This is a genomic window from Gluconacetobacter entanii (assembly GCF_013155425.1).
Lineage (GTDB): Bacteria > Pseudomonadota > Alphaproteobacteria > Acetobacterales > Acetobacteraceae > Novacetimonas > Novacetimonas entanii.
Genome location: NZ_JABJWD010000039.1, coordinates 1 through 50,303 on the forward strand (window position 1 = coordinate 1; position 50,303 = coordinate 50,303).

General features: G+C 66.6%; 46 protein-coding genes. 22 read left to right on the forward strand and 24 right to left on the reverse strand.

From position 1 onward, the window contains the following. Window positions 1-151: 151 nt before the first annotated feature. The 4 genes from HNH97_RS07030 to gpmI form a co-directional block, all read right to left on the reverse strand. Complete coding sequence (locus tag HNH97_RS07030; protein ID WP_171790426.1) at window positions 152-664, reverse strand: RNA pyrophosphohydrolase; 513 nt, start codon at window positions 662-664, stop codon at window positions 152-154. Further along, window positions 661-2,259: a S41 family peptidase gene (locus HNH97_RS07035; protein ID WP_171790427.1), complete on the reverse strand. Its 1,599-nt coding sequence runs from the start codon at window positions 2,257-2,259 to the stop codon at window positions 661-663. Before HNH97_RS07035 ends, HNH97_RS07030 begins: the two co-directional genes overlap by 4 nt. Before the next feature lie 148 nt (window positions 2,260-2,407). Further along, window positions 2,408-3,721 (reverse strand): murein hydrolase activator EnvC family protein, encoded by a 1,314-nt coding sequence (locus HNH97_RS07040; RefSeq protein WP_320442947.1) that lies wholly within the window; start codon window positions 3,719-3,721, stop codon window positions 2,408-2,410. 41 nt (window positions 3,722-3,762) lie between these two features. Next, entirely contained in the window at window positions 3,763-5,316 is a 1,554-nt protein-coding gene (gpmI, locus tag HNH97_RS07045; protein WP_171790428.1) for a 2,3-bisphosphoglycerate-independent phosphoglycerate mutase, read from the reverse strand. An 87-nt stretch (window positions 5,317-5,403) separates the two neighbouring features. Here gpmI and msrB point away from each other — a divergent pair, with 87 nt between their 5' ends. Further along, entirely contained in the window at window positions 5,404-5,814 is a 411-nt protein-coding gene (msrB, locus tag HNH97_RS07050) for a peptide-methionine (R)-S-oxide reductase MsrB (protein WP_171790429.1), read from the forward strand. Then, window positions 5,811-6,458 (forward strand): uracil phosphoribosyltransferase, encoded by a 648-nt coding sequence (gene upp, locus HNH97_RS07055; RefSeq protein WP_110912148.1) that lies wholly within the window; start codon window positions 5,811-5,813, stop codon window positions 6,456-6,458. The genes msrB and upp overlap by 4 nt, the downstream gene beginning before the upstream one ends. A 183-nt stretch (window positions 6,459-6,641) precedes the next feature. Here upp and HNH97_RS07060 read toward each other — a convergent pair whose 3' ends face one another. The 4 genes from HNH97_RS07060 to carA all read right to left on the reverse strand — a co-directional run bounded on the left by HNH97_RS07060 (window position 6,642) and on the right by carA (window position 13,129). After that, window positions 6,642-7,838: a threonine ammonia-lyase gene (locus tag HNH97_RS07060; RefSeq protein ID WP_110912149.1), complete on the reverse strand. Its 1,197-nt coding sequence runs from the start codon at window positions 7,836-7,838 to the stop codon at window positions 6,642-6,644. Between the two features lie 10 nt (window positions 7,839-7,848). Next, on the reverse strand, window positions 7,849-8,322 hold the full coding sequence (gene greA, locus HNH97_RS07065) for a transcription elongation factor GreA (protein ID WP_110096030.1): 474 nt from the start codon (window positions 8,320-8,322) through the stop codon (window positions 7,849-7,851). 135 nt (window positions 8,323-8,457) lie between these two features. Further along, window positions 8,458-11,715, reverse strand: coding sequence for a carbamoyl-phosphate synthase large subunit (carB, locus tag HNH97_RS07070; RefSeq protein WP_171790430.1), 3,258 nt, complete (start codon window positions 11,713-11,715; stop codon window positions 8,458-8,460). Window positions 11,716-11,728: 13 nt separating this feature from the next. Beyond that, the gene (carA, locus tag HNH97_RS07075; RefSeq protein WP_171790431.1) at window positions 11,729-13,129 is read right to left on the reverse strand and encodes a glutamine-hydrolyzing carbamoyl-phosphate synthase small subunit; all 1,401 of its coding nucleotides are present in this window, start codon (window positions 13,127-13,129) and stop codon (window positions 11,729-11,731) included. Between the two features lie 153 nt (window positions 13,130-13,282). Between carA and HNH97_RS07080 the strand changes: the two genes are divergently transcribed. The 5 genes from HNH97_RS07080 to HNH97_RS07100 all read left to right on the forward strand — a co-directional run bounded on the left by HNH97_RS07080 (window position 13,283) and on the right by HNH97_RS07100 (window position 19,090). After that, on the forward strand, window positions 13,283-13,744 hold the full coding sequence (locus HNH97_RS07080; RefSeq protein ID WP_171790432.1) for a GatB/YqeY domain-containing protein: 462 nt from the start codon (window positions 13,283-13,285) through the stop codon (window positions 13,742-13,744). Window positions 13,745-13,758: 14 nt separating this feature from the next. After that, window positions 13,759-15,630, forward strand: a complete 1,872-nt coding sequence (dnaG, locus tag HNH97_RS07085; RefSeq protein ID WP_171790433.1) for a DNA primase — start codon at window positions 13,759-13,761, stop codon at window positions 15,628-15,630. A gap of 232 nt (window positions 15,631-15,862) precedes the next feature. Next, complete coding sequence (gene rpoD / locus HNH97_RS07090) at window positions 15,863-17,842, forward strand: RNA polymerase sigma factor RpoD (RefSeq protein WP_171790434.1); 1,980 nt, start codon at window positions 15,863-15,865, stop codon at window positions 17,840-17,842. A gap of 67 nt (window positions 17,843-17,909) precedes the next feature. Next, window positions 17,910-18,416 carry a GNAT family N-acetyltransferase gene (locus HNH97_RS07095; RefSeq protein ID WP_110912225.1) on the forward strand — a complete coding sequence of 169 codons (507 nt, stop codon included), beginning with the start codon at window positions 17,910-17,912 and terminating at the stop codon, window positions 18,414-18,416. Between the two features lie 122 nt (window positions 18,417-18,538). Further along, a complete protein-coding gene (locus tag HNH97_RS07100) occupies window positions 18,539-19,090 on the forward strand; it encodes a hypothetical protein (RefSeq protein ID WP_171790435.1) in 552 nt (183 codons plus the stop codon). 22 nt (window positions 19,091-19,112) lie between these two features. Here the strand turns inward: HNH97_RS07100 and HNH97_RS07105 are convergent, their stop codons facing one another. Beyond that, window positions 19,113-20,108, reverse strand: coding sequence for a glycosyltransferase family 4 protein (locus tag HNH97_RS07105; protein ID WP_171790436.1), 996 nt, complete (start codon window positions 20,106-20,108; stop codon window positions 19,113-19,115). Window positions 20,109-20,450: 342 nt separating this feature from the next. Here HNH97_RS07105 and rpsF point away from each other — a divergent pair, with 342 nt between their 5' ends. From rpsF to rplI, 3 genes are read left to right on the forward strand one after another with little or no spacing between them, the layout of a single operon-like run. Then, window positions 20,451-20,954 carry a 30S ribosomal protein S6 gene (gene rpsF, locus HNH97_RS07110; protein ID WP_171790437.1) on the forward strand — a complete coding sequence of 168 codons (504 nt, stop codon included), beginning with the start codon at window positions 20,451-20,453 and terminating at the stop codon, window positions 20,952-20,954. 6 nt (window positions 20,955-20,960) lie between these two features. Next, entirely contained in the window at window positions 20,961-21,236 is a 276-nt protein-coding gene (rpsR, locus tag HNH97_RS07115; RefSeq protein WP_110096040.1) for a 30S ribosomal protein S18, read from the forward strand. Window positions 21,237-21,249: 13 nt separating this feature from the next. Beyond that, the gene (gene rplI, locus HNH97_RS07120) at window positions 21,250-21,849 is read left to right on the forward strand and encodes a 50S ribosomal protein L9 (protein ID WP_171790438.1); all 600 of its coding nucleotides are present in this window, start codon (window positions 21,250-21,252) and stop codon (window positions 21,847-21,849) included. 250 nt (window positions 21,850-22,099) lie between these two features. On the opposite strand, the gene rsmA is transcribed toward rplI, so the two are convergent. The 9 genes from rsmA to cysQ all read right to left on the reverse strand — a co-directional run bounded on the left by rsmA (window position 22,100) and on the right by cysQ (window position 33,129). Further along, window positions 22,100-22,948, reverse strand: a complete 849-nt coding sequence (gene rsmA / locus HNH97_RS07125; protein WP_171790439.1) for a 16S rRNA (adenine(1518)-N(6)/adenine(1519)-N(6))-dimethyltransferase RsmA — start codon at window positions 22,946-22,948, stop codon at window positions 22,100-22,102. Between the two features lie 11 nt (window positions 22,949-22,959). Continuing rightward, a complete protein-coding gene (locus tag HNH97_RS07130) occupies window positions 22,960-24,357 on the reverse strand; it encodes a peptidylprolyl isomerase (protein ID WP_171790440.1) in 1,398 nt (465 codons plus the stop codon). Between the two features lie 23 nt (window positions 24,358-24,380). Further along, window positions 24,381-26,828 carry an LPS-assembly protein LptD gene (locus HNH97_RS07135; RefSeq protein ID WP_171790462.1) on the reverse strand — a complete coding sequence of 816 codons (2,448 nt, stop codon included), beginning with the start codon at window positions 26,826-26,828 and terminating at the stop codon, window positions 24,381-24,383. A gap of 47 nt (window positions 26,829-26,875) precedes the next feature. Next, window positions 26,876-27,991 carry an LPS export ABC transporter permease LptG gene (gene lptG, locus HNH97_RS07140; protein ID WP_110912162.1) on the reverse strand — a complete coding sequence of 372 codons (1,116 nt, stop codon included), beginning with the start codon at window positions 27,989-27,991 and terminating at the stop codon, window positions 26,876-26,878. Continuing rightward, entirely contained in the window at window positions 27,988-29,148 is a 1,161-nt protein-coding gene (gene lptF, locus HNH97_RS07145) for an LPS export ABC transporter permease LptF (protein ID WP_110912163.1), read from the reverse strand. Before lptF ends, lptG begins: the two co-directional genes overlap by 4 nt. Window positions 29,149-29,240: 92 nt before the next feature. Continuing rightward, entirely contained in the window at window positions 29,241-30,692 is a 1,452-nt protein-coding gene (locus tag HNH97_RS07150; RefSeq protein WP_171790441.1) for an FAD-binding oxidoreductase, read from the reverse strand. Continuing rightward, window positions 30,689-31,339 (reverse strand): hypothetical protein, encoded by a 651-nt coding sequence (locus HNH97_RS07155; RefSeq protein WP_227744330.1) that lies wholly within the window; start codon window positions 31,337-31,339, stop codon window positions 30,689-30,691. The genes HNH97_RS07150 and HNH97_RS07155 overlap by 4 nt, the downstream gene beginning before the upstream one ends. Window positions 31,340-31,378: 39 nt before the next feature. Next, the gene (locus HNH97_RS07160) at window positions 31,379-32,347 is read right to left on the reverse strand and encodes an L-threonylcarbamoyladenylate synthase (protein ID WP_171790442.1); all 969 of its coding nucleotides are present in this window, start codon (window positions 32,345-32,347) and stop codon (window positions 31,379-31,381) included. Then, the gene (cysQ, locus tag HNH97_RS07165; RefSeq protein ID WP_171790443.1) at window positions 32,344-33,129 is read right to left on the reverse strand and encodes a 3'(2'),5'-bisphosphate nucleotidase CysQ; all 786 of its coding nucleotides are present in this window, start codon (window positions 33,127-33,129) and stop codon (window positions 32,344-32,346) included. The genes HNH97_RS07160 and cysQ overlap by 4 nt, the downstream gene beginning before the upstream one ends. Before the next feature lie 209 nt (window positions 33,130-33,338). Here cysQ and HNH97_RS07170 point away from each other — a divergent pair, with 209 nt between their 5' ends. The 9 genes from HNH97_RS07170 (at window position 33,339) to HNH97_RS07210 (ending at window position 43,033) form a co-directional block, all read left to right on the forward strand. Further along, window positions 33,339-34,808 carry a leucyl aminopeptidase gene (locus HNH97_RS07170; protein ID WP_171790444.1) on the forward strand — a complete coding sequence of 490 codons (1,470 nt, stop codon included), beginning with the start codon at window positions 33,339-33,341 and terminating at the stop codon, window positions 34,806-34,808. 57 nt (window positions 34,809-34,865) lie between these two features. Beyond that, window positions 34,866-35,309, forward strand: coding sequence for a DNA polymerase III subunit chi (locus HNH97_RS07175; RefSeq protein ID WP_171790445.1), 444 nt, complete (start codon window positions 34,866-34,868; stop codon window positions 35,307-35,309). An 87-nt stretch (window positions 35,310-35,396) separates the two neighbouring features. Continuing rightward, a complete protein-coding gene (locus HNH97_RS07180; RefSeq protein ID WP_171790446.1) occupies window positions 35,397-36,248 on the forward strand; it encodes an aldo/keto reductase in 852 nt (283 codons plus the stop codon). 110 nt (window positions 36,249-36,358) lie between these two features. After that, on the forward strand, window positions 36,359-38,161 hold the full coding sequence (locus HNH97_RS18150) for a proton-conducting transporter transmembrane domain-containing protein (protein ID WP_171790447.1): 1,803 nt from the start codon (window positions 36,359-36,361) through the stop codon (window positions 38,159-38,161). Window positions 38,162-38,176: 15 nt separating this feature from the next. Continuing rightward, a complete protein-coding gene (locus HNH97_RS07190; RefSeq protein WP_171790448.1) occupies window positions 38,177-39,139 on the forward strand; it encodes a hypothetical protein in 963 nt (320 codons plus the stop codon). Beyond that, entirely contained in the window at window positions 39,136-39,699 is a 564-nt protein-coding gene (locus tag HNH97_RS07195; RefSeq protein ID WP_171790449.1) for a hypothetical protein, read from the forward strand. The genes HNH97_RS07190 and HNH97_RS07195 overlap by 4 nt, the downstream gene beginning before the upstream one ends. Before the next feature lie 26 nt (window positions 39,700-39,725). Next, window positions 39,726-40,919, forward strand: a complete 1,194-nt coding sequence (locus tag HNH97_RS07200; RefSeq protein ID WP_171790450.1) for a hypothetical protein — start codon at window positions 39,726-39,728, stop codon at window positions 40,917-40,919. Between the two features lie 2 nt (window positions 40,920-40,921). Next, window positions 40,922-42,460: an NADH-quinone oxidoreductase subunit D-related protein gene (locus HNH97_RS07205; protein WP_171790451.1), complete on the forward strand. Its 1,539-nt coding sequence runs from the start codon at window positions 40,922-40,924 to the stop codon at window positions 42,458-42,460. 129 nt (window positions 42,461-42,589) lie between these two features. After that, window positions 42,590-43,033, forward strand: coding sequence for an NADH-quinone oxidoreductase subunit B family protein (locus HNH97_RS07210; RefSeq protein WP_171790452.1), 444 nt, complete (start codon window positions 42,590-42,592; stop codon window positions 43,031-43,033). Here the strand turns inward: HNH97_RS07210 and HNH97_RS07215 are convergent. The 3 genes from HNH97_RS07215 to HNH97_RS07225 are packed head-to-tail and all read right to left on the reverse strand — an operon-like array spanning window position 43,013 to window position 45,386. Further along, entirely contained in the window at window positions 43,013-43,876 is an 864-nt protein-coding gene (locus HNH97_RS07215) for a CDP-alcohol phosphatidyltransferase family protein (protein ID WP_167400259.1), read from the reverse strand. The two genes, HNH97_RS07210 and HNH97_RS07215, sit on opposite strands and share 21 nt — an antisense overlap. Window positions 43,877-43,882: 6 nt before the next feature. Beyond that, window positions 43,883-44,560 carry a phosphatidylserine decarboxylase gene (locus HNH97_RS07220; RefSeq protein ID WP_171790453.1) on the reverse strand — a complete coding sequence of 226 codons (678 nt, stop codon included), beginning with the start codon at window positions 44,558-44,560 and terminating at the stop codon, window positions 43,883-43,885. A 34-nt stretch (window positions 44,561-44,594) separates the two neighbouring features. Then, window positions 44,595-45,386, reverse strand: coding sequence for a methyltransferase domain-containing protein (locus tag HNH97_RS07225; RefSeq protein ID WP_171790454.1), 792 nt, complete (start codon window positions 45,384-45,386; stop codon window positions 44,595-44,597). A gap of 117 nt (window positions 45,387-45,503) precedes the next feature. Between HNH97_RS07225 and gloB the strand changes: the two genes are divergently transcribed. Genes gloB through phaR form a run of 3 tightly spaced genes read left to right on the forward strand, consistent with a single transcriptional unit; the run spans window position 45,504 to window position 47,457 of the window. Next, complete coding sequence (gene gloB / locus HNH97_RS07230; protein ID WP_171790455.1) at window positions 45,504-46,232, forward strand: hydroxyacylglutathione hydrolase; 729 nt, start codon at window positions 45,504-45,506, stop codon at window positions 46,230-46,232. Beyond that, complete coding sequence (locus HNH97_RS07235; protein WP_171790456.1) at window positions 46,229-46,876, forward strand: glutathione S-transferase; 648 nt, start codon at window positions 46,229-46,231, stop codon at window positions 46,874-46,876. The genes gloB and HNH97_RS07235 overlap by 4 nt, the downstream gene beginning before the upstream one ends. 47 nt (window positions 46,877-46,923) lie before the next feature. Continuing rightward, complete coding sequence (gene phaR / locus HNH97_RS07240) at window positions 46,924-47,457, forward strand: polyhydroxyalkanoate synthesis repressor PhaR (RefSeq protein ID WP_171790457.1); 534 nt, start codon at window positions 46,924-46,926, stop codon at window positions 47,455-47,457. 282 nt (window positions 47,458-47,739) lie between these two features. Here the strand turns inward: phaR and HNH97_RS07245 are convergent, their stop codons facing one another. From HNH97_RS07245 to HNH97_RS07255, 3 genes are all read right to left on the reverse strand, one after another. Beyond that, complete coding sequence (locus HNH97_RS07245; protein WP_171790458.1) at window positions 47,740-48,507, reverse strand: lysophospholipid acyltransferase family protein; 768 nt, start codon at window positions 48,505-48,507, stop codon at window positions 47,740-47,742. A gap of 286 nt (window positions 48,508-48,793) precedes the next feature. Next, window positions 48,794-49,465: a YdcF family protein gene (locus HNH97_RS07250; protein WP_171790459.1), complete on the reverse strand. Its 672-nt coding sequence runs from the start codon at window positions 49,463-49,465 to the stop codon at window positions 48,794-48,796. Then, window positions 49,444-50,303 (reverse strand): cell division protein FtsX (locus tag HNH97_RS07255; RefSeq protein ID WP_171790460.1); only part of this gene is annotated, 860 nt, incomplete at its 5' end. The genes HNH97_RS07250 and HNH97_RS07255, both read right to left, overlap by 22 nt.

Below are 50,303 nucleotides of genomic sequence, written 5' to 3' on the forward strand. Positions count from 1 at the left end.
GTCTGTCAGTACGAAGCGATCCATACAGGCTTTGAATCATATGCAGATGCTTGAAAAAAGCATAATTCCCAACAGGCCCCAAAAAGCTTCGAAAGACGTCGCCTTTTTCGATCAAAAGGCGGCACCCAAAAACTTTTGTTATTTAAGGAATTTATGCATCAGCCGGTCGCGCAAACCGGCTGAATTCCTGTATCACCTGATCATAGATCGGACGCTTGAACCCGACATTGAGTCGCGAGATGTCCGCCGCGGGCACCCACTGCCACATGTCGAATTCGGCGGGCAGGTGCGTGTCGAGCCGGATATCGCTGTCGCGCCCCGTAAAGCGCAGGGCAAACCATTTCTGTGTCTGTCCCCGGTACTGGCCGCCCAGTGCCCTGCCGATCAGGTGGTCGGGCAGGTCATAGCTGATCCATTGCGGATATTCGCCAAGGATGACGGCATGGTCGGTGCCGATCTCCTCCATCAGTTCGCGCATCACCGCCTGCCGGGGATTTTCCCCTTCGTCGATGCCGCCCTGCGGGCACTGCCACACGCCGTCGCTGGCGGGGCCGCCCGCGCCGGGCATGTCGGTGCGGCGCGCCATCAGCACCTCGCCCCGCATATTGAACAGCATCGCCCCAACATTGGGGCGATAGGGCAGGGTGGCCTTGTCGATGCTCATGGATGGGCGGGGGTGGAAGGTGTCGCGGGTTTGGCCGGCGTGGCCGGTGCGGCGGGCGGCGTTGTCGTCGCTGGTGCCGCAGGCGCAGGTGTGGCCGGCACGGGGGTGGCTGGCGCCTGCTGTTCGGCGGGGGTGTCCTTCGTCGCGGGCTTGGCCTGCGTCGTGGGGGTATTGACCTTGGTGGGGGCCGCTGCGTTCGCCTTGGTGGTGTCGGGCGTGACCGGCAGGCCCGCCATCGCATGGACGACCTTCAGGCCCTCCTGCAACTGGAAATCGGTGGTGGGCTTGGTCGGGTCGTAATCCGGCCACCCGGCGGGCGGTTCATGCGGCAGGGTCTTGGCGATGGCAGGCAGGTCGGTGCGGGTCGGGGCCTGCGCCGTGTTGCCGCCGCTGTTCTTGATGATGTGCGCCAGGTCCGCCTCGCGGATGCTGTAGCTGTCATCATCGCGGCTTTCCTTGACCATGATGTCGGGCATGATGCCCAGACCCTGGATGGAACGGCCCGATGGCGTGTAGTACCGCGCCGTGGTCAGGCGGATCGCCCCTTCGCCCGGGATCGGCAGGATGGTCTGCACCGATCCCTTGCCGAACGTCTTTTCCCCCACCAGCACGGCGCGATGGTGGTCCTGCAGCGCACCGGCCACGATTTCACTGGCGGAGGCGGAACCACCGTTGATCAGCACCACGATCGGCAGGCCGTTGGTGATGTCCACGTTATGCGCGTCCCAGCGCTGGCTGTCCTGCGCATGGCGCGCGCGGGTGGAGACGATCTCGCCATTCTTGATGAAGTCGCCGCCGACGTCGATCGCCTGCGTCAGCAGGCCGCCCGGGTCGGAACGCAGGTCGATGACCAGGCCGTTGAGCTTGCCATGCGTCTGGGCCTGCAGCTTCTTGTAGGCGTCAACCAGACCGCGCTGCGTTTCCTCGTTGAACTGGGCGATGCGGATATAGCCGGTGGAGTCATACAGCGCCGACTTGATGACCTGCAGCGGGATGATCGCGCGCGTCAGGGTCACGATGATGGGCTTGGGCGTCTTCTCACGGATCAGGGTCAGGGTGATGCGCGTGTCGGGCTTGCCGCGCATGCGGGTCACGACCTGGTCGAGCGGCTGCCCGTCGATGTTCTTGCCGTCGATGGCGACGATGAAGTCACCCGGCTTGATCCCCGCGCGCGCGGCGGGCGTGTTGTCCACGGGGGAGACGACGCGCACATGCCCGTCCTCGCCCTGCACCTCCAGCCCGAGGCCGCCGAACGTGCCCTTCGTCTGGACCTGCAGGTCGGAAAACTGCTTTTCCGTCATGTAGGAACTGTGCGGGTCAAGCCCCGTCAGCATGCCGTTGAGCGCGTTGGTGATGAGGTCGCGCGTGGAGACGGGTTCGACGTAATTGGCCTTCACCTTTTCCAGCACGTAGCCGAACAGGAACATGAGCTGTTCGATCTCATGCGGGGAATTGTCCTTGGGTGACGGGCTGTCCGCATGGGCGATGGATGTCAGGTCAAGCCAGCGTCCCCCCGAATGGAAGGCGAGCTGGGGACCTGCCGCGATGCCAGCAAGAAAGGCGCAACCAAGCAGCAGGCCATTACGGAACTTCATGCGTCGTCGTCTCCTGAATGGCCATCCACGCAATCGGCGTCTGACCTGCATATGGTGACCAGCCCCATATGGGAGGGGGGTCATAGTCCGTCATCGGTCGCACACCTTATACCGAACTTGATGCACACGGAAACCGTGTAAACCAATTCTACAGGTATGGCGCGGGGTTAACGGCGGTGCCCCCGCGCCGCAACTGCACGAACAGGGTGGGCCGTGCCTGCGCGCCCGACCAGGCCGGCATCTGGCCCACCGGCGCGCCCTTGACGATCTGCTGTCCCGGGGCGACGGCCATGTCCCCGATTCCGGCCAGGACAAAGCGGTAATGCTGCCCGCAATTGAGGATCATCATCTGCCCGTAGGAGCGGAACGGTCCCGCGAAATCGACTCGCCCGCTGCAGGGCGCGCGCACGGTCGCGCGTGACGGTGGGGCGTAGGTCACGCCGCTGGCCGGGCCGCTTTCGGTGGACTGGCCCCATCCTGTGACGATGCTGCCGGGCACGGGGGCGCCCGCGCTGCCGGGACGTGTCGCGTTGACGCCCGGACCCGGCCCCGCGGCAAGGGCGCGGGCACGGGCGCGCGTGGCCTCGGCCTCCTGCGTGCGGTGGGCGCGCTCGGCCTCCTGTGCCGCGCGTTCAAGGTTGGCCTGTGCGGTGCGTTCGACCTCCTCGATCCGGCCGATCGCGTCCTGCAGGCTCGACGCCTTGCGGGCCGCGTCCTCCACCTGCTGGGTGGCGCTGCGTACGGCGGCGTTGGACTGCCTCTGCGCCTCCAGCGCGGCATGGGCGGAACGGTTGACGCTGTCGCGCTGGCTTTCCTGCTGCGCCAGCAGTTGCGTCATGCGCCCCTTCTGCTGCGCCAGTTCGGCGTCAAGCTGCGCCAGGCGGGCGCGACGGTCATGGATCTGGCGCGCCTGCTGGGCAATGCGCGTGGTCAGGCCGCGCATGACCAGCAGGCCCGTCACCGCGCGATCGGCGGGCAGCGGCACCGCAAGCAGCGTGTCGGCGGGATAGAGGGAGAGGCGTTCGACCACCGGCAGCAGCGGCGTCAGCGCCGCGACATCCTGCGTCAGCGCCCTGTGCAGGGTGTCCTGTTCGGTGTGCAGGGCGGCAATCCTGCTGTCGAGGTCGGCGGTGTCCTGTTCCGTGCGTTGCAGGCGCGCGGTTGCGTCCACCGTCGCCGCCGACAGTTCGGTGGCGCGGGCGGCATCACGCTGGGCCTGTGCCTCGGCCTCGTGCTGGGCCTTGATGCGGGCCTGCATTTCCGCGCCCTGCTGTTTCTCACGCGCCAGCAGGGCCTCGCGCGCGGTGCGGGCGTTCTCGATCTGGCGGCGGATGCTCTGGGTCTCGTGCCCCTCCGGCGTCGCGACCGCCGGGCCGTGCACGTGATGGAGCGTGTGTGAGGCCGATGGCGTCGCGGCAGGGCAGAAAGGGGCGGCCAGCACAATGGCGAGGCACACCCCCACGAAAAGACCGCGACGCAGGGTAATGGCGGATGGGGCGGCCGTCAGGATGGCGTCGGTCCATCCAGCAGGGAGCGTCCCGTCATGGCGGCAGGCTGCGCCAGACCCATCAGCGCCAGCAGCGTGGGTGCAAGGTCCGCCAGTCGCCCGTCATGCACATGCGCGCCCGCCACCCCATGCAGCACGACCGGCACGACATTGAGGGTATGGGCGGTGTGCGGTCCCTGTGTTTCGGGATCGAACATGGTTTCGGCATTGCCATGGTCCGCCGTGACCAGCAGCGCGCCGCCCGCGCGGTCGATGGCGTCCACGATACGGCCAAGGCCGGTATCCACCGCTTCGACCGCCTTGATCGCCGCTGCCAGCACGCCGGTATGGCCCACCATGTCGGGATTGGCGAAGTTCAGGACGATCAGGTCGTATTTGCCGCTGTCGATCGCCTCCACCGCGCGCTGCGTCAGTTCGGGGGCCGACATTTCGGGCTGCAGGTCATAGGTCGCGACCTTGGGGGAGGGGACCATGATCCGGTCCTCGTCGGGCAGTTGCTCCTCCCGCCCGCCATTGAGGAAGTAGGTGACGTGGGGATATTTCTCTGTCTCCGCCATGCGAAGCTGCTTCCGCCCGGCGGCGGAGACCACATCGCCCAGCAGGTCGCGCAGTTCCTGTGGCGGGAACAGGACGGAAATCAGTTCCGCCAGCCTGTCGGAATAGCGCGTCATGCCAAGGACGGCGGCGAAATGGATGATACGTTCGCGGTGGAACCCCTCGAACTTTGGCTCCAGCAGCGCGTCGAGCAACTGGCGGATGCGATCGGCGCGGAAGTTGAACGACACGATGCCGTCGCCATCCTTCATGCCCTGGTAATCGCCGATGGCGGTGGGGTCGATGAACTCGTCCGTGGTGCCCCTGGCATAGGACGCTTCCAGCACGGCATCGGCGCTGTCGGCATGCGGGCCGTGGCCGGCGGTGATGACGTCATAGACCTTCTGCACGCGCTCCCACCGGCGATCGCGGTCCATGGCGTAATACCGGCCTGAAATGCTGGCGATGCGGGCCTGCGGCGGCAGGTCGCGCAGCAGGCGCGCCACGTAATCGCGCCCCGAATGGGGGGGCGTGTCGCGGCCGTCGCTGAAGATGTGCACCGCGACGGGAATCCCCTGCGCGCAGATGATCTTCGCCAGTGCGACGGCATGGTCCTGGTGCGCATGCACGCCCCCGGTGGAGACGAGGCCCATCAGGTGGCACGTGCCGCCGCTTTTCTTCAGCGCGGCAAGGAAATCGCGCATGACCGGGGCTTCGGCCGCGCTGCCATCGCGCAGGGCGGTGGTGATGCGCGGCAGTTCCTGCATGACGACGCGGCCCGCGCCGATATTGAGGTGCCCGACCTCCGAATTGCCCATCTGCCCTTCCGGCAGGCCGACATCCTCCCCACATGTGCGCAGGAACGCATGCGGGTCATGGCCCCACAGCCTGTCGAAGGTCGGGGTATGGGCGGCGGCGACGGCATTGTCGGCCGTATCCTCGCGCCAGCCAAATCCGTCGAGGATCGCCAGCATGACGGGACGGCGGGCCTGAAGGTCGGGTGCATGGGTGGGCATGGGTTGTTCCTCTCCCTTATTTTGTCGCCCATAATGCCCTAAATGACATCCCTGCGGAATGCCTGCCGAGGGCATTATGAAAGGAAAATGACGATGGACCAGACGGAAAGCGGACCGGGCGGGTGTGGCTGCCTGACGCCGGAACAGGTGCGTGTCCTGCGTGAACATGGAACCGAACGTCCCGGTTCCAGCCCCCTGAATGACGAAAAACGCCCCGGCGAATATCGTTGCGCCGGATGTGGCGCCGCGCTGTTTTCCTCCACCGCCAAGTATGACAGCGGAAGTGGCTGGCCGTCCTTTACGCAGGCGCTGCCCGGCGCGGTCGCCACCACCACGGACACCAGTCACGGCATGACCCGGACGGAGGTCCACTGCGCACACTGCCACGGCCATCTGGGCCATGTCTTCCCCGACGGGCCGCCGCCCACGGGGCAGCGCTACTGCATGAACGGCATCGTGCTGACATTCGTCCCGCGCGATGGCGGGGTGGGGGCATGACGGACTTTTCCCATGACCCCGGCGTCGTGGTCGTCACGCATCCGCTGGCGCAGCACAAGCTGACGCTGATGCGTGACGCGCGGACCTCGACAGGGGAGTTCCGCACGCTGGCGCGCGAACTCAGCGTGCTGCTGGGCTACGAGGCGATGCGTGATCTGCCGCTGGAGAATGTGGAGATCGAAACCCCGCTGGAGCGCATGGACGCGCCCCGCCTTGCGGGCAAGAAGCTCTGCCTTGTCTCCATCCTGCGGGCGGGGAACGGGATCCTTGACGGGATGCTCGACCTCGTGCCGTCGGCGCGGGTGGGACATATCGGCCTGTTCCGTGATCCCGAAACGCTGGAGCCTGTGGAATATTACCTCAAGCTGCCTGACGATATCGGGCGGCGCATCTGCATCGTGGTGGACCCGATGCTGGCGACGGGCCACAGTGCCGCGGCGGCAATCGCGCGCCTGAAACAGGCGGGGGCGGAAAATATCGTCTTCGTCTGCCTGCTGGCCGCACCGCAGGGCGTCGCCTGCCTGCGTGCGGAACATCCCGATGTGCGGATCGTCACCTGTGCGATTGACCGCGAACTTGACGGCCATGGCTATATCCGGCCCGGCCTCGGGGATGCGGGGGACCGCCTGTTCGGCACGAAGTAGGGAAGGAAGCCCCGGGCTCTGCCCGGACCCGGCAGGGAGCGCGCTCCCTGCACCCTGATTCATTGTCCGCAGAATTGTCCGGGAAGTTCTGGAAAATCAGGGAAAGTCATAAAAGTTTTTGGTGAAGCTTTTGAACGAAAAAGCTTCGAAAGACGCTGCCCTTTTAAAAAAGGCAGCACCCCCTCACGCCCGCCGCACGATATAGGTCTTCGACAGTTCCGCCTCCAGCGCGCGGGCATGTTCGGGGTCGCGTGCCTCGATCATGACCTCGAGTTCGGCGGCCTGCACGCTTGGCGTGGTGAACAGGCGCTGGTGCGAGACCTCGATGATGTTGCCGCCCGCCTCGCCGATCTTGCGCGAGATGTCGGCCAGCACGCCGGGACGGTCGGGAATTTCCATCTTCAGGCACAAAAGCCGCCCGTCGCGCAGGAGCGAGCGCAGCAGCGTGTTGGCAAGGATGCGGCTGTCGATGTTGCCACCCGTGATCGGCAGCGCGACCCGCTTGCCCCGGAACAGTTCGGGATAGGTCAGCACGGCGGCCAGTGCGGTCGCACCCGCGCCCTCGCTCACCTGCTTGGCCCCTTCGGCCAGCATGGTGATCGCGGTCTCGATCGCGCTTTCGGGCACCGTCAGCACGGTGGAGACATGTTCGCGCAGAACCTCGAGTGGCTGGCGCCCAACCTTGAGCACCGCGATCCCCTCGGCAATGGTCGGGCCGCCGGGGGGAAGCACCTCATCACCGGGAAAGCCGGAAAGCGAGGAGTAGTTCTCCACCTGCACGCCCATGATGTCCATGCCCGGACGCAGCGCGCGCGCGCTCACCGCGCAGCCCGACAGCAGTCCGCCACCGCCAATGGGGCAGACGAAGGTGTCGAGTTCGCCGGCATCCTCCAGCAGTTCGAGGGCGAAGGTGCCCTGCCCGGCCATGACCTCGGGGTCGTCATAGGGATGGACGAACACCCGGCCCTCGCGCTCGCACAGTTCGTTGGCATGGGCCGTGGCCTCGGCGAAGTTGTCGCCATGCAGGACGACGCGCGCGCCCCACGCGGCGGTGCGCGTCACCTTGGCCACGGGGGTGAAGCGCGGCATGACGATCACCGCGTCAATGCCCAGAAGCGAGGCATGGCGGGCCACGCCCTGCGCATGGTTCCCGGCGGAAACCGTGATCACGCCGCGCCTGCGCTCGCTCTCATCCAGCAGCGCAAGCTTGTTGGCGGCGCCACGTTCCTTGAAGGACCCCACGGCCTGCAGGTTGTCGAGCTTGAGCACGATATCCGCGCCGGTCGCCCGCGAAAGCGCCTGCGACGGAAGGGTCGGGGTGCGCAGGACACGCCCTTCGATCCGCCGTGCGGCGGCGCGGATATCGTCGAATGTGATCACGTTCTTCGCCTCAGCCGTAGGTGACGGCCAGTATTTCATAGGTCCGGTCGCCACCGGGGGCCGGGACGGACACGGTATCGCCCACGCTCTTGCCGATCAGCGACTTGGCCAGCGGGGAGGAGACGGACAGCAGGCCCTGCTTGATGTCGGCCTCATAGACGCCGACGATCTGGTAGGTGGCTTCCTTGTCGGTTTCCTCGTCCACGAGATGGACGCGCGCGCCGAATTTCACCTGGTCGCCCGACAGGGTGGCAGGGTCGATCACCTCGGCGGAGGAGACGATCTCCTCCAGTTCGAGGATGCGGCCCTCGGTAAAGGACTGGCGTTCGCGCGCGGCGTGGTATTCGGCATTTTCCGACAGGTCGCCGTGGCTGCGCGCCTCGGCGATGGCCCGTATGATGGCCGGGCGTTCTTCACTCTTGAGCTTGCGAAGTTCTTCTTCGAGCCGTTGCAGGCCAGCGCCTGTCATCGGAAATTTCTGCAAGATGTATCCCCGGGGTGAAGGTCAGCGTTCGATGACTGACGGATGGTGTGGTCATGGCGGACGCCCGCATGAAACGACCCCCGCCCATCCGCGCGGCCGATGGGGCCGACGGACGGGCAGGGGCATGCATGGCGTTCAGTACGATCCCTTAAAGTAGGATTGAAGCGGCGCGACTTCAAGAACCCCGTCGCGCATCGCAGCAATCGCATAGGTCGCGGCCCGTGCGCCCGCGATGGTGGTGTAATGCGGGATGCCATGCGTCAGCGCGGAACGGCGGATGTCAAAGCTGTCGGCAACCGCCTGCGCGCCCTGCGCGGTGTTGATGACCATCTGGATTTCGCCCGAACGGATCGCATCCACGCAGTTGGGACGACCCTCCAGCACCTTGTTGACCACGCGCACCTCGACGCCCGCGTCACGTAGGCACTGCGCGGTGCCACGGGTTGCGACCACGCTGAATCCCATGTCCACCAGGCGGCGGCCCAGCGACTTGACGGCGGCCTTGTCGCTGTCGCGCACCGACAGGAACACCTCCCCCGACAGCGGCAGGCGCACGCCGGCGGCAAGCTGCGACTTGGCGAACGCGCGCTCGAACGAGGCATCGAGGCCCATGACCTCACCCGTGGAGCGCATTTCCGGCCCGAGGATCGTATCGACGTCGGGGAAGCGGTTGAACGGGAATACCGCTTCCTTCACCGCGACATGCGGGGCCACCGCCTGGTCATCGAGGCGGAATTCCGACAGGTGTGCGCCAGCCATGACACGCGCGCCGATCTTGGCGACGGGAACGCCCGTGGCCTTGGCGACGAAGGGCACGGTGCGCGACGCGCGGGGATTGACCTCAAGGACGAAGATGTCGTGCCCCTTGATCGCGTACTGCACGTTCATCAGCCCGACAATGCCGAGTTCGCGGGCCATGGCCTCCGTCTGCGCCTTCAGTTCGGTGACGATGGCGGGCGAGAGGGTATAGGGCGGCAGCGAACAGGCGCTGTCGCCCGAATGGATGCCCGCTTCCTCGATATGTTCCATGACACCGGCGACATAGACGTCGGTGCCATCGGCGATGCAGTCCACGTCGGCCTCGATCGCGTCGTTGAGGTAGCGGTCGATCAGCACCGGACCCGAGGCCACGTCATGCCCCGCAAGCTGCAGCGCCACGCGCATGTAGCGCTGCAGGCTGGCGCGGTCATGCACGATTTCCATCGCGCGCCCACCCAGCACATAGGACGGGCGCACCACGACGGGGTATCCGATCCGGTCGGCCACGTCCTCGGCTTCCGCCAGCGACCGTGCGATGCCGTTTTCGGGCTGGCGCAGGCCGACCTTGTGCAGCATCGCCTGGAAGCGTTCGCGGTCCTCTGCCCGGTCGATGGCGTCCGCCGGCGTGCCCAGCAGCGCAATCCCCGCCGTCTCCAGCGCATGTGACAGCTTCAGCGGCGTCTGGCCGCCATACTGCACGATGCAGCCCAGCACGGTGCCGTTTTCCTGTTCGCGGCGGATCAGGGCGATCACGTCCTCTGCCGTCAGGGGCTCGAAATACAGCCGGTCGGACGTGTCGTAATCGGTGGACACCGTCTCGGGGTTGCAGTTGACCATGATGGTCTCGAACCCGGCCTCACGCAGGGCATAGGCCGCATGCACGCAGCAATAGTCGAACTCGATCCCCTGTCCGATGCGGTTCGGCCCGCCGCCAAGGATGACGATCTTCTTCCGGTCGGTCGGGTCGCTTTCGCATTCCGGCGCGCCGAACCCACCTTCATACGTGGAATACATGTATGGCGTGGGCGATGCGAACTCACCCGCGCAGGTGTCGATCCGCTTGTAGGCGGGCGTGACCCCAAGGCGCGTGCGCAGTTCGAGGATCTCCGCCGCTGACGTGCCCGACAGCCGCCCAAGCTGCACGTCGGAGAAGCCGAGGCTTTTCAGCGCGCGCATCTTGTCCGCGTCACGCGGCAGGCCGTCGCGCACGATGGCATGTTCGGCGGCGATGATCTTTTGCAGTTCACGCAGGAACCACGGCTCGAACCTGCAGGCGTCGTGGATGTCCTCGACGCTCAGGCCCGCGCGCAGGGCCTGCGCCGCCATCAGGATGCGTTCGGGGCGTGGCTGCGACAGGGCGGCACGGAAGGCGTCCGGCCCGCCATCGCCCGGCGCGTCCACGGGGTCGAGGCCCGAAAGCCCGATTTCCATGGACCGCAGGCCCTTCTGCATCGCCTCGGGGAAGGAGCGGCCGATGGCCATCGCCTCGCCCACGGATTTCATGCTGGTGGACAGCAGCGCCGGCGTGCCGGGGAACTTTTCGAACGTGAAGCGCGGGATCTTGACGACGACGTAATCGATCGTCGGCTCGAACGAGGCCGGGGTGCTGCCGCCGGTGATGTCGTTGGCCAGTTCGTCAAGCGTGTAGCCCACCGCAAGCTTCGCCGCGATCTTGGCGATGGGGAAGCCCGTCGCCTTGGACGCCAGCGCGGAGGAGCGCGAGACGCGGGGGTTCATCTCGATCACGACCATGCGGCCATCGACGGGGTTGATGCCGAACTGCACGTTTGACCCGCCGGTTTCCACCCCGATCTTGCGCAGGCACGCCAGGGAGGCGTCGCGCATGCGCTGGTATTCCTTGTCCGTCAGCGTCAGCGCCGGGGCGACGGTGATGGAATCACCCGTATGCACGCCCATCGGGTCGATGTTCTCGATGGAGCAGATGATGATGCAGTTGTCGGCGGCGTCGCGCACGACCTCCATCTCGTACTCTTTCCAGCCGAGGACGGATTCCTCGATCAGCACCTCGGTCGTGGGGGAGGCGTCGAGGCCGGAGGAGACGATGCGGTCGAACTCCTCGCGGTTATAGGCGATGCCGCCACCCGACCCGCCCATGGTGAAGGACGGGCGGATGACTGATGGCAGGCCCACCTGCTTGAGCGCCTCGCGCGCTTCGGCCAGTGTGTGGGCGATGACGCTGCGCGGGCTTTCGATGCCGATGGCGTCCATCGCCTCGCGGAACTTCTGCCGGTCCTCGGCACGGTCGATCACCTCGGCGTTCGCGCCGATCAGTTCGACATTATGCTTTTTGAGGAAGCCCGACTTGTCGAGTGCCATCGCCGTGTTCAGCGCGGTCTGCCCGCCCATGGTCGGCAGGATGGCGTCGGGCTTTTCACGCAGGATGATGCGTTCGACGAATTCCGGGGTGATCGGCTCGATATAGGTCGCATCCGCAAGGCCCGGATCGGTCATGATCGTCGCCGGATTGGAATTGACGAGGATGACGCGATAGCCCTCTTCCTTCAGGGCCTTGCACGCCTGCGCGCCGGAATAGTCGAATTCGCACGCCTGGCCGATCACGATCGGGCCGGCGCCGATAATCAGGATGGAGCTGATATCTGTCCGTTTGGGCATGTCGATACGGCTTTCAGGCGGTGGGGGAGAGGGAGTCGATCAGGGCGACGAAACGGTCGAACAGGTAACGGCTGTCCGACGGGCCGGGGCTGGATTCGGGATGGTACTGCACCGAAAACGCGGGGTAGCGGTCGGACGCGATGCCTTCGTTCGATCCGTCGAACAGGCTGATATGCGTCGCGCGCACGCCATCGGGCAGGGTCTTGTCATCCACGGCGAAGCCATGGTTCTGGCTGGTGATTTCCACCTTGCCGGTGGCGAGGTCCTTGACGGGCTGGTTCGCGCCGCGATGCCCGCGCTCCAGCTTGTAGGTCTTCGCCCCCAGCGTCAGGGCCAGCAACTGGTGGCCAAGGCAGATGCCGAACACCGGCTTGCCCGCGTCAAGCACGCCACGGATGGCGGGGACGGCATAGGACGCGGTGGCCGCCGGGTCGCCGGGGCCGTTGGACAGGAACACGCCCGCCGGATCGTGCGACAGGATGTCTTCGGCCGTGGCGGTGGCGGGGACGACGATCACCTCGCACCCGGCCGATGACAGGCAGCGCAGGATATTGCGCTTCGCCCCGTAATCGACGGCGACGACGCGGCGGCGCTTTGCCGGCAGCGGCACGGTGCCGTGCGGCCAGTGCCACACGCCCTCATCCCAGGCGTAGGGTTTGGCGCAGGTGACTTCGCGCGCAAGGTCCATGCCCTCCAGCCCCGGCCACGCGCGGGCCTGCGCCTGAAGTGCTGCGATGTCGATCCTGCCGTCGGCGGGGTAGGCGACGATGGCCGTCTGCGGGCCGCCATCGCGGATGCGGCGCGTGATCGCGCGCGTGTCGATGCCGCAGATGCCCGGGATGCCGCGTGCCTTCAGCCACGCATCAAGCGATTCCACCGAACGCCAGTTCGCGGGCGCGGTCAGGTCTTCCTTGACCACCAGCGCGCGGGCGGCGACGCGCGCGGCCTCGTCATCCTCCGGCGTGGTGCCGACATTGCCGATATGGGGGAAGGTGAAGGTGATGATCTGCCCGGCGAAGGACGGGTCCGTCAGGGTTTCCTGATAGCCGGTCATGCCGGTGGAGAAGCAGATCTCCCCGATGGCGGAGGCGGCTTCGCCATGTGCGCCAAAGCCGCGTCCCCACAGGACGGTGCCATCGGCCAGGATCAGGGCGGCGGTCGCGGCGGGAGGGCGCTCGGCCGGGACGGTCGGGGAAGGCGCGGTCATGGGGGGCTCCGGTCGGTCGGATTCTGTGGCGGGTTGCAGGTCGGACAGGGACAGCCCGGTTTCGCGCAGCACCACGGTCCAGTGCTTGGGCGGGATGGCGCGGGCCTGTCGCCATTTGCGCACGGCCTCGGTACTGACACCCGTCAGGCGCGCGGCCTGTTCGGGGCCGCCAAGGCGCTTTATGATCTCTTCTATTGTCATCGGCATCTGGATGATTGTCCCTTCCGGGTCTATTTCCTATCAGCGGCCGCAGGCGATGGGAAGAAAATTCCGCACCCCCTGCGTGTCGCGGGACGTGGGAAAAACATTCCCGGACGGGATGGCCGTCCCACATCCCCCTTTATCAACAGGAGTTTGAATATGTCCTTGCGCGCACGTTTCATGGAAGACCTCAAGACAGCCATGAAGGCCGGGCAGAGCGACCGTGTCGGCACGATCCGCATGATCACGGCAAAGCTGAAAGACCTCGACATCGCGGGTCGCGCCAAGGGGGAGGACAAGGTCAGCGACGACGCCGTGATCGGCATGCTGCGCAGCATGGTGAAGTCGCGCACGGAGTCTGCGGCGATGTACCTGCAGGGCGGGCGTCCCGAACTCGCGGAAAAGGAAGAGGCGGAAATCGCCCTGATCCGCAGCTACCTGCCCGCCGACCTTGACGAGGAAACGATCGAGGCCGCCGCGCGCGAGGCGATCGAACGCACGGATGCGACCTCCATGAAGGACATGGGCCGTGTCATGGCGGCGCTGAAGACGCAGTTCGGCAGCGCGCTGGATGCCGCGATCGCAAGTTCGGTGGTCAAGTCGCTGCTGTCCGCGCGCTGAAGGCGTAGCGGCCCATGGCATTCGACCCCGCGTTCCTGGACGAACTTCGTGCCCGCACCCCGATTACATCGGTCATCGGGCGGCGCACGAAGCTTGTGCGCTCCGGCCGGAACTGGAAGGCGTGCTGCCCCTTCCATGGGGAAAAGACGCCGTCATTCTATGTCTATGACGACCATTTCCACTGCTTCGGCTGTGGCGTGCATGGCGATGTGATCTCCTTCGTCATGCAGAGCGAGGGGCGCTCCTTCCCCGAGGCGGTGGAGGAACTCGCCACCGCCTCGGGGCTGGAGATGCCGCGCATGGACCGCCACCAGCGCGACATGCAGCGCGAGGCGCGCACGCTGGGCGATGTGCTGGAGGCGGTGCAGCAGGTGTGGCGCCTGCGCCTGCACCGTAATGAGGGGCGCGAGGGGCTGGCCTACCTGCGCGGGCGCGGCCTGACGGACGAGACGATCGCAGGCTTCGGCCTTGGCTGGTCCGGCGACGGGCGCGGCGGACTGGTGCAGGAACTCGCGGCGCAGGACATCACCCCGCAGATGCTGGCGCAGGCGGGCCTGATGCGCGTGGATGAACAGGGGCGGCCGAAGGGCGAGCTGTTCTTCAACCGCGTCACCTTTCCCATCCATGACCGGCGCGGGCGTCTGGTCTCCTTTGGCGGGCGTATCCTTGGCGACGGGCAGCCCAAATACCTCAACGGCCCGGAAACCGCGATCTTTGCCAAGCGCCGCGTCCTGTTCGGCCTTGACCGCGCCCGCGCTGCGGTGCGTGGGCCACGCGGCGGGGGGGATGTCCCCCCACGGCCCGAACTGCTGGTGGTCGAAGGCTACATGGATGTCATCGCCCTGCACCAGGCGGGGCTTGGTGGCGCGGTCGCCCCGCTGGGCACGGCGCTGACGGCGGAACAGATGGAGGCGCTGTGGCAGGTCTCCCCCGCGCCGGTGCTGTGTTTCGATGGCGATGCGGCGGGGCAGCGCGCGGCGGTGAAGGCGGCGGAGACGGCGCTGCCGCTGCTCAATGTCGAACGGACCCTGCGCTTTTGCACCCTGCCGGAGGGGGAGGATCCCGACAGCCTGCTGCGCCAGCGCGGCACGGCGGCGATGACCGCCCTGATCGACGGCGCGCGCCCGCTGAGCGAGGTGCTGTTCGGGCTGCTCAGCGAGGGGGTGCGCGATCCCGGGCCGGAACAGCGCGCGGCCCTGCGGCAGCGGCTGGAGGGGGCGGCGGCCCAGATCCCGGACCGGGCGCTGGCGTCGGAATACCGCTCCACCCTGCTGGACCGTTTCTTTTCCACGTTCCGCCGCCGTGCCCCTTCCGGGCGCAAGGGGCAGAGGAAAGGGGCCGCACCCCCGCCACGCGCGTCGGCGGGGGTGCTGCCCGTGGCGCCGGACCTCGATGCGCAGGCCGTGGCGCTGGAGCGCATGCGCATCCTGACCGCCATCCTGCTGCGCCATCCCGAAGTGGTCGAGGAAGTGCAGGATGCGTACTGCCGCCTGGACCTGCCGGTTGAACTCTCCGCGCTGCGGGCCGTCATGATCGACATGCTGGCGGAGGAGGACGGTGATCCCGATGCCCCCACGCTGATGGCCACGCTGCTGACGCGCATAGAGGCGGCGGAACTGTCGGACATGCGCGCGCGCGTGCTGTCGTCGCATCCCCTGCCACTGTCGGCGCAGGAACGCGATGACCTGATGGATGTCGATGTGCGGCAGGAATGGTGGCATTTTTACGCGCTTTTGAACGTGGAGCGTTTTGCCGCCGACGTGCGCCTTGATACCGAACGCATGATGGCGGGGGAATTTGACGAACGCCAGTGGGAAAACCTGCGTGTCCGGCTGCTGGCGCTGGAGTCGCTGCGGCGGGGCGGGAACATTCCCGATATGCAATGAGCGCGCGGTGTTTTTGGGGAAATCAGGGCGTGCCCCTTGACTTCGGGGGGTGAATCGACCACCTGCACCTGTCGAAAGAACTGTATGCTATACAATGGCCGTATTTGTGTTTCTGCCGCGTGTCAGGCGCGATGGAAACGGCGGAAGGGACAGTGTTCCCCGACGCGGGGCCTTTGATGTTTCCGCCCGGACCGGGCGGGCCACAGATTTGCTGGGTAGGGATTGATCGGGCATGGCGACAAAGACAGCCGCGGGAACGGATGCAGCTTCCGGTGATCAGGACAATGACACCACCTTGCTGGATACGCAGTCCGGAGCCGTCAAAAGGCTGATCGCGCGTGGCAAGGAACGGGGCTACATCACCTTTGACGAACTGAACGCCGTCCTTCCGCAGGACCAGATGTCTTCCGAACAGATCGAGGACGTCATGGCGGCCCTGTCGGAAATGGGCATGCAGGTCGTCGAGAACGAGGACAACGACAGCGAGTCCGAAGACACCGCTGCCGAGCCGGAAGCCAAGAGCGAGGAACCCGCCGAGGGCGAAAGCGAGGAACCGGCCGCCGGTAACGTCGATAGCGAGAACCTTGGCCGCACCGATGACCCGGTGCGCATGTACCTGCGCGAAATGGGGTCGGTCGAGCTCCTCTCCCGCGAGGGCGAGATCGCGATCGCCAAGCGGATCGAGGCGGGCCGTGACGAGATGATCGGCGGCCTGTGCGAAAGCCCGCTGACGTTCCGCGCCATCATTTCGTGGCACGAACGGCTCAAGGCCGGGGAAATGCTGCTGCGTGACATCGTTGACCTCGAGGCGATGCAGTCCGGCAATGCCGCCCCGGGCGAGGAGACGGAAGAAGGCGAGGAGCCCGCGTCCGAAGACGGTTTCGAGGCCACGTCCGAGAACGAGGAGGCCGAGGAAGGCGAGGGTGAGGGCGAAGGCGCCGGCCTGTCGCTCTCCGCGCTGGAGGAAAAGCTCAAGCCCGAGATCCTCGAACAGTTCGAGGAAGTCGAGGCGCTGTACGCCCGCCTGCACGAACTTCAGGCCACCCGGCTTGAGAAGCTGACGTCGGGCGGTGAAATCTCCGCCGAGGCGGAGGCCGCGTACGAGCAGTTGCGCTGCGAACTTGTCGGCAAGGTCCAGCAGGTCCACCTCCACAACACCCGCATCGAGGTGCTGGTGGAGCACCTGAAGGCCATCTTCCAGCGCCTTAACGGGCTGGAGGGGCGGATGCTGCGCCTCGCCGAAAGCACCAAGGTCTCACGCGAGGATTTCCTGCTGAAATATCGCGGGCGCGAACTGGACCCGGGCTGGGTGGATGTCGTCTCCGCCCTGCCGGGCAAGGCGTGGAAGAATTTCGTCGCCAAGCACATGGACACGGTCATCCGCCTGCGTGGGCAGGTGGCGGAACTGACGCAGGAGACGGGGCTGCCGGTGGGCGAATTCCGCCGCGTCTATGCCACCGTGTCACGGGGCGAGCGTGATTCCGCGCGCGCCAAGAAGGAAATGATCGAGGCGAACCTGCGCCTCGTGATCTCGATCGCCAAGAAATACACCAATCGCGGCCTGCAGTTCCTCGACCTGATTCAGGAAGGCAATATCGGCCTGATGAAGGCGGTGGACAAATTCGAATACCGCCGTGGCTACAAATTCTCGACCTATGCGACATGGTGGATCCGCCAGGCGATCACGCGCTCCATCGCGGACCAGGCGCGCACGATCCGCATCCCGGTCCACATGATCGAGACGATCAACAAGCTGGTGCGTACCTCGCGCCAGATGCTGCACGAGATCGGGCGCGAGCCCGCGCCGGAGGAACTGGCCGAAAAGCTGGGCATGCCGCTGGAGAAGGTGCGCAAGGTGCTCAAGATCGCCAAGGAGCCGATCTCCCTCGAAACCCCGATCGGGGACGAGGAAGACAGCCACCTGGGTGATTTCATCGAGGACAAGACGGCGGTCATCCCGCTGGATGCCGCGATCCAGACGAACCTGCGCGAGGCGACGACGCGCGTGCTCTCCTCGCTCACCCCGCGAGAGGAGCGTGTGCTGCGCATGCGCTTTGGCATCGGCATGAACACCGACCATACGCTTGAGGAGGTGGGGCAGCAGTTCAACGTGACACGTGAACGCATCCGCCAGATCGAGGCCAAGGCCCTGCGCAAGCTCAAGCATCCCAGCCGCAGCCGCAAGCTTCGCTCCTTCCTTGACGATAACTGATCGTCCCGGGGGGCAGGTCGTGGCGCAGGGTGTCACGCGGGTGTCGGTGGACGTGACGTTCCTGTGCATGGACCGCCAGCCACCCGGTCCCGTCCCGGAATTGCCGGAAGGTTATGAGATACGGCGGGAGATCCATCCCGCCGTATCGCTGTACCGCGACCTGTACAACCGTATCGGGCAGGATTACTGCTGGTGGCTGCGGCGTGTGATGGGGGATGCGCAACTGGCCGAACTGCTGGGCAATCCGGCGGTGGGGGTCTATGTCCTGCGCGACCATGGCGAGGTGGCCGGGTTCTTCGAACTCGATGCGCGGCAATGTCCCGATATCAACCTTGCCTATTTCGGGCTGTTGCCCCGGTGGATCGGGCGTGGGGTCGGGCTGTCATTCCTGCATGCCGCCATCCGCACGGCATGGCGGCAGCGTCCCGCCGCGCTGCGGGTCAATACCTGTTCCGCCGATCATCCCCGTGCGCTTCCGAACTATGTCCGGGCGGGATTCCGCGTGGTTCGGGTCCTGCGAGAGGTATGGGACATTCCCGACCATATCGGGCTGCACCTACCGGAAATCCAGTAAAATCTGACAGTTAGGCAAGTCTGAAACTCATACTTAATGTAAGTGTAAAATTATTTTGTTTCGCCCGTTGTTATGACAACATATGGAACCAATATCTGCTCCAGAAAAGGAGATATGGTCGGGTGGAATACAATTTTTCCTATTATTCGTTTTGCGGGATAAGCAAGGCAGACCTGCTGTCCGGTCTGGGCATGCAGGACACCGGTACCCTCGACGCCAATGGGCAGTATGATTTTACCATGGCGCAGTTGCCGGACCACTGGATTGTCTTTCGCTACAACAACCTTGGTCGCCCGCCTGCCGTCGCGCGAAAGGAACTGTCGCGGCAGGGGACCCTGATTGCGTGCGACGTGCGCGAAGGCGAGCATGTCTGCCGCGTGGAGTGTTATGAACATGGCGTGCTGAAATGGTCCATCAGCCACGATGGGGAGGCAGGCGATACGCTGGACCTTGAGGTGGTGGGGGTCGTGCCGCCCACCTTCGCCCCCATGCGCAGGGCTGCCTTCGCCGCGCAACAGAAGGCCGATCAGGCGGGGGAGGACGCCCATTACATGTACTGGCTGCCGCTTGACTTCGCCGCCAGCCTGACCGGTTACCGCTATGACCGGGAAAAATTCCCGTGGGGCACGCCGCAGTTCACGGAAATCGAACCGGTCATCCCGACCACGTTCTGATGCATGGGAAGGGGGCTGCCGCTCAGGCGGCGGTCCCTTCGCGGACGCGGGTATAGAACGCCTCGATCAGGTGCGCCTGGCGATCGGGGTTGAAACGTTGCATGTCCCACTCCTGCGGGCCGAGTTGGCGCATGTGGCGCAGGCCCTGCGCCATGGCGGCGACATCGCCGGGCGGGACAAGCGAAGGCGAGGCGGGGGGCAGGATGTCAAGCACCCCGCCCGCCGCCGTCGCGATGACAGGCAGGTGCGCCGCCATGGCCTCCAGCAGGGCAAGGCCGAAGGGTTCATGCAGCGATGGCATGACGAAGCCGTCAAGCATGCCCAGGTCGGCCGGGAAATCGGAGCGGTAGCCCGGGAAGATGACATCCCCGCCGCCCATGGCCTCCAGCCGGGCACGTTCGGGTCCATCCCCGAACAGGATCAGTCGCGCATCGGGCAGGGCGGCCTGCCTGAACGCGCGGATCAGGATATCAAATCCCTTCTTTGTCACCATCCGGCCCCCGCCGCCGATCAGGAACGTTTTGTCCCCCACGCCGAACTGCGTGCGCATGCGCTGGCGTTCGGCGGGTGTCGGGCGCGGGCGCTGGCGGGTCCAGTTGCCGATGACGGTCCGTGCGCCCGCGAATGTGGACGGGATTTCGTCGGCCTGCCACCGGGCAATGCAGATCAGCGCGTCACAGCGGCCATAGGCGCGCGCGCTGAAACGGCTGTGCAGGGTGGCGATAAGCGGGACATGGCGTGGACGTGGCAGCAGGCCAAGGCGGAAGCTGCTTTTGCCCAGGTGGGTATGGATCACGTCGGGACGGAAATCCGCCAGCGTCTTCAGGTAGGACACGCAATATCCCCCACGCCCGGCGCGGACCATGCGTACCGGTGGTGCGATATGGGGGGTGATGTCGCTGCCGGTCAGCGGGTCGGTGGTCCGGCGGTCGATATGGATGCAGACCTCGTGGTGGTGTGCCTGCATCGCGGCCAGTTCGGTGACATAACGTTCGGTTCCGGCAAATTCACGGGTCATTATGCAATGCAGAATGCGCAAGATGACATCCTCAGGAGGCTGCGGGATACACGACTATCGTGCATGGATAGTGGAAAAAAAAAACCTACAAAGCGGAGAATGCTTAAAAACTGTTTCAAAGTGGCGCGGACATGCGCCCACCGTCCCGGCGATATGAGAGGGGAATATCGGGGCGACCGCGCTTTTTTCCTTGTCTGCGGGGGACGATCGTGCTTCAACGCGCACCTTCCCTGCCGGGTGCGTGGCATCGTCCCCGGCTATACCCGCGTCATGTGACAGCATGATGGCGCGGCGGACCGTGTCCGTTGCGAAAGGGGTTGAACAGATCCGAAGGGAGTTCCCATGCCATTGTATGAAACCGTGCTGATTGCACGTAACGACGTGTCGCAGCAGCAGGTCGAAGCCATCGCCGATGGCATCGCAACCGTGCTGGAAGCGGAATCCGGTTCGATCAAGAAGCGTGAATACTGGGGCCTGCGTACCCTGGCGTACCGCATCAAGAAGAACCGCAAGGGGCACTACATGCTCCTCGGCCTGGATGCGACGCCTGCCGCCATCAAGGAAATCGAGCGTCAGCTCAGCCTGAACGAAGACGTCCTGCGCGTGCTGATGCTGCGCGTTGACGAAATCGACGAGGCCCCGTCCGTGATCCTGTCGCGCAAGGGTGACGAGCGCGAGCGTGGGTTCCGTGGTCCGAAGCCCGCCGGTCGTTTCGAAAGCGGCCGTGGCAACAGTGGCGGCCAGCGCCGCAACTATGACGACCGCGAGGAGTTCCGCGCCCGTAACGAGCGTGAAGAACAGCAGCGCAACAATGCCGGCGCCCCCGCCAGCAGCGAAGCGGAGTAAGAGCTGATGTCCGAGACAACCGAGATCAACCCCGCCGCCCGTCGCGTGGCCGTGGGTGCGCGTCGTCCGTTTTACCGTCGCCGCAAGTCCTGCCCGTTCTCCGGCCCCAACGCGCCGCAGATCGACTACAAGGACGTGCGCCTGCTGAGCCGCTTCCTGTCCGAGCGTGGCAAGATCGTCCCCAGCCGCATCACGGCAGTGTCCGCCAAGAAGCAGCGCGAACTGGCCCAGGCCATCAAGCGCGCCCGTTTCCTGGCCCTGCTGCCCTATATCGTAAGCTGAGGGAGGCAGAACCATGTCCGCAGTAGAACTCATCCTGCTCCAGCGCGTCGAGAAGCTGGGCCAGATGGGCGAGATCGTCACGGTGAAGCCGGGCTATGCCCGCAACTTCCTCCTGCCGCAGGGCAAGGCGATCCGCGCCAACGCACACAACCGCGAGCGTTTCGAGCGTGAGCGCGTGCAGCTTGAGGCCCAGAACCTCAAGCGTCGCGAGGAGGCCGAGCGCCTGTCCGAGCGCATGCACGGCCTGTCCGTCATCCTGATCCGTCAGGCCGGCGACAGCGGTAGCCTGTATGGCTCCGTCACCACCCGCGACATCGCCGAGGCGACGACCAAGGCTGGCCTGACGATCTCGCGCTCGCAGGTCATCCTGCCCGAGCCGATCAAGCAGCTTGGTGTGTACGAAGTCCGCGTGGCCCTGCATCCGGAAGTTTCGATGCAGGTCAGCGTGAACGTCGCACGTTCGGAAGAAGAAGCCGAACGTCAGGCACGCGGTGAGGAAATCGGCGCCGAGCGCGACGATGACGCCTCCGGCTTTGTCGAGGAAGCGGTCGAAACCGAAGCCGCTCCCGAAGAAGCCGTTGCGGAGACGACGGAAGAACACCCCGCCGCCTGATTTGGCGTGCAGGCCGGTCCATCCCTCGTGATGGACCGGATGTTCAAGGCATGAAGGCCCGGTGGGGGATATTCCGCCGGGCCTTCTGTCATTTTGGGAAGCTTTCTCAGGGCTCTGCCCTGAAACCCGCCAAAGGGCATTGCCCTTTGGAAACCATGACTTGCGGTTGTCCCGGAAGCCTCAGACATTCAAAAGTTTTTGGTGAAGCTTTTTTCAAAAAGCTTCAGAAGACGCCGCCTTTATTCTTTGATCAGGAAGCCGAAGACTGACGTCCCAGATGGGCATGGGCCAGCCGGTCGAAATCAGCGATATCGAGCGTCTCCGCACGCCGGTTCCCCGCAATGCCTGCGGCCTCCAGCAACGCTTCCCCGCCGATGCCCCGCAACGCGCCCCGCAGCATCTTGCGCCGCTGGCCAAAGGCGGCCGCCGTGACCTGCTCCATCGCGCGGAACAGGGCAGGGGCAGGCTGCTGCGCATGGGGGATCAGGTTCACCACGGCGGACTGCACCTTGGGCGGTGGGGAAAAGGCGCCAGGCGGAATGGTCATGACGATGCCGCACCGCGCAACCCATTGCGACAGGACCGCAAGCCGCCCGTAATGATCGGAATCCGGCGTGGCGCAGATACGCTCCGCCACCTCAAGCTGGAACATCAGCGTCAGGCGCGCCCACTGCGACGCCTGCCGCAGCCAGCCAATCAGCAGCGGCGTGCCGACGTTATAGGGCAGGTTGGCGACGATCTGGCGCGGGGCGGGGCACAGGGTGGTCAGGTCACGACGCATGGCGTCGGCCTCCACCACATGCAGGCGCCCCGGATATGACGCGGCCAGTTCGTTCATGATGACAATGGCGCGGGCATCGACCTCCACCACCGTCAGGCTGGCGGCAGGGGTATCGAGGAGTGCGCGCGTCAGGCCGCCCGGACCGGGTCCAACCTCCACCACGTTTACACCATCGAGCCTGCCTGCCATGCCCGCGATGCGCGCGGTGATGCCGGGGTCGAGCAGGAAATGCTGCCCCAGTGACTTGCGCGCGTCGAGGCCATGGCGCGCGATGACGTCACGCAGCGATTCGCGCGGCGGGGAACCGGAAAGCGTCATGCCGGGCGGGATCAGGACTTGGAACGCATGTCGATGACCGCACGACGGTGCAGGTCACGATCCAACTGCCGCGATGTCTGTTCCACACGTTCATTGAGCAACTGGTCGGCGATCTCGCTTGGTGTCTGCAGGGCGACGTTACGCTCCTCCCGCTTGCAGACCATGATGAGGGCGATGCCGTCCATCGACACCAGCGGGTGGCTGGTTTCCCCGGGCTTGAGGCTTTCCAGCACTTCGCGCATCTGCGGATTCAGGCGGTCAACGCGCAGTTCGCCGGGATCGGTGGGGTGTTTTTCGCCGTATTTCTTGTTAAGCGCTTCCATCTCGTCACAGGACTTGATCTTTCCGGCAAGGTCGCTGGCCTGCTGGAGGGTCTGCTTCTGCTGGTCGGACGGGTCCTGCGGGTTGAGGGGCTGCGTAAAGGGCAGGAATGCCTGATGGATGCTCAGGATGGTCGCCATTTCATGGCCGACCGTACGGCGGCTGTTGATGGTCGCGATCACGTACCCACCGGCAACACGGATGGGGTTGGAAATCGCGCCGTCGGGCATCTTGCGCGCGACCTCGACCACTTCGGGGTCAAGGCTGTCTTCCTGCGTCCAGCCGAGCATCCCGCCTTCAAGCGCGCTCTGGCTCTGGGAGAACTGGGCCGCGACGATGGGGAACGGCGCGCCTTCGCGCAGTTCCTGAATGATGGTCTCGGTGAATTTGAGTTCGGTTTCGGGATGGTGGGGATCCTCGACCGGGACGAAGATCTCGCTGATCATGTACTGCGGCTTGCCATCCTCGCGCTTCAGCGCGTCGGTGCGCTGCTGGATCTCGGTCGCGGTGATGCGCCCGCGTGACCCGGTTTCCATGCGCAGCACCTGCGACCAGCCCACCTGCACGCGGATCTGGTCGATCAGGGTCGTGAGCGAGATGCTGTCCTGCGCCAGGCGGTTGCGCAGGGAGTTTTCGGGCATGCCATTGCGCTGCTCGATCCCGGAAATGGCGGCGGCGATCTGTGCGACGGGCACGTTGATGTGCCGCTCCAGCATCGCCTCCATGCGCAGGCGTTCGTCAATCAACTGGCGCACGATCTGCGGGCGCAGGCGGGTCATGATGTCGTCGCTGACATCCAGCCCCGATGACAGCGCGAACAGCCGCCCGCGCGTATCGACATCGCGCTTCGTCAGGACGGATCCATTGACGATGGCGATGATCGAATCCTCGGTCTGCGGTTCCGCGCTGGTGCCTGCATCCGTCTTGTGGCGGGCATGGCGGGTGCTTGCGGCATCGGCGCCGTGGCAGGTGGCGACGGCCATCGCCGCCGTCATCAGCCCCGCGCCCATGCACGATGCCAGCCTGCGTGCCTGCCGGGCCGCACGACGGGAAGGGACGCTGCCGGGGGTGGCGGAAAACCAACGCATTCAGATCAATCTTTCACGCATCATCAGCCATTCATGCCAAACGAACCGATGGTCTTGAACGTCAGGGAGAACATTACGGTCGAATTGCTCTGCTGACCACCAATTGTGGTGTACTGCTTGAGGTACATCACATCAATGCCGAAACAGTCATTCTGGTAGCCCGCATCGCCACCCACGGACACGCTCTGCTGGCGTGACAGGCTGCGGCGGATATATCCCGCAAGGTGCCAGTTGTCCCATGTCGTTGACGCGCCGAATGTCAGTTCGCTGATCGGCTTATAGTAGATCGAGGGCGGCGTCGAGGTATAGGGATTGTTTGCGTAATAATAGTAAGGCGTCACCGGTTCATAGATATAGCCGCCATTGACACGGAAATACTTGAAGCCCGCACTTCCCAGCGCATCGGCGAAATCGACGCGCCCGGCATAGGGATCAAGCCGCATTTTCCCATCAAAATCAAAGAAGTGGTTGGGGACGATGCGCGTGCCCATCACCACGTCCGACAGATGGTGGCTCAGCCCCGAATAGGGGATGCGGTCATGTTCGACATGCTCCTGGAAGCTTTCACCCACCAGCACGTCAACCTGGTGACCGTTCCATGTCCAGTTCGAATGCAGCCCGACATTGGCGCGCAGGCCACCATCAAGCCGGTCCGTCCCGGCATAGCGGTTCAGCGCGAACAGCGTCTGGTCGGTGAATTCATACGACAGGCTGTCTTCGTTGGGGATGAAGCGCGACGAACTGTTGCCGGTGTTGGGCGCGGCGATGATCTGCGCGATCGGTTCAAGGATTTCCGACCCGCGACCGTGGTTGAAGCTGCGCAGGAAGGGCCAGTTGAGCTTCAGCGCCACGGTGGGCAGGACCTGTCCCGCCACCTGGCTGCGGGTGGTCTTGGCATAGTTTGGCTGCTCGTTAAGCTGTGTCGCGCGGTGGATGGCCGATTCGACATGCAGCGTCAGGTCCCAGATCTGCCCCAGAGAGTTGCGGAACGGCCTGTCCCAGTTGAGCGTCAACTGCCCGCGCTGGTCCGATGTCCCGTTTTCACGATAGACGTAGAAATCGGTGGTATCGAGGCTGAAACGCCCGCCAAGCGCATCAGGCTGCCCGAAATAGCTGTAGGTGTAGCGCGGCAGCACCCATGGCAGGTCGCGGTTGTGGATGATGCCTTCGTTCAGCCCCTGATAGGCCTGCGCATCGACGCGCGAATACGACCCGGTGCCGAATCCCTCAAGGTAGATGTTCGAATTCAGCGTATCCTGTCCGTAGCCGGAAATGCGGTAGTCACGCATGTAGTTGGCGGAACTTGCGACGTTGATATGCGCGCCAAGCCGCCATGTCTTGTTCAGGGAGAACCGGCCCGAGCCAAAGAAATACCCCTGGACGCCATGGTTGTCCTTACTGTCAACCTCGTCACCGAAAGTATTGATGTAGTTGATGTCATGATGGGTGTCATAGGCGATGCCCGCGCGCACGTTCATGCTGCCGAAGTTGAAGCGGTGGCGGTACTGCGCGCTAAGCTGCGGGCCGGTACGGGTGGAGAACAGTCCTTCGGCCACCAGGTCCGACTGCCCGTCGATCACCCAGTAATACGGGATGGTGACATACGTGCCGAGATAGCGGTTATGCGGCGTAAAGCCGGGGGTGAGGAAGCCGCTCTGGCGTCGCACGGACGGGTCGGTCATGGAGAAGGCCGGCAGGTAGAAGATCGGCACGCCAAAGAAATCGACAAATGCGTCACGGAACTCGATGCGCTTGTGCTGCAGGTCGTGCGACGCGTCATAGGCGCGGATCTGCCAGAAGGGCGCGCGTTCGGGATGGCGGTCACAGATCTCGCACGCGGTATAGACGACGCGCGTCAGGTCATTGACCTTGCCGCCCGTGCGCCGCACGCCGTTCGCCGCCATGCGGGCGTTGTCGTCCATCTGCGCGTACATCTTGCTCATGATGCCATCGCGCATGCCGTTGCTCAGTTCGGCATAGCTGGTGAACATCACCGTCCCGTCGGGTTCGACCACCGCGACATTGCCAGAGGCGGAGGCCACGCCGGTATTGCGGTCGTAGATCACCTTGTCCGCCCGCATGACCTGATCGTTCTGCCAGATCTGGACATTGCCGCTCCAGATCGCAAGGCCGTTCTTGCTGTCATAGGCGACATGGTCGGCCTGGAAGGTGACGGGATCGCCCGTGGACACGGTGCTTGACGAGGCCGCACCGTGCTGCTGTGTCCCCGTGGTGGCGTCCGGCTGCGACGCCGCCGTCTGCGAATGGACATGCCGCCCCCGCATGGAGGGGGAGTTCTTGCTGGCCGGGGTCGGAAGTGGCTGCGACGCATCGGGGGTCGTGTCCGTCGCGCTGGCCGCGCGTGCCGTCGCCACGCTGCCCGGTGTCCCCAGCAGCATCATCATCCCCCCAAGGATCGTCGCCGACAGCAAGGCGATGCGCGATGCCCGTCTCGGCGGGGCAGGGCGCATGCGCTCAGGGTCGCGGGTGCGGCGCGACAGGGGGAAGGGACGGACCATTAACCGTCCTCTAGATGAAGAAGTAATGAAACTGCAAGACAAAGCCCTGCCCCGGTGGGGGCCCATGCCGCAAGCACGGGGGGCAGGGCGCCCGATTCACCGAACTGCGCCGCGATCTTGGAGATGGCGAACAGCGCAAAACCGGCCCCCACGCCCAGGCTGATCATCCGCACCACGCCCCCGCGCCGCGCCGGGCGCATCGAAAACCCCGCCGCCACCAGCGCCATCGTGCCGCACAGGACCGGCAGCGTCAGCAGGCTCTGGAAACGCAGGCGGTGGCGGATGGAGGAAAAGCCCGAACGGTTGAGCAGCTTGATGAACCCCGGCAGCGCCCAGACCGACAGCGTGTTGGGGGAGGCGAGGCTGTCCTGCACCCCCGCCAGCGTCAGGTCGGCGGGCAGCGTCATCTGCCCCATGTCCACCGGGTTTTCATCGGGGCGGAGCAGTCGCGCCCCCTCCAGCACCCAGCGCCTGTTGCCGAGGTAGCCGTGCGCGGCCTCGATGCGCGTCAGCATGTGGTCATGCCCGTCAAGGCGGAAGATGCTGACGCCGGAAATGCGCATCACATGGTCACGCAACCTGACGCGCCGGGCATGGACGATGGCGACGCCATGATCAACAAGGCCGTTGTCGGACTGGCGCATCCACAGGGCGCCGCCGCTCATGTTGATCGTCTTGACCGTGCTTTCACGCAGGTACTGCTGGTCCAGGATTTCCGCCCGGCGGTACATGGCCGATGACAGGGGGCTTATGACCGTGGTGGACAGGGCGCCGATCATGATGGCGCACCCGACCGGCCCGGCCAGGAACTGCCACGCGGAAATGCCCGCCGCGCGCGCCACCACCAGTTCGGACGAACGCGCCAGGCGCCAGAAGCAGATGATCCCGCCCAGCAGGACGCCAAAGGGCAGGATCTCCAGCATGGCGAAGGGGATGTGCAGGACCGCGATCTCGCTGACGAGGGAGGCGGGCACGTTGGGCCTGCTGGAGACGCGGCGCAGCAGGTCGATGAAATCGAACAGCGTGATCAGTCCCGTCAGGAACGCGATCACCGCCAGCACGGCATAGGTGAACTGGCGCGCGATATAGAGCGAGAGGGTCCGGGCGAAGGTCATCGTGGCGGGAGTGTCCCCGGAGCAGGGCCGCGGGTGCGGAATTCGGGCCAGAACAGGATGGCCATGCACACCAGTCCCGGCACGAGGGCGCAGATCCACATCAGCGGCATCAGTGCGAGGTTGCGGCTGGCGAGGTTCTGCACCAGCAGCGCCAGCGCCTGCACCGCGACCACCGCCAGCGTGGCCGCCACGGGACGCATGATGTTGCCATGGCGCGAAAACCCGCCCCCCAGCGCGCCAAGCAGGCCGATCATGGCGAAGGAAAACGCACAGAGCGGCGATGTCAGCCGACGCCATGCCTCGATGATCATCTTTTTCTCGTCACGTGGTGAAAACTGCCGCAGGTTCGGATGCAGCAGGGCGGTGATCGGCAGTTCGTTCGCATCGGGCTGGCGGGTCTGCGTGCCGTGCGGGGCGGACAGGTCGATGGTGTTGCGCTCGAAACTCAGCATATTCAGCCGTCCCGTCTTGCGGTCGATTTCCTGGCGGGACCCATTGAACAGGACAACGCGCGGCTGGTCATTGATGATGACCAGGCTGCCTTCCTCCGCCAGGATGGTGGCCTGCGCATCAGGCTGGCGGTCGTCTTCGACCATGATGCCATGCAGCAGCCCGTTTTCATCGCGGGTGCGGATATAGACGGTCATGTTGTCCGAAACCTGCGTGAACACCCCATCCTGTATCAGGAAGGCCGCCATCTTGTTGCGGATCTGGTATTCATACTGGCGAAAGCCGTGATACGACGCGGGCACCACCCACAGGTTGAGCGCATAGCACGCCAGTACCGACACCATGGCGCACAGCAGCGCCGGGCGCGCCATCATGAAGGGCGACAGCCCCGCCGCCTGCATGACCGTCAGTTCCCGGTCCGATCCCAGCCGCTGATAGATGAACTGCACCACCACGAAGGTCGTGATCGGCAGGATGACCGCGACGAAGGAGGGGATCAGCAGGCTGGTCAACTGCACGAACACCCGCAGCGACAGCCCGCGCCCGACCACCAGCGAGACGAAATGCAGCGACTGCGTCAGCCAGATGAGCAGCACGAGCGCCCCTGTCGTCGCGACGAGCGCCAGCAGCAACTGTCGCAGGACGTAGCGGTCCAGAATCGACAGACGCGTGGAGAAGCGTTGGATGACGGGATAGGCGACAGGCATGCTCCTGTCTAACCCTCATCGCGGTGCATAAAAAGGTATGTTACCGCAAAGGTCTGAAACAGTCTGTGTCCGTCGGGCATCGTGTCGGGTCGTCACGACGTGGCGGGCGGGAAGATTTTGCCCGGATTCATCAGGTCATGCGGGTCCAGCGCCGCCTTTATGCGCCGCATGGTCGCCAGTTCCGCGCCCCCGCGCCATTCCGCCATCATGTAGGGTTTGAGCTGTCCCACCCCGTGTTCGGCGGAAAACGACCCGTCAAGGTCGCGCACGATGTCGGCCACCGTGTCCATGATGTCATGGCTGCGCGCCAGAAAGGCGTCGGCGGGCATGTCCACTGGCTGCACCACGTTGAAATGGATGTTGCCATCGCCCAGATGCCCGAACGGCGCGGGGCGGATGCCGGGGATCAGGTCCTCGCACGCCCGTGTCGCGCGCGCGATCAGTTCGGGCACGCGCGCGACGGGAACGGACACGTCGTTCTTCACGCTCGCGCCCGCGCGCTTCTGCGCCTCGGCATGTTCCTCGCGCAGTTTCCACAGGTTGGCGCGCTGCCCCTCGCTCTCGGCCATGACGGCGTCGGTCACGATGCCCTTTTCCATCGCATCGGCCAGCACGCCTTCCATGAACTCGCGCAGGTCGGCGCCCGGGCGCGGTGTCGCAAGCTCCACCAGGACATAGGCCGGGGCGGGCTGTTCCAGCGGCAGGCTGGCCCCCGCGATCAGGTCATTGACCAGCGCCATGCCCGTGCCCGACATGTATTCGAACGCCTGGATCAGCGCGGGGTCCAGCGCGCGGAACGCACTGAACAGCGCAAGCGCGCCCTGCGCGTCCTCGACCGCGCACAGCGCGACCTCGACCTCCTTCGGCGCGGGCTGGAGCTGGATGATCGCGCGCGTGATGAAGCCCAGCGTCCCTTCGGAGCCGACGAAAAGCTGCCGCAGCGCGTATCCGGTATTGTCCTTGCGCAGGCGGCGCAGGCCGTGGAACACCTCCCCGTCGGGCAGGACCGCCTCCAGCCCCAGCACCAGTTCGCGCGCGTTGCCGTACCGCACGGTGTTGTTGCCGCCCGCGTTCGTCGCAAGGATGCCACCCATCTGCGCCGACCCTTCGGAGGAGATCGACAGCGGCAGCATCATCCCCGCCTCCCGCGCGGCGTCCTGCGCGACCTTCAGGGGCACGCCCGCTTCGACCTCCATCGTCATTTCATGGGGGTCGATGCCCCGGATATGGTTCATGCGCCCCATGCAGATGACCACCTCGTGCCCGCTGTCATCGGGGGTCGCGCCGCCGACCATGCTGGTATTGCCGCCCTGCGGCACCATCGGGACGCCATGGGCGACACACAGGCGCACCGCCTCTGACAGTTCGCGCGTATCCGCCGGGCGCAGCACCGCAAGCGCGCGGCCATGGTACAGGTTGCGCCAGTCGGTGCAGAACGGGTCCATGTCGCCCGCCGCCGTCAGCATCCCCGACGGTCCCAGAAGCTGGCCAAGCCGTTCAAGCAGCTTCGCGGGATCTGCGGGTGTGGGGGATACGGCGGTCATGATGGCAGGCCTCCTGAAAGCTGGTGCGGATACGGATTCAATGGCTGGGCGGGGGGATGCGTATTCTGCGCGTGCGATTGTGGCGCGGTATAGGGCGCGCTGGCCTGCGCGGGCGAACTGTCCAGCGCGTGGAACAGTTCCGTCACCGCGATCCCCGCCAGCGTGCCGATGGCCAGCGCCAGCATCAGGGTGGTGCGCCGGGGCGTGGCGCGCGTGCCCGTCGCGGCCAGGCGCGCCTGGATCTGCGCCAGCGCCGTCTGTGTTTCCGCGCGTGCCTGCTGTGTCAGCAGCAGTTCGTCCTGCAGCTTGTCATTGATCCGGCGTGAATTGCGCAGTTCGTCGTCAAGCCTGCGGATGCTGTCCGCCATTTCGGAGATACGGCTGTGGGCATCCTTGATCTCCCGCGCCGCCGCCGCGCTCGTGCGTCCGCCGCGCGGGGCGCGTGGCTTGGCTGCCGCGCGGGGCGGGGGATTGGGGGCGATGGCCGTAAACAGGTTTTTCAGCGCGCCACCCGTCGTCTGGTTCTTGCGCGCGCGGGCGCGGATGGCCGACAGCGCGCTTTCCGACTGTCCCGGATTGTCCTCCAGCACGAGTGCCAGAATATCCGACAGGATCTTGAGTTCCTTGGGGTCTAGGCTATCGCTCATGTCAGGTATCGCCAGGGTCGGGTCATCAGGGTCGGGTCATCATGTGCGCGGGCAGGCGGCGCGGGACAGGCGGTCGGCAATGGCGGCGCCCAGCCCATGCGTCGGCACGGGCTGGACCGCGATCGCGCGCAGTCCGCGCCTGCGCCCCTCCATATCAAGAAACCGCAGCCCGGCGAAGAGGCGCGCGGCCGCTTCCTCCAGCTTTTCGCCCGGGCTGAGGTTCCATGTCAGGGAACTGCCGGGCAATTCCGGGCCGAACGCCAGCAGCGCTTCGTCCGGGGCGACGGACACGGCACCAAGGCGGACCGGCAGCGTGGGGGCGTAATGCGACGACAGCCGCCCCGGCGCGGCGGGGCGCGCGTCGCTGCTGTCATGGGGCAGGGTGATGTCGGGGCATATTTCGCGCAGGGCCTCGATCGGGATCCCGCCGGGACGCAGCAGGACCGGGTGCGGCCCCGTCAGGTCCACGATCGTGCTTTCGATCCCCACGGCACACGGGCCGGAATCGAGCACGGCGTCGATCCTGCCTTCCAGCCCGTCAAGGACATGTTCCGCGCGTGACGGGCTGACGCCGCCCGACGGGTTGGCCGAAGGGGCCGCGACCGGAACCCCCGCCGCCGCCAGCAGCGCGCGCGCCACATCCCCCGCCGGCACCCGCACCGCGACGGAGGGCAGGCCCGCCCCGGCAAGGTCACAGATCGCGCAGTCGGCCGTGCGCGGCAGCACCAGCGTCAGCGGCCCGGGCCAGAAGCGTTGCGCAAGGCGATGCGCCCGCGCATCGGCGTGCGCATGGACGAAGGCGCTGGCGGCATCGGGAAAATGGCTGATGAGCGGATTGAACGCCGGGCGCTGCTTCGCCGCGAAGATGCGTGCGACCGCGTGGGCGTTGGTGGCGTCGGCGCCAAGGCCATAGACCGTCTCCGTCCCGAACGCGACCAGTCCGCCGCCACGCAGGATGTCCGCCGCCTGCGCGATGCCCGCGCCGTCCGCCGCCAGCCGTCGTGTCATTGCGCGCCGCGGCAGATGAAGGGCGGATTGCGCCACCCCGCCTTGCCATAGGCCAGCGGCGTGCCGTCGAATTCGGTGATGCTGCCGCCCGCCGCCTCCAGCACGGCCTGCGGGGCCGCGGTGTCCCATTCCATCGTCGGGCCAAGGCGGGGATACAGGTCCGCCACCCCTTCGGCCACGCGGATGAACTTCACCGCCGATCCGATGTTGCGGATGCTGGCGACGGGCTGGCGCGACAGTAGGTCCTTCAGGCGCGGGTCATCGGCGTAATGGCGTGACGCCAGCACATCCAGCCCCGCCGCGGGTGCGGTGCGGGCATGGATCGGGTGCTGTCCGGATTCGTCACGCCGCCACGCGCCATGGCCGATCCGCCCGGCATAGACCTGGTGATACGCCGGCAGCGCCACGGCGCCAAGGATCGCGCGACGGTCGCGCACCAGCCCGATATTGACGGTGAAATCCTCCCGCCCCGCCGCGAATTCCCGCGTCCCGTCCAGCGGATCGACCAGCCAGTAGGTCCGGTCGGTCTCCACCTCGATCCCCGCCGCCGCTTCTTCCTCGGCAATGACGGGAATGGACGGGGCCGCGGCCCGCAGCCCGGCAAGGATATGCGCCTCCGCCGCGTGGTCGGCCTCCGTCACGGGGGAATCATCTGTCTTGGTGTGCGTGATGAACCCGCGTGCGCGGATGTCGCGGATCAGGGCTGCGGCCTCCGTCGCAAGACGGACCGCCAGATCGAGCAGGGCCTGATCGTCGGGGGCGTGCAAGGATGGTATGTTCATGCAGATGGCATTAGCTTACTCATGCCGCGCCGTCATGCGTTTATGCGATGCGACATGCAATCACCCGCCGCGGCGGGGCCTGTCCGGCGTGCGCGCCATCGTGGCGCGGGGGAAGGCTTTCCCCGGCGTATCAGGGGCCTGTGCGTGCCCCGCGCGTGATTTTGCGTCATGCGTGGTCTGTTGGTTTTCTCAAGCGGAGCGACTGCTTCATGCTCGATACCGGTTTTTCTGAGTCCCGCCTGCCGCACGAAGGCGTGCTGGCGATTCTGGCGCCCTCCGACGGGGCGCCTTCCGCACTGTATGCGCAGGCGGATGCGGCGACGGATGGTGCGCTGTCGCGCGCGGCGAAGGCGGCGGATTTCTCCTTCGCGGCAAAGGCGTCGTGCGTCGTGCTCGCCCCCGGTGCGGGGCTGGATCGCGTGGTCCTCATCGGCCTTGGCCCGCGCGACGCAATTGATGCGCGCGTGGCCGAACAGGCGGGCGGGACTGTCGCCTCCGCGCTGGGCAAGGTCACGGCGCGGGCCACGGTCGCGCTCGATACGCTGCCCGGCGGGCTTGCGGCGCATGTCGCCCTCGGGGCGGTGCTGGGGGCCTATCGCTTTGACTCCTACCGCACCACCTGGCGCGAGGGCGAGGCATGGAAGCTCGAAGGGCTGGAATTCCTGGGCACTGACGTCGCCGGGGCGCAGGCGGCATGGACGTCGCTGTCGGCGGTGGCGCGTGGCGTGCTGCTGTGCCGTGACCTGGTCAACGAACCGGCGAACATGCTGCGTCCCGACACGTTCGAGGCCCGCATCACAAAGCTGCGTGACCTTGGGGTGGAGGTCGAGGTGCTCGACCGCGAGGCGATGCACAGGCTTGGCTTCGGCGCGCTGCTTGGCGTGGGACAGGGCAGTTCCGTGCCGCCGCGCACCGTCATCATGCGCTGGAACGGCGGGGCGGAAGGCGAGGCCCCGGTGGCCTTCATCGGCAAGGGCGTGACCTTCGATTCGGGTGGCATCTCCATCAAGCCCGCGGGCGGCATGGAGGAAATGAAGACCGACATGGGCGGCGCCGCCGCCGTGGTCGGCACCATCGCCGCACTGGCGGGGCGCAAGGCGCGCGTCAATGCCGTGGGTGTCGTGGGGCTGGTGGAAAACATGCTGTCGGGCGATGCGCAGCGGCCGGGCGACGTGGTGCGCACCGCGTCGGGCCAGACGGTCGAGGTGCTCAACACCGACGCCGAGGGCCGCCTGGTCCTGGCCGACGTGCTGTGGTACGCGCAGGACCGGTTCAGGCCGCGCTTCATGGTTGACCTCGCCACCCTGACGGGCGCGATCGTCGTCAGCCTTGGCAACGAACGCGCGGGCCTGTTCTCCAACGACGATACGCTGGCGCAGCAGCTTGCGACGACGGGCGAGGGCGTGGGCGACAGGCTGTGGCGCATGCCGATGTGCGCGTCCTACCTTGAACTGCTGCGCTCTGACATCGCGGACCTCAAGAACATTGGCGGCCGCGCGGGCGGGTCGATCACGGCGGCGAAATTCCTCGAATGTTTCGTCAACAAGGTGCCGTGGGCGCACCTCGACATCGCGGGCACGGCGTTCGCGCACAAGGGGACGGCGTGTGTGCCCAAGGGGGCGACGGGCTTTGGCGTGCGCCTGCTCGATGCGCTCGTGCGTGAACATTACGAAGGCTGACCGGGGGCGGGTGGCATGGCTGCCGCCCGCTACGGACAGGCCTGCGGAAGGAACTTCATGGCGGAGGTCGGTTTTTATCACCTGACGCGTTCCACGCTGGAGCAGGCGCTGCCTGCCCTGCTCGGGCGGACGCTTGACGCCGGCCACCGCGCGGTCGTGCGCTGCGGGGACGAGGGCCGGGTCAAATGGCTCGACGATGCCCTGTGGCGCGCCACCGACCCGGTATGGCTGCCGCATGGCACCCGCGCGCTGGGCCATGAAAGCTGGCAGCCGATCTGGCTGACGGCGGGGGAGGACGTGCCCAACGGCGCGACCTTCCTGTTCCTGATTGATGGCATGTCGGCTGATGGCATGGGCGATTTCGAGCGGGTGTTCGACCTGTTCGACGGCCATGACGAAAATGCCGTCGCGGCGGCACGGCAGCGCTGGAAGGCATGTCGCGAGGCGGGGCACACCCTGACCTACTGGCAGCAGCAGGCGAAGGGGTGGACGCGTCGGTAATCCCTGCACCGAGGCAGGGATGACCCACGGGGCCATGGCGGTCATGGCCCGCAGGCGGCAGACCATGGCAAGGAAAGGCCGCGCAGCATGAAGAACGTTACATTCCCCGATGGCATCACGGTTCCCGCGCTGGGAATGGGGACATGGAACCTCGGGGATGACGAGGCGCGTCGCGATGCGGAAATCCGCAGCATCCGCATGGGGCTCGATGCGGGCCTGCGGGTTGTCGATACGGCGGAAATGTATGGCTCCGGCCGGTCCGAACGCCTGGTGGGACAGGCGATCGCCGGGCGGCGCGACGACGTGTACCTTGTGGACAAGGTCCTGCCCTCCAATGCCTCACGCGATGGAGTGCGCAAGGCCTGCGCGGCTTCGCTGAAGCTGCTGGGCACGGACCATCTGGACCTCTACCTCCTGCACTGGCGCGGTTCGATCCCGCTGGAGGAGACCGTGGCGGGGTTCGAGGATCTGAAACGCGCGGGCATGATCCGGGCGTGGGGCGTGTCCAATTTCGATGTCGATGACATGCGCGAACTGGCGCGGATCCACACGCCGGACCCGTGCTGCGCCAACCAGATCCTCTACAGCCTCGATTACCGTGGCGTGGAATATGACCTGCTGGCCCATGACCGGGCACAGGGGATCGTGACCATGGCCTATTCCCCGCTGGGGCAGGGGGGCGAACTGCTGCGCGCCCCGGTGCTGAAGCGGGTGGCGGCGCGGCACGAGACCTCGCTTGGCCCGGCAACGCCCGCGCAGGTCGCGCTGGCGTGGGTGCTGCGGCAACCCGGCGTGCTTGCGATTCCCAAGGCGGGGTCGCCCGCGCACCAGCGCGAAAACATGGCGGCGGTCGAACTGGAGTTGACGAAAGCCGATCTGGCGGAGATTGATGATGCAATCCCGCCGCCGCGTCGCAAGGTCTCCCTTGCGATGATCTGAGCCATGACCTGAGTGCCCGGGCATGGCCGTGGCGGGGCGGGCCGTCATCACCATGCCGCGCGGGAGCAGGTCGGATCATCAGCACTACCCTCCTTGTCGTTCTGGGCGCGATGCTTGCCTGCGCGCTTGCGCCGCGGGCGTGGCCCGCCACACGTGCGGTCTGCGCGCCGCTGCTGCGCGTGGGGTGGGTGATTGTCATGGTGGCGGTGCTGGCGGCCGAACTGCCCGGCCTGCCGGGGCATGTCGTGGTATCCGGGGGGGCGCGGCCCCTGCTGGCGATGTTCCATCCCGACCCGCTGGCGCTTCTGGCGCTGCTGCTGGTGGCGCTTGTGGGGCTGTATGCGGGGCAGGGGGGCGCGCTGGCGTGCATCGCCGCCGCGTTCGCCGTGGCGGGTGGCCCGCTGGTGTCGGGCCTGGCCGGGGCGTGCGTCATTGTCGCGCTGCATGATGACGCGGCATGGCGCGGGCGCGGGACCGGGGGGCTTCTTGGCATGGCGCTGCTGTCGATGCTCGATCCCATCGGCAATGGCCCTGCCGCGTTCGCACTGGCCGGGGCGGGGGCCGCCTCACGCGCGTTTGTGCTGCCGGCGGTGGTGCTGATGGCCACGTGGCCGCTGCTGCACCTGTCATGGCGGCCCGGCGGCGGCCGGCGGCATGTGCCCGCGCTGCGCATGGCCGATGTCGCGGGCTTTGTCGTGGGCTGCCACCTGTGGCTGCGTCTGCTGGCCTGCTATCCTGATATTCCTGTCCTGTCCGAACGCTGGGGCGATGCGCTGGTGGCGCTGTCGGCCGGGCTGTTCCTTGTGGCGTCGCTGCGTGCGCTGGTGGCGCGAGACGTGCGCCGTGTCCTGTCGGGCCTGTTCGGCGGCACGGCGGCCCTGCCGGTCATGCTGGCGGGACTGGGGCTGGTGGCGCGGGCCAATGACCTTCCGGACATGCTTGGCGGGGTGGTGGCATGCCTGATGCTGCTGCTGGCGGCAGGAAGCATCGTGTGGGTCGCGCTGCTGGCCCTGTGTGATGCGATCGGGGCGGAGGCCGGACGACTGGTGCTGATGCATCTGGGGGGGCTGGCGACGCTGATGCCCCGCCTGTCGGCACTGCTGTCGGTCGGGTTGCTGGCGCTGGGGGGCATGCCGCCGCTGATCGGGTTTTCGATATCGTGGATGCTGCTGCGCCTGTTCGGCGCCCTGCCGCATGGGGGGAGCCTTGCGCAGGAAATTCCCGTGGTCTGTGTCCTGATCGTCATGGGCGCGGCATGGGGCGTGCGGCTGCTGGCGCTGGTGCGTCTGGTGGGGGTCGTGCTGTGCGGGCGGCCGCGTACGCCACGCGGGGCGGGGGCGTGCGATCCGCCGTGGCCGGTCCTTGGCCGGTGTGCGGCAGGCGTGGCGCTGGCCTGCGTGGTGTCGCTGCTGCCCGGCGCGTGGATCGCCCTTGCGCGGGCAGGCATGGCGCGGGTGGTGCGGCAGGCCAATGGCCCGGCGGGTGCGGGCGGGACGCTGTTTGCCCTGCCATCGCCCGATGGCGTGTCCGTGCTGGCGCCGGTCCATGGGTTTGTGCTGCTGCTGGTGGTCGGGGCCATGGTGGGGATGGTGTGGTGGATGCGCGGGGTTTCCGCCACGCGGCAGGTGGCGACATGGGAACAGGGCGCGCCGCCGGCCCCGCCATGGATGCCCTTTGGCGACCCGCTGACGCAGGTGGGGGCGGGTGTGTTCGTGCGCCTGCTGCAGGACATGGCGGGCTGGCCCGAGGGGGCGGCGGCAGGGCTGCGGCGGGCGCTGCGGGCATGGCGCGCGGGGGGACATGCCCTGCTGCTGCCCCTGCGGCGTTTTCCCGATGCGCCGGAACGCCTTGCGCCGCTGGCGCTGCCGGTTGGGGTCGCGATCGCCATGGCCATCCTGTGCTGGCTGGCCTGACATGGGGGGATGGTGATGGGCGCGCTGGCTGTCGGGATGCAGGGACTGCTGCTGTCGGGGATGCATCTGGCGCTGATGGTGCTGATGGCGCCGGTCTGCGCGCGGTTCATCCAGTGGTGCCGGCAGCGCATGACGGGGGTGGCCGGGCCGCCCGCGCTGCTGTCGCGCTGGCGCATGATCGCGCGGGCCTGGTCGTGTCCGGGCATGCGCGCGGCGTCGGGCGCGCGGGTGACGGCGCTGGCGCCGTGGGGGGCGCTGGTGATGGCGCTGGTGGCGGTGCTGCTGGTGCCGTCCTTCTCGCTGGGCATGGCGGGGGAGGAGGGTTCGGACCTGCTGACGGGTGTCGTGCTGCTGTTCGGGGCGGGGGGTGTCCTGTGCCTTGTCGGGCTGGCCAGCGGGCAGGGACGCGAAGGGCGCATGGCGGCGATGCTGCTGGTGGGGATGATGCTCCTTGTGCCAGCCCTGGTGGTGGCTGTAGCCGTGCCGGAAATGGCCACGCCGGGCAGCACGGTTGCGGGCCTTGTGCGCTTCATGCGCATGGCGCAGGACAGCGCGGGCATACGCGGGCCGCTGGCGCTGGCGGGGGGGGCGTTCATCCTGGTCGGGGTGGACCGGGTCGCGGCAGGCAGCGGCCGGACGTTCGATGGCATGACGGACAACCTTGCCGGGCCGGACCGTGCCGTCATGCTGTTCGTGCGTGACCTTGTCGCGCTGGCGTGGATCACGCTGGGCGGGGACCTGCTGTGGCCCGATGCCATCGTCATTCCCGATACCGCCGGTTCGCCACACCTGTTCGTGGCGATGCTGGTCGCCATCGCGCTGTGGGGTGCCCGCACGCTGGGGCTGTGTGGCGTGGTCGCGTGCCTGCGGACCTTTGTCATGGCGTCGGGACAGGTGGCGCGCCTGCGCGCGGGGCTGGCGCTGCTGTGCGGGTGCCTGGCCATCGTGCTGCTGTTTGCCGGTCGGGAATTCGGATGATGCTGGTCGTGCTGCTGGGGATGATGGTGTTCGTTTCGCTGTTCGGCCCTGATGCGGGCGGGGTGATGCTGGTGTGGCAGGCGGGGCTGGCGGCGGCGTGCCTTCTGATGGCCGCATGGCAGGGCGGGGCGTGGCAGACCTGCCTGCCGGCGGCGGCCGGTGCGGTGGTGCTGGGCGGGCTTGTGGCATGGCACCTGCGCGCGCGCGTCCATCCGGTGCGCCATGGGTATGCACTGCTGCTGCGCCTTGGCGGCGGGTTGCTGATGGTGGCGCTGCTGTCCATTGCGGTGCCGCCGGATGCGCTTGATGTCGAAGGGCGGCTGGAGGTTGTCGCCGGGCTGTCGGCCATTTCATGTGGCCTGATCGCCGCGGGTGTGGAGCGTGACCGCGCGCGTCAGTGCGCGGCGCTGGCCTGCGCGCTGGAAGGATGGCTGCTGCTGTCGGGCATTGCCGGGCGCGCGCTGCCGGTGGTGGTGGGATGCATGATGCTCGCGGCCATGGTGTTCATGATCCGCATGACCATGCCGCGTGATCCCGCCACGGGGGACGGGGCATGGTGATGGGGGGGCTTTCGCCATGGATGTGCATGGCGGTGTGCTGGCCCTACCTGTCGGCGCTGGCGCTTGGGGTGCCGTCGCACGGGGGGGAGCGAACGCGCGCGGCGGTGCTGTCGGTCGTGGGACTGGCCTGCGCCGGTGCCTGGTGGGGCGCGCGCGGGATGTCCGTCCATGACGTGATGCTGCTGTGCCCGCCGGTCCTGCTGTGCCTTGTCACCATGGTGCATGTGGGCGGCGCGGGGGCGTGGGGACGCATTGATGCGATCATGGCGCAGTGCGTGACGGGCAATGCCATGGCGGCGATCGCGGCGGATGATGTGGATGTCACCATCGCGCTGCTGGCGCTGACGGTGCTGATGCGTGTCGCACCGATGGTACTGCGTCACGGACAGGCGCGCGAGGGATGGCGCTTTTTCCATGCGGGGGCGGCGGGCGTGATCGTGGCGCAGGCCGGGGCGCTCGTGCTGTCGCCGCTGGGCAACGGGCCGCTGGACGGGTTGGGCATGGTCCTGCTGGTGGCGGGGCTTCTGGGGGCGTGTGGCCTGATCGGGGTGTCCCTGCCGGTCGGGCGGGATCAGGGACTGTGCATCATGCCGGTGATTCCGGTGCTTTACCTGCTGTCGGGGCCGGTCGTGTCGCTTGATGCGGAACTGGCGGCGATGACGTTGCAGGCCATGATGATCGGCATCGGGTGCGTCATGGTCTGGGTCGCGGCGCTGCTGGTGTGGCATGTCCGGATGCAGGCGCGACAGGCGCACGGACAGCAGGTGCCGTCGCACGATGCACGGCGCTGGGGGCATGTGATGGCGGGCTGGATCGGGCTTGCGGTCATGGGGGCCGGGGCCGGTGGCCCGGTGGGTACGATGGCCTGCGTCCTTGCGATGATGGCCGTGTGCCTGTGCGCGCCCCTGCGGGCACGTTTCGCGCCGTGGCCCGCGCTGCTGCGCCATGTCCGTTCCGGCCTGCCGCCCACCCTGCCATTCGTGGCGATGATGATGACGGTGATGGCGGTGGCACGGGTGTCGGTCTGGGCCATGGTCGCGCTGCTGCCGGCGCTGTGGCTGCTGTTTGTGGGGGCGTCGGCGGATCGGGGCGGCATGGGCGCGCGATCACACCCGGCGGAGACGCCGGGCGGTGTGCTGGCGCGCAATGCCAGCGCGCTGGCCCTGCTGGCGCTGCTGGCGGGCGGGCTTGTGGTCGTGGCGTATCCGGGGGGACTGTGACGATGGCGCAGGCGCAGGTCAGGGACGGCCTTACGGCGCTGGTGGCCCGGTGGGCGGAGGTCCAGGGCGGTGGGCCCGGCGACGTCCCATGGCGTTTCCACCTGACGGAGGATGCATGGCGCGACCTCCTGGCCTGCCTTGTGGCGGACCCGTCGCCATTCGTGGGCATGTGGTGCGACGGCCGCGCGGTGTTTGTCGCGCTTGCGCCGCAGGTGGGGGAGATGCTGGTCGTATCGACCCCGGTGGAGATGCAGCGCTACTGGGGTCTGTCATGCGCCTGTCCCGCCGCAGGCGTGTATGAGCGCATGATCCATGACCTGTGGGGGGTGGAGGCGCTGGATGCCCGTGACCTGCGGCCATGGCTGGACCATGGGGCGTGGGGCGTGACATGGCCCCTGTCCGACCGTCCCGTGCCGGTGCAGGGCGCAAATGTTGCGGAGTTCCGCGAGGTTGCGGAGGTGATGCGCGCGGGCGGCACGATCTGCGAATATGGTCCCGCGGACGGAGGCTTTCACGCACCAGCCTACCTGCGGCTGGCGGTGCCGGGGGCGCGCGTTGTCGATGCGCAGTGGTGGATGGGATATGCGCATCGGGGGATCGGGGCGCGGATGCGTGGCAGCGACCCGGCGCAGGCCCTGCGTCTGGCGGCGCGGATCGACGGTGCGGCGTCGGTCGCCCATCAGGCCGCGCTGGCCCGCGCCATGGAACAGGCCCTGCGGCAGGAGGTGGCGGGACAGGTCGCGACCATGCGGGCGATGTTTTGCGAACTCGAACGTGTGGCGACGGTGCTGTTCGATGTCGGAGGCGTGGCCGAAGCCGCAGGGGATGTGCGGCTGGCGCGGGAATGTGCGCAGGCGCGGGAGCATGTGCTGGCGTTCTGTGATGCTGCGTTCGGGCGGCGGATGCTGATGGATGTCGTGACGTTCGGGGGCGATGGGGGGGATGCCGCTGCCTTTGCATCCCGGGCGGAGGAAGTGTGCACATGGCTGCGCGGGGCGCATGCGCGGCTGGAGGCATTGTACCGCCACCCGCGCGGACTTGGCGGCCTTGTGCGTGGACTGGGCGTGCTGTCCGCCGACATGGCGCGCCAGCTTGGCGTGACGGGCGTGGTCGCGCGGGCTTCGGGGCGGGAGGGGGACCTGCGCCACCTTGTCCCCGGATATCATGATGGCTGGCTGCCCGCGGGCGTGGAACAGGCGGGCGATGTCGATGCCCGCATGCGCGTGCGCCTGCGGACCGTGGGGGTCAGCCTGCGTATCCTTGATGCGCTGGGCGGTGTCCTGTCGCGCGCGCAGCCTGCGGCGGATACCGCATCGTCGCCGGTTGGGGACGGGGAGGGGACCGGCTGGGCCGAGGGGCCGCGCGGGGCGATCCGCTACTGGGTCAGGATGCAGGCGGGGCAACTGGCGGCGGTCGGGATCTGTGAGTCCACGCCCGCCCACATGCTGGCGTCTGAAATCGCGATGCATGACGCCCATGACACGGACATGCCCGTCATCATGCGTTCCTTTGGCCTGTCCCCGGCCGGTGCGGATCTGTAAAACTATTCCGGGATCATTTAGTGCTGAAAGTAATAAAAGTTTTTGGTGAAGCTTTTTTCAAAAAGCTTCGAAAGACGACACCCGAAAACTTTCATAAGGACTTGCACGACGACGTTACAGGGGAATGCCATGACACGCGCCTCCGCCACTTCAGGCATGGTCTCGGTCTTTTTTCTTGAAACCGGGGGCTGCGCCGGGTGCGCCATGGAACTTGCGGCCCTTGGTGGCGTGGCGGGGGCCGCCGGACGTGCGGGCATCCGTTTCGTGCGCACCCCCCGTCATGCCGATATCCTGCTTGTGGCGGGGCCGGTCACGCGTGCGATGGTCCCGGTGCTGGAACAGGCGTGGCAGGCGATGCCGGGGGCGCGTATCCTGATGGCCATTGGCGACTGCGCCATCGACGGGGGCGTGTTCGGGGAAAATTACGCCGTGCTTGGCGGCCTGCGCGGGCGTGTGCATCTGGACATGTCGCTGCCCGGCTGCCCGCCATCGCCCGACATGATCCTGTCCGCCATCACCCGATGGGTGCGCGAGGTCGGGCTGCCCGCGCCCTCAGACCGCCGGAAGGTCTGAGGAGTCTTCCTCCGCGTGCAGGGCTTCGGCCTCTCTCTTCAGGCGGCGGAAGCTGCGGCGGCTGAGCGGGAGCAGCAGCAGGTAGATCACGCCCGCCCCCGCCAGCGCCCCCCACGGATCGGCGACAAAGACGGCCGCATACCCCCCGATCCCCAGCATGACCGGCAGGACGAAGGGGGCGGGAACCTTGAAATTCTTGAACGACCAGACTGGCAGCGTGGAGACCAGCAGGAATGCCGTCCCGCTCAGCGTAAGGGCGGGCATCAGCGGATCGCGCGCCATGTCGTACAGCGCGTTCCAGCCCAGCTTGTGCGCCTCCAGCCCCAGGAACAGCGGGAACATCGCCAGTCCCGCGCCCGCGGGGGCAGGCACGCCGGTAAAGAAATTGCTGGCGTATTTCGGCTGTTCCACGTCATCGAGGCTGGCGTTGAAGCGCGCAAGCCGCAGCGCCATGCACACGGTGAACATGATGCACGGGACATAGCCAAAACGCCCGCCATCCTTGAGCGCCCACAGGTAGAGGACAAAGGACGGCGCCACGCCAAAGCACAGGAAGTCCGAAAGGCTGTCGAATTCCGCGCCGAACCTGCTGGTCCCGCGCAGCAGGCGGGCGATGCGCCCGTCCAGCCCGTCGATGCATGCGGCGATCAGCAGCGCGGTCGCGGCTTCGCCAAAGCGTCCCTCCAGCCCCATGCGCATGCCCGTCAGCCCCGCGCACAGGCCCAGCATCGTCATGATGTTGGGGACCATGCGGTTGAAGGACGGCCCGCGTACCCGCGGGCGCCTGCGCCGGATCAGGCGTCCGCGCCGCCGGGGCGCCGCTGCCGGGGAAGCATCGGTCATTGCGGGTTACAGCCGCGCCATGACCGTTTCGCCACCGGTCATGGTCTGCCCGACCTCCACCAGCGGTTCCACTCCTTCGGGAAGGTAGAGGTCCGTGCGCGAGCCAAAGCGGATCAGGCCAAAACGCTCGCCCTTTTCGTACTTCATCCCTTCCTCGGCATCGCACAGGATGCGACGTGCGATCAGGCCCGCGATCTGCACCACGGCCATGTTGCGCCCGTCAGGCAGCGTCAGGCGCACGGCGTTGCGTTCGTTGAGTTCCGACGCCTTGTCGAGGCTGGCGTTAAGGAACTGCCCCGCGTGATAGGCCACGCGGGTTACCGTCCCTGCCGCGGGCATGCGGTTGACATGCACGTCCAGCACCGAAAGGAACGTCGCGATCCGCCACACCGGCGTGCTGCCCATGTCGAGTTCGGGGGGAGGTGCGATCTTTTCCACCGAAACGACGTGGCCGTCGGCCGGGGCGACCACCGCATGCGGATCCGCCGGGATCACGCGCCTGGGGTCGCGGAAGAAATACAGGCAGAAGCCGAAGAACAGGCCGCACGCCGTGCCCGCCAGTTTCGTGGCCCGGAACGGCAGCGCGCGTCCGAGCAGCGCACCCGCGCCGGAGGCCAGCAGGAAGGGACGGGCCGCCGGATGCGGGGGCGACATGACGAGCTTCAGGGATTGGATCAGGGACATGGGACAAGCTTCATGAAGATTTCGCAAACCAAGGTCAAGAGCGCAGTGCGGGGCCGCCGCCATGGCGTGGCGCATTTTTGCCCGCGCCGGTGCTGCTGCGGCTGAAGGCATCGGCGCGGCGCAGGCGCAGCGCGGGCATGCGGATCGGGGCCGTGGCGTTGCCCACCGGGGCATAGGCGTCCTTGACCGCCTCGATCACGCAGACCCCGCCAAGGTAGGGCAGCACCCGCGTGCCGGCGCGTTCCAGCATGCCCGACCACCGCCGTCCGCCCGTTGGCCCCACGGGGGGGAAATACAGGGCATTTTCATGCCGCTCCACCCGCAGGCACGCGGTGGCGAGCGCGCGGGTGATCTGCCGGTGCGAAAATGGCGTCCCCTGGCCAAAGGGCGACGTGTCGGCATGCGCCCACATGCCCGAACGGTTCGGCACGACAAGAAGCAGGCGCGCATCATCCTTCATCACCTTCCACACCTGACGCAGCAGTACGTTGCGTGCGTCCGTGACCTCCAGCGCGTGGACCATCACGACACGGTCGAAAAACAGGTCGTCAAAGGGGAAGCGCCCTTCCGCCACGACACATTCGCGGCCCGTCGGTCCCTCCGCCTGGGCGGGACGCGTGACCAGCGTGTCCAGCCGCGCGGACACGCACGTGGTGATGTCATTGTCCCACAGCGACAGGTAGGGCACGGTATAGCCCACGCCCAGCACGCGTCCCCCCGGCGCGTCGGGCCAGAACGACGACAGGTGCCGCCGCAGGTGGGTGGCGGCAAGCCTCCCGCGGGGGCTGGCATAGAACTGGCTTGCGATGCGCGTGTTTTCTTGCATTGTCCACCGTTAGCACAAACAGCGCGCCCATGTGGGCGGTGGCAGGCGGCATGCCTGTGGCGCATGGGGCGCGGACAGGCCCCGGCACGGTGGCGCAACCGGAGAAAGGGAAGGCAGATGACGCTTTTCATACAACCCGTTCCGATATTGCAGGACAATTACGCCTGGTTCCTGCGCGATGGGCAAAGCGGGGCCTGCGGCATTGTCGATCCGGCGGAGGAGGGGCCCATCGTCGCGGCCATTACCGCGCATGGCGGCAGGCTGGACCGTATTTTCCTGACGCATCACCATGCGGACCATATTGCCGCCGCCGATGCGCTGCGTGCGCGTTACGGGGCGCAGGTGATCGGGGCTGCGGCCGACGCGCGCCGCCTGCCACGCCTCGATATCGCGGTGGGGGACGGGGACCACGTGATGCTGGGCGCGGCGGAGGCGGTCGTGATCGACACGCCGGGCCATACACGCGGCCATGTCAGCTACTTCTTTCCTGCGACACCTGCGCTGTTCTGCGGCGATACGCTGTTCAGCATGGGATGCGGGCGCCTGTTCGAGGGAACGGCGCGCGAAATGTTCGACAGCCTGCGCAGGATCGCCGCCCTGCCGGATGAGACACTGATCTGCTGTGGCCATGAATATACCCTGTCGAACGCACGCTTTGCCCTGCATGTCGATCCCGCCAACGCGGCGGTCGCCGAACGGATGCGCGAGGTGGAGGCCCTGCGCGCGCAGGGCCGGCCCACAGTGCCGGTGACTTTGGCCGAGGAAAAGCGCACCAACCCCTTCCTGCGTGCGCCGGATGTGGCGACGCTTGCGAAACTGCGCCAGGAAAAGGATGTCTTCCGGTGAAACTGTACAGTTCCGTCCTCAGCCCCTATGCCCGCAAGGTCCGCGCGGCCATCCATGCGCTCGGGTTGCAGGATCGGGTGGAGATCATCAACGTCAACATCTCCGCATCCCCCGCCGAGGTCGTCAACGCCAATCCGCTGTGCAAGATCCCGACGCTGCTGGGCGATGACGGGACGGCGATGTATGACAGCAGGGTCATCATCGAATATCTGGGTGTCGTGGCCGGGTCCGACATGCTGGTGCCCGCCGCCGGCATGGCGCGGTGCATGGTCCTGCGCACGCAGGCGCTGGGTGACGGGATCGCGGATGCGGCCATCCTGTATCGCGGCCTTCTGGCGGCAGGGATTGCGCCCGACGCGGGGCCTGCCGTGCGGCAGATGGCGGCCGTGGAGCGCGGGCTTGCGGCACTGGAGCGCATGGCGCGCGAGTCGGCGCCGGATGCGGTGGCGCGGCCCGATGCCGGTGCGCTGTCGGTGGGGTGCGCGCTGGGCTTCCTTGATGCACGATTTGCGGAACTGGGGTGGACAGGGCAGTATCCGGCACTGGCGGAATGGTATGCCCGCCTGTGCCGGGTTGACTGCATGCGCCGCAGTGCGTCGCAGGACACGGCAGGGACGTGCCCGAGTGGTGCGTCATACCGATAAAACAGGGCGTTAAGCCATAAGGTTCCGCGCAGAAGGAGCACAGTCTATTGTCGCCACCGCACGTTCCGGTTGTCATCAAGAAATATGCCAACCGGCGATTGTACGATACCGATCGTTCGACCTACATCACGCTCGACAGCCTTGCCGCAATGGTCAAGGAGGACCGCCCCTTTGTCGTGCTTGATGCAAGGACGGGCGACGATATCACCCGTGGCGTGCTGGCGCAGGTCATCCTGGAGGAGGAAACAAAGGGCCGCGCGATGCTGCCGGTCCCGTTCCTGCGGCAGTTGATCCGCTGGTATGGCGATAGCAGGCAGGACGAGGTCTCGGAATATCTTGAACGCATGATGGACGAATTCATCGCCCGGCAGGCCGATGCGTCCCCGGAACTGAGCAGTGCGCTGGGTGCGGAAAATGCGGAAATCATCGGGCAGGTGATGTCGATGTTCACCTCGCTCCATGCGGTGGAGCGCGGGGTCGGAAGCGGCCCGTCGGTCGAAAGCCTCGTGCGGGAGGTCATGGACCTGCGCGCCGAGGTGCAGCGCCTGCGGGGCGACGGGGCGGGCGCTACCGCATCGTAACCGGGTGCAGGTGCGGGGGGCGCATTCCCTGTCGTGCCTGCTTTCGCGCATCCGGCATCGCGGTGGGGAAAAGTGTTTATCCACATTGCCGCCGTCACGTAACGGACATGTTCCCCCGTCATGGGGATGATGTATGTGACAGGCGGGTTACAGCGCATATGCGCGTAAATTCTGCATGAAAAACAGGATCATGCATCACTATGCCTTCCGCGCGGGGCGGGTGGTCAGGGCGTGCGCGATGGCTGGGGCGTGTAATGGGGCATCAGGTCCGTTGCCGGGTTTCTACGGTTTCGCGGCTGTTGTCGCGCCGTTTCCAACAGGATTATCCACAGCCGGCGCCAGCAGCGGCAGGCCATTTTCGCGCGACAGGGTTTCCCACGCCGTGACGATGGCCGGCAGGATCTGCGCGCGTTTCGTGGTGCATGACAGTGGCGCGCCCAGCACGATGTGAATGGTGCCCGGATGCTTGATGAAGGCGTTGCGGCCCCAGTGCTGGCCGGAATCGGTGGCCACCGGGATGACCGGCAGGCCCGAATGCGCCGCCATGGCCGCGATGCCGGGATGCAGTTTCCCGATCTCCCCCGGGGGCATGCGCGTGCCTTCGGGGAAGATGATGATCTGGCGATGGTCCTCACGCGCCTGGTCGGTTGCCGCCAGCAGCGCACGCAGCGCCTTTGCCCCGCCGGTGCGTTCCACCGGGATCATCCCCGTCAGCAGCAGCATCGGGCCGACCAGCGGAATGCGCGTCAGTTCGCTTTTCATGACATAGGTCGGGCGTTCCACGAGGTTCATCCACACCAGCGTGTCAAAGGCCGACTGGTGCTGGCACGCCAGCAGGCACGGACCATCGGGCAGGTGTTCGCGTCCGCTGACGACGATGCGGATGCCGCAGATCAGCCTCAGCCCCCGGATCGTCAGGCGCGTCCATGCCTGGGCATAGGACAGGGCGCATGACGGGACGAACGCACGGATCGGCAGCGCCGCGATCCCCATGACCAGTGTGAGCATGAAGAAATACAGATTGAAGATGCAGGCGCGCACGAACGTCATGTCAGGCGAAATCCCTCGGAGGCTGTCTGGAAAAGTGATCCGGGTAACATGCTGAAGAAACAAGGAAGTTTTTGATGAGGCTTTTTTCGAAAAGCTTCGAAAGACGCCGCCTTTCCGAAAAGAGGGGGCATCCGGAAACTCTTGTTTCCATCCAGAAAATTATTTTCAGATACGTCCTCAATGCAAAAAGGAACGGTGCACCACAAATGGCAACGGACGGGGTATGACCCTGTAACACCAGAAAATCCCCGCCAAGACAAGGCGCGCGCCCCGCATGGGCGGTGCATCAGGGTGTGGCGGCATGGGCGACGGGGCGGGTGTCGTCATGGTGGATCAGGCCATGCACCGGCCGCGTCCAGCGCGCGGTATCAACACAGGCCAGCAGCCATTTGTCATATTCGACCACCAGCAGCCGCCATGTCGCAAGGCGTCGTGGATGCACAAGGGCGGGTGGCTGCACCGCAAAGGGATACAGCGTGACACCCGGCACGGCGCGGGCAATTTCCATCATGGCGCGGCGGATGTGATACCCCGCCGTCACCACGATCAGGGAATGGATGCCATGGGTGCGTACCCATTGCGCCGTCTCATCCGCATTGCCCAGCGTGGAGGTCGCCTGCCGCCCCAGCGTGGTATGCAGCCACACCCCCAGCGGCAGCAGGCGCGGCGTGCGCGTCAGGAAATCCCCCAGTGTCGCATGCGGGTCCACGCCGGAAATCAGCAGTTGCCGCGCCCGGTGCTGCGCCATCAGTTGCAGCGACGCCTCGATCCGGCCCTGCCCGCCCGTCAGGGCGACGGCCCCGTCACAGGGCGGGGGCATGCGTGGCGGGCGTCGGGCGTCGCGCACGAACCACACCAGCCCCATCGCCCATGATGCGACCAGCATGCACGCCACCGCCAGCACCAGCAGCAGGACACCGCGCCGCGCGGGCGCTTTCATGGCAGCCGGCGCAGCCATGCGCGCACCGTCATCTGTGTCGTCACCCATCCCAGCGCCGCCGCCCCCACCGGCAGCGCGCCAAGCATCGCCAGCAGCGAGGACGGCAGCACGCCAAGGACCTGCGTCGCGGACGCGGCATTCCACGCGGCGGGCGAGAACACGGCCTGCATGTCGGGCATGTCCGCGCCATTGAACGGCGCCGCCAGCAGGCACAGCACGACCAGCACCGGCATGGCGAGGACACTGCCACACGCCCCGCCCAGCAGCGCAAGCGTACCCACCCGCCATGCAAAGCGCGCGGCGATGTAGCCGTCCGTCGCGCCGAGGGAATGGATCAGGTCGATCGCCCGCCTGCGCGCCTGAAGTCCCGCGCGCGTGGCGGCCATGATGACGACGGCCGACACCGCGATGACGATGAAGATCGCCAGCAGCGCACAGGTCTGCAGGCTGTCGGCCAGGGCTGCGAGGCGGTCGCTCCAGATGCTGTCATGCTCGACCACGATGCCGGGCACCTGCGCCTGCAATGTGCGCATCACGTCATCGGGCAGGTGGTGCGCGTCGCGGGCATGCACCTCGATCACGGCGGGCATCGGCAGGACAAGGTCGCTGCCCTGTTCGATCCATGGCGCCAGCAGGTTGCGCAGCTCCCCATCCGTCAGGCGATGCACCGCGCCCGCATCATCGCCCGCGGCGGCGGACAGGGTGGCCATCGCCGCCTGTATCCGTGTCGTGGCCCCATTCCCCACAGCCGTGCCCGGCGTGCCGGTGGCCGGGGCATCGGGGTCGGGCACCTGCACGGTCACGACCGCCCCCGCCCCGTGCGTCCAGCGCGCCGAGAGCGCATGCGCCCCGATCC

What these genes read in the sequence shown, in the direction of transcription:
- HNH97_RS18150 (WP_171790447.1), top strand. Translation starts at nt 36,359, where the DNA reads ATGCTTGCCTGCGCGCTTGCGCCGCGGGCGTGGCCCGCCACACGTGCG.
- HNH97_RS07080 (WP_171790432.1), top strand. Translation starts at nt 13,283, where the DNA reads ATGTCCTTGCGCGCACGTTTCATGGAAGACCTCAAGACAGCCATGAAG.
- HNH97_RS07245 (WP_171790458.1), bottom strand. Translation starts at nt 48,507, where the DNA reads ATGACGTTCGTGCGCGCCTGCATCTTCAATCTGTATTTCTTCATGCTC.
- rpsR (WP_110096040.1), top strand. Translation starts at nt 20,961, where the DNA reads ATGTCCGAGACAACCGAGATCAACCCCGCCGCCCGTCGCGTGGCCGTG.
- HNH97_RS07180 (WP_171790446.1), top strand. Translation starts at nt 35,397, where the DNA reads ATGAAGAACGTTACATTCCCCGATGGCATCACGGTTCCCGCGCTGGGA.
- HNH97_RS07250 (WP_171790459.1), bottom strand. Translation starts at nt 49,465, where the DNA reads ATGGCTGCGCCGGCTGCCATGAAAGCGCCCGCGCGGCGCGGTGTCCTG.
- HNH97_RS07150 (WP_171790441.1), bottom strand. Translation starts at nt 30,692, where the DNA reads ATGACCGCCGTATCCCCCACACCCGCAGATCCCGCGAAGCTGCTTGAA.
- HNH97_RS07035 (WP_171790427.1), bottom strand. Translation starts at nt 2,259, where the DNA reads ATGAAGTTCCGTAATGGCCTGCTGCTTGGTTGCGCCTTTCTTGCTGGC.
- cysQ (WP_171790443.1), bottom strand. Translation starts at nt 33,129, where the DNA reads ATGAACATACCATCCTTGCACGCCCCCGACGATCAGGCCCTGCTCGAT.
- HNH97_RS07210 (WP_171790452.1), top strand. Translation starts at nt 42,590, where the DNA reads ATGACACGCGCCTCCGCCACTTCAGGCATGGTCTCGGTCTTTTTTCTT.
- HNH97_RS07170 (WP_171790444.1), top strand. Translation starts at nt 33,339, where the DNA reads ATGCTCGATACCGGTTTTTCTGAGTCCCGCCTGCCGCACGAAGGCGTG.
- HNH97_RS07095 (WP_110912225.1), top strand. Translation starts at nt 17,910, where the DNA reads ATGGACCGCCAGCCACCCGGTCCCGTCCCGGAATTGCCGGAAGGTTAT.
- HNH97_RS07225 (WP_171790454.1), bottom strand. Translation starts at nt 45,386, where the DNA reads ATGCAAGAAAACACGCGCATCGCAAGCCAGTTCTATGCCAGCCCCCGC.
- HNH97_RS07105 (WP_171790436.1), bottom strand. Translation starts at nt 20,108, where the DNA reads ATGACCCGTGAATTTGCCGGAACCGAACGTTATGTCACCGAACTGGCC.
- lptF (WP_110912163.1), bottom strand. Translation starts at nt 29,148, where the DNA reads ATGCCTGTCGCCTATCCCGTCATCCAACGCTTCTCCACGCGTCTGTCG.
- upp (WP_110912148.1), top strand. Translation starts at nt 5,811, where the DNA reads ATGACGGACTTTTCCCATGACCCCGGCGTCGTGGTCGTCACGCATCCG.
- HNH97_RS07215 (WP_167400259.1), bottom strand. Translation starts at nt 43,876, where the DNA reads ATGACCGATGCTTCCCCGGCAGCGGCGCCCCGGCGGCGCGGACGCCTG.
- HNH97_RS07200 (WP_171790450.1), top strand. Translation starts at nt 39,726, where the DNA reads ATGGCGGTGTGCTGGCCCTACCTGTCGGCGCTGGCGCTTGGGGTGCCG.
- HNH97_RS07160 (WP_171790442.1), bottom strand. Translation starts at nt 32,347, where the DNA reads ATGACACGACGGCTGGCGGCGGACGGCGCGGGCATCGCGCAGGCGGCG.
- rplI (WP_171790438.1), top strand. Translation starts at nt 21,250, where the DNA reads ATGTCCGCAGTAGAACTCATCCTGCTCCAGCGCGTCGAGAAGCTGGGC.
- rpsF (WP_171790437.1), top strand. Translation starts at nt 20,451, where the DNA reads ATGCCATTGTATGAAACCGTGCTGATTGCACGTAACGACGTGTCGCAG.
- HNH97_RS07030 (WP_171790426.1), bottom strand. Translation starts at nt 664, where the DNA reads ATGAGCATCGACAAGGCCACCCTGCCCTATCGCCCCAATGTTGGGGCG.
- carB (WP_171790430.1), bottom strand. Translation starts at nt 11,715, where the DNA reads ATGCCCAAACGGACAGATATCAGCTCCATCCTGATTATCGGCGCCGGC.
- dnaG (WP_171790433.1), top strand. Translation starts at nt 13,759, where the DNA reads ATGGCATTCGACCCCGCGTTCCTGGACGAACTTCGTGCCCGCACCCCG.
- gloB (WP_171790455.1), top strand. Translation starts at nt 45,504, where the DNA reads ATGACGCTTTTCATACAACCCGTTCCGATATTGCAGGACAATTACGCC.
- HNH97_RS07195 (WP_171790449.1), top strand. Translation starts at nt 39,136, where the DNA reads ATGATGCTGGTCGTGCTGCTGGGGATGATGGTGTTCGTTTCGCTGTTC.
- carA (WP_171790431.1), bottom strand. Translation starts at nt 13,129, where the DNA reads ATGCCGATGACAATAGAAGAGATCATAAAGCGCCTTGGCGGCCCCGAA.
- HNH97_RS07220 (WP_171790453.1), bottom strand. Translation starts at nt 44,560, where the DNA reads ATGTCCCTGATCCAATCCCTGAAGCTCGTCATGTCGCCCCCGCATCCG.
- msrB (WP_171790429.1), top strand. Translation starts at nt 5,404, where the DNA reads ATGACGATGGACCAGACGGAAAGCGGACCGGGCGGGTGTGGCTGCCTG.
- lptG (WP_110912162.1), bottom strand. Translation starts at nt 27,991, where the DNA reads ATGACCTTCGCCCGGACCCTCTCGCTCTATATCGCGCGCCAGTTCACC.
- rpoD (WP_171790434.1), top strand. Translation starts at nt 15,863, where the DNA reads ATGGCGACAAAGACAGCCGCGGGAACGGATGCAGCTTCCGGTGATCAG.
- rsmA (WP_171790439.1), bottom strand. Translation starts at nt 22,948, where the DNA reads ATGACGCTTTCCGGTTCCCCGCCGCGCGAATCGCTGCGTGACGTCATC.
- HNH97_RS07175 (WP_171790445.1), top strand. Translation starts at nt 34,866, where the DNA reads ATGGCGGAGGTCGGTTTTTATCACCTGACGCGTTCCACGCTGGAGCAG.
- HNH97_RS07135 (WP_171790462.1), bottom strand. Translation starts at nt 26,828, where the DNA reads ATGCGCCCTGCCCCGCCGAGACGGGCATCGCGCATCGCCTTGCTGTCG.
- HNH97_RS07205 (WP_171790451.1), top strand. Translation starts at nt 40,922, where the DNA reads ATGGCGCAGGCGCAGGTCAGGGACGGCCTTACGGCGCTGGTGGCCCGG.
- HNH97_RS07155 (WP_227744330.1), bottom strand. Translation starts at nt 31,339, where the DNA reads ATGAGCGATAGCCTAGACCCCAAGGAACTCAAGATCCTGTCGGATATT.
- HNH97_RS07130 (WP_171790440.1), bottom strand. Translation starts at nt 24,357, where the DNA reads ATGCGTTGGTTTTCCGCCACCCCCGGCAGCGTCCCTTCCCGTCGTGCG.
- gpmI (WP_171790428.1), bottom strand. Translation starts at nt 5,316, where the DNA reads ATGCCCACCCATGCACCCGACCTTCAGGCCCGCCGTCCCGTCATGCTG.
- HNH97_RS07190 (WP_171790448.1), top strand. Translation starts at nt 38,177, where the DNA reads ATGGGCGCGCTGGCTGTCGGGATGCAGGGACTGCTGCTGTCGGGGATG.